Below are 53,716 nucleotides of genomic sequence, written 5' to 3' on the forward strand. Positions count from 1 at the left end.
AGTTGACCATGAAGGAGAGATCCGGCACGGCCACCGGGTACTTGCCGGTGCAGACGCCGTTCACCGGGTCGCCCATGTGCGACTTGTGATCGGGTGAGTCGATGTTCTTGCCGTCCCAGCAGTCCTTGAACACGAGCTGGAAGATCAGGTTGCCGCCGGGGGCGCACCTCGGCCAGTTGCCGTCGGCGCTGCGGCCGATCTCGGCGCTGCCCGCGCACCAGAACTGGTTGCTGCCGGCGTTCTTCGGAGTGTCGACCTGCCGCTTGGCGTCGCCTTCGACCACCACCAGGCCCGGCGGGAAGGGCTTCACCGTCGACGGGTCCTTGACCCGCGAGCCGTAGTAGACGCGCATGCTCTTGATCGGCACGGCCTTGCCGTCCTTGCGCAGCTCCGGGGTCCAGTAGGCGCTCTTGTCCCCGGGGGCGTTGCAGGTGTTCGCCGCGGCGAACAGCTTGTCCGTCGTGGTGAAGGCGTCGATCTTCGGGCCGAAGAAGGTGTGCATGTGCGAGGCGCCCGAGAGGTTCGGCAGGACGATCGGGTCGTCCGGGGCGGAATTCGCGACGCCGCAGTCGGTGTGGAACTCCGGCACCCGGGTGGTGCCCGGCGGCACCGCCTTCGGCTTGATGGCGTTGAAGGCGGCCAGTTCCCTGCTCCACTTGGCCTGGTCGACGGGCACCCAGCCGCCGGCCGGTGCGCTCGGCGGGACGGACGTCGACGGGGACGCGGACGCGGACGCGGTGGAACTCGGCGTGGCCGAGGGGGTGGCCGACGTGCTCGGCGTGGCCGAGGCGCTCGGCGACGTGCCCGTCGCGGGGCCGAACGTGAACCAGTTCAGGTTCACGAAATCCGACGTCGAGGTGCTCTTCATGACCGCGAAGACGGTCTGCGCGCCGGCCGGCACAGCGGGCGCCTTCGCGGTGACGGTCGTCCATTTCTGCCAACCGCCGGTCTGGGTGATCGGGAAGCTGGCCAGCAGTGGGCCGTTCTGCGCGCCGAGGCGCAACTCGACAGTGCCGCCGGCGGCGTTGTGCGAGGCGACCCGGGCCGTCAGGTCGACGCCCGTTACCGACACACCGTCGAAGCGCAGCCAGTCGCCGCTGGCCAGCCAGCCAACGTTACGGCCGCCGTCGGCGTCGCCGGTGCCCTCGGTCTGTGCCCCGGACTGTGCCGCGAAGCCCTCTGCCTGCACCCGGCCGGGCACGGCGACCTCTTCGGCCTGGGCGCCGGCGATGTAGATGCCGCTACCGGCCAATGCGGCGACGACCGCAGAGGCGAGCGTGATGCGAGTGAGGCGACGACGCTTTCGTGCCCGATCCGGCGGTGCGACGTGCGCGGGGGGAGTCCGCATTACCAGTGGTTTCCTTCGAGTCGACGATAAAGCTCTGTCGGAAGGAGTATGTGCACGTCAGGAGCCTGCATCAACTCGCGGGGAAAGAATTAAGGAGGCCGGTCGCCAAGTGCCCTGGCAGCCAGCGCGGCGGCCCCCGATGACAATTTTTCGCTCGTACAGCCTTAAGTTTCTTTTAAGTCCCGTCGCCCCGTTCTGGTTCGATGATTACAGATTTCGCGTAACGAATTGTGGCCGAATTCTCGACCTCAGTCACTGACCGGTTCGACGCGGATGGCCGGCGACAGCGCGCGCAGGAAGTCGGCCGCGTCGAACATCTCGCCGGCGGAGGCGACGCCGCTGGTCCTCGTCCGACCATCGAGGACGCGCCCGACCGCCTCCACGGCCAGGGGCGCGCTGACGGCGTAGATGTCCCGGCCACTGGCCACGACACGGCGGCGCACGTCGCCGCGACGCACTATGACGTCGACAGTGAACGTCTGCGCGGACCGGCCCAGCCCGTCGACCGCGACCGGCGCCGCCGCGGCGCCCAGGTCGGTGGCGGCGTCGGCGGTCATGTAGGTGCGAACCTCGGGAATGGCCAGATGGCGGGGGATGGTGACGACGTCGGCCATGGTGAACTCCCCGAGGACGGTCCGCCGGCCCAACGGCGCGGGGAAGTCCCAGTCCACCCTCGGCAGCTCCCCGCCGGACTGGTACTCCAACCGGCCGCCGGTGTAGCGGACCCGGCGGCCGGCGCGGCGCTCGCGGGAGACGACGCCTGCGGCGACCGTCCCGGCCGTCGGGTGCCAGCTGCTCAGTCCGTACGCGACGTGCGCCTCGTCGGCCGACGTCCAGTCGCCCATCGCCGTCGTCGCGAGCAGGTCACCGAGCCCGCCGAAGAAGGCCATCGCCGGGACCACCGCGACACCGGCCGCCCGGGCGCGTTCGGCGAAGTGCGTGAACGTGTCGAGGTTGGCCTCGATCTCGGCCGCCACGTCCACGTACGGGATCCCGGCGCGCAGCGCGGCATCGATCACACCGGCGGCGGTGGACGCGAACGGGCCGGCGCAGTTGATGACCGCGTCCACGCCGGTCAGCGCCGCGTCGAGCGAGGCCGGATCGTCGACCGACGCCACCCGGTAGCCGGCCCCGAACGCCGCCAGCCGGCGCGGGTCGCGGCCCACCGGCAGAGCACCGAACCCGCGCTCGCGCAGCTCCGCCATCACGAACCGTCCGGTGTGCCCGTACGCCCCGAACACCGCCACGCTGTGGCCCATCGTTGCCCCCTCGAAGATCGACTGGGCCCAGTCTTTCGCAGCTGCCGACGACCGACCAGTGTCGGGAACGCCAATCCCCGTACAGTTTCGGACATGGCCCTTGTCGCGATCGCCGCCACCGACGGGATGCTGCACTTCGAGCTGGCTCTTGCCTGCGAGGTCTTCGCCCACGACCCCTCCGGCCTGGCCGACCCCTGGTACGACGTGGCGATCTGCGGCCCCGCCCCGGTCCGGATCGGCCGCTTCCTGCTGGCGCCCGACGACGGGTTGGACCGGCTCGCCCGCGCCGACACCGTGATCATCCCGTCGGTCGAGGACGTCGACGCTGACGTACCCCCCGACCTGCTCGACGCGGTCCGCGCGGCCCACCGGGCGGGCGCCCGGATGGTCTCACTGTGCACCGGCGCGTTCGTGCTGGCCGCCGCCGGGGTGCTCGACGGGCTGCGGGCCACCACGCACTGGGCGCACGCCGAGGCGCTGGCCGCCCGCTATCCCCGGGTACGGGTCGACCCGGACGTGCTCTACGTCGACAACGGCACCGTGCTCGCCTCCGCCGGGAAGGCCGCCGCGATCGACCTTTGCCTGCACCTGATCCGCCGCGACCACGGCTCGACCGTCGCCAACGCCGTCGCCCGCCGCCTGGTCGTGCCACCGCACCGCGCCGGTGGTCAGGCCCAGTACGTCACCACCCCGGTGCCCGCCCGTGACGACCACCCGCTGGCCGCCCTGTTTCCCTGGGCCCTGGCCCGCCTGGACCGGCCGCTGACCGTCGAGGACCTGGCCCGGCAGGCGAACATGAGCTCACGCAACCTGGCCCGCCACTTCCGTTCGGCCACCGGCACCACACCACTGCTGTGGCTGTCGACGCAGCGGATCCGCCGCGCCCAGGAGTTGCTGGAGCAGACCGACCACAGCATCGACGCCATCGCCGAGGCGGCCGGCATGGGCACCGCCGCGACGCTGCGTCGGCACTTCCACCGCACCGTCGGCGTGCCCCCGGACGCGTACCGGCGTACCTTCCGCAGCGCCTGAGCGCACGGCCTCCCCGGCCGCCCCGAGGAATGGGCGGCCGGGGAGCCCATGGTCGGGCCGGCGCAGGCTGACTCGCTCAGACGGCGGTGCGGCCACCGTCGGCGTCCAGAATCACGCCGGTGACGAACCGTGCCTCGTCGCTGACGAGGAACGCGATGACGGCGGCGATGTCCTCCGGATCGGCGACGAAACCCAGCGGGGCCTGGGCCGCGAGCTGTTCCAGGCCCTCGCCCAGGGCCGCGGATCCGGGAGTGCGGGTCGGGCCGGGGCGCACGGAGTTCACGCGCACTCCCGCCGGGCCGAACTCGGCTGCCCAGCTCTTGGTCAGCAGGTCCAGGGCGGCTTTGCTGGCGCCGTAGACCGACAGGCCCGGGAGGGCGACTTCGGCGGCGAGGGTGGAGACGTTGACGATCGCCCCACCGCCTCGTGCCGCCATGGCGGGTGCAAGGTTCGCGACCAGATAGAACGGCGCCTTCAGGTTGGTGCCCAGTACCGCGTCGAAGGTCGACTCCTCGGTGCCCGCGGTCGGTCCACCGGCCCCGATCGCCGCGTTGTTGACCAGGATGTCGAGGCTTCCGCCCGCCGACTCGGCGGCCTGGGTGGCCTTGGCCGCGAGTGCTACAGCGGATTGCGCGTCGCGGAGATCGGCGGCGACGAAGTCGGCCTCTCCGCCCCCGGCGCGGATCTCCTCCACCACTTCCAGTCCTCGTTCGGCGTTGCGCCCGGAGACGATGACACGGACACCAGCGCGAGCGAGCTTGAGTGCGGTGGCGCGGCCGATTCCGCTCGTCGAGCCGGTGATGAGGGCAGTCTTGGTTTCCATGGAAACTCCTTGCTGGGCGGTCTCAGATGGGCTTGATGGGTGCGACGGTGCGGCGCGGTCCAGGTTTGAACGTGGACGCGTCACAGGTTCTTCAGGAAGGTGACGCGGTCGGCCATCGCGCCGCGTGCCACCCGGGACTCAGTGCAAGGGTGTGCCCGTCCGCGGACGGCACTGTGAAGTCGACGACGTCGACACTGTTGTCGGGTGTGACGGCGGCCGCCAACCCGCCATAGACGGCATCGATGGTGGCCCGTCGAGTCCTCCAGTCACCGACGACGGGTGGTGTCGGTGGGGCGGCGGCGGCGATCGCGCCGACTGCTTCGAGAAGTTCGTTGTCGATGCTGAGCACTCGGATCCTCTACCTTCCAACGTCTGATACGTACAACGTACGTAAGCGTGACTCGCGTACGTTGTACGTGTCAAGTGATGTCGAGCACGCCGCTGTCGAGGGCTGGTCGGAGCGGCGCGGCGGGTTCGACGGTGTGGGGCCGCGCGCGCTTCAGAGTCGGTTCGCCAGGATGGCGACGCCGCTGCCCGACAGGTTCGGGATGGCGTGGTGTCGACCGGCGAGAACGGAGATGATGCTCTCGGCGGTGCCGACGACTTCGGGGGCGCCGGCAGATGAACGCGACCAGTTCGTGTCGGTGGTGCGGAACGCGATGCCGTTGGCCCGCGCGACCGCGGGGATGAACGGGTTGGGCACGCGTGTCTCGACGGTGAGGACCGCGTCGGCCACCGGCGGCGCCAGGACGCCGGACCGGCCGAGCGTGAATGCGATGTCGAGGTGGTGTACGACGTGGTCGCCGAGCAGTAGCGGTGCCGGCAGTAGACGTCCGATACCTCGTGGACGCGCCCGGAAGCGGTCGAACACGTCGATCAATTCCGGGGCGGTGCTTTGGCTGGCGTACTCGCGACTCAGGAGGTCGTTCGAGGCATCGAACGACCAGCGCCGCCGCCCCATTGCCAGCAGCAGCCGTGATGGCGGCAGGTGCAGACCGAGCGCGAGGTGGGCGAGCACAACCTTGTTGGTCCAGCCCGCACAGAGGCTGGGCCGCTCCCACTCTTCATCGGTCAGAGTGCGGGCGAAGGCGACGAAGGCGTCATCCTGCTGCTGAGCCAGGTCACGCCATCCCGTTCCCGTTTTCCGGCTGGCCCGGAATGGCGGGCGCTCCGAGGTTCTAGTGATCATGAATCTCCTCCGGCATACGTACGTCGTACGTATAGTACCGTCTGATACGTACGCCGTACCCTCCGGGAGAGCAGCCAGCATGAGAGCCCGTTTCACCCTCACGGACATCCAGCAACACGCGCTGGTGATCGTCGACCGGGATGGCTTGGCCGGGCTCACCATGCGCTCCCTCGCGGCGTCGCTGAAAACCGGCGCCATGACTCTCTACAACTACGTCGACAGCCGCGAAGCCCTCGAGGAACTCGTGGTCGACGCCGTCGCCGCCCGAGTCCAGATACCGAAGCCGACCGACGATTGGCTGGCCGACACGCGTGCCGTGGCCACCGCCATGTGGCGGACCTTCCGCGCGCACCCGGCGGTCATCCCGCTCATACTCACCCGCCGCACGTCTTCCCGAGCCAGCCTCGCTCCAGCCGAGGCGCTCGCGGCAGCACTTGCGCGCGGAGGCTTGGACGGCGTCGACCTGTTCGTCGCGTTCCGCGCCGTCTCGGCGTTTGTCACGGGTATCGCGCAGAACGAGCTGGCCGGTGCGCTCACGCGCGAGAAGGATCCCGCCTCCGCCGCCCGCCGCGTCGAAGCGCTTGCGCACGGTGCTCTGCCGACCCTCGCCGAACTGGCCCCGGTCGGGGCCGTGTTCAGCGGCCAGGAATTCGAGCGCGGACTCACGCTCATCCTCAACGGCATCACGCACACTCCCCGCCCGTTCAGCCCTCACGATCAGGCAGGCCACGGTGGCTAACGCTGGTCGGGGCGTTGGCGGGCGAACGCGTCGCGCTTGCCCCAACGGCCGGGGATGTCCAGGAGCGCGATCTGCCCGAAGGCGGTGGGCAGCGCCGGGTCCACGGCCAGGTGGTCCTCGTGCGGGTTGATACCGAGCATGGTGCGGATCAGCAGCATGCAGGCTCCGCTGGACCACGCCTGCGGACTGCCGGCGGTCGGGTACCGGATCGGGAACCGGGTGGTGTCGCGGTCGAACCCGCCGAACGCCTCGGGTAGCCGGCCCTCGAAGTAGGTGGCGGCGGAGAGGATGCCCTCGGCGATGCGGGCCGCCTCGTTGCCGAAGCCGTAGCGGCGCAGCCCCCAGGCGATGAATGAGTTGTCGAACGGCCAGACCGTGCCGTTGTGGTAGCCGAGCGGGTTGTAGCGGCGTTGCCCCTCGGCGAACGTCCGCACCCCCCAACCCGAGAAGAGCGCCGGCCCCATCAGGTGCTCGACCACCCGCGCAGCCCGCTCCGGTGGCACGATGCCGCTCCACAACAGGTGCCCGATGTTGGACGACAGGCTGTCCACGGGAGTGCCGTCGTGGTCGAGCGCGAGGGCGTAGAAGCCGCGGTCCTCAAGCCAGAAGTCCCGGTTGAACCGGTCGTACAGGGCCGCCGCCTCGCTCTCCAGCCGCTCGGCGTAGGCAGTGTCGCCCCAGAAGGTACGGGCCAGTCGTGCCCCCCGGATCTTCGCGTCGTAGGCGTACCCCTGGGTTTCGCAGGTGGCCCTCGGGAAGCCCGGCAGCCGGCCGTCGGCGTAGGAGATGCTGTCCCAGGAGTCCTTCCAGCACTGGTTGTCCAGGCCGGTGGCCCGGTTGCGTCGCTGGTACCAGACGTAGCCGGTGGAGGCTAGGTCCGCGTACAGGTCGATCCAGGCCAGGGCCGCTCGGGCCTCCTGCTCCAACTCCATCACCAGCGCGGTGTCGCCGCTCCACCGCTCGTACTCGTCGAGCAGCACCACGAACAGCGGTGAGGCGTCCACAGTGCCGTAGTAGGGGGAGTGCGGCTGCTCCTCGAACGCGGCCGACTCCCCGTAGCGCAGCTCGTGCAGGATCCGGCCCGGGTCCTCCTCCAACACGTCGTCGGTCCGGGTGCCCTGCAACGACCCGAGGATCCGCAGTGTCGGTGGGGTCAGCGACGGGGTGATCGGCAGGGTTTGCAGGCAGGTCAACAGGCTGTCGCGACCGAACAGGGTCATGAACCAGGGCAACCCGGCCGCGGGCACACTCGCCCCGCCGAGCGAGAGCGGGGCGAAGCGCAGCGCCGCCAGGTCCACCAGGCTGCGGCGGTAGACCTGCTGGAGGCCGACGCTCTCGGTGTCCAGGGTCGGGGCCGCCGCGACCCAGGCCTGCACGCTGGCAGGCAGGGTGGAGTCGTCCGGCCGTAGGGCCCGCAGGGCGGAGCGCAGGTCGACGCCGTCCGGACGCAGCGCCAACATGACTGCCTGCAACCGGGTGGACCACTGCTGCCCGGGGCGCAGTCGGACCGCGAACCGGAGTCCGCCCGGGTCGAACTCCGCGGGTTCGCTCGCCGACACGACGACCTCACGTCGGTAGGTGGCGCGCCGGTAACCCAGGCGCAACTCGTTCGGGCCGACGTGCGTGTAGTGCTCGCCGGACTTGTCGCCGATGTCGAACTTGATCTCGAAGATGTCGGCGAAGTCGGCGGCCACCTCCAGACGTACGTCGAGCGTCATGTCCCGCTCGCCGTAATTGAAGATCGTCAGCGACTCGGTGAGGTCCGGGCCGATGCGCCTGCGCCGAATGGCCGACACGTCGGCCTCCACGTAGTCCACCGCCGCGCCGGGCACCGCGAAGAACGTGACCTCGAAGTACTGGCTGTCGTCCACCGACAGCGCGGTCATGCACTCGCCGTTGACGGTGAGCCTCCAACGGGACAGGAAGCGCGTGTCAGCGGCGAAGAGGCCGACCGGGGTGCTCGGGGACGACTGCACGTCGCCGCTGGCGTCGGACACCATGAAGGTGTTCCCGTCGATGCACGCCACAGTGCCCGCGATGTCCCTCATCCGTCACGTCCCACTGTCGGGATCCTCGCGCTGAAGCCGCCCGGGCTCTCGCGGAAACAGCCGCCCGATACGCAACGCCAGGGCGAGATCACCGTCGACCATGATCTCGCCCCGGGTGATCGCCGCCAGCCCGTTCACCTCGCCCCGCGCCATCGCCTCCGCGACCTGCGCGGACACCTGGATCACAGTGGTGGCGGGGGCATCGCTTCGGGTAACCCGCATCCGGCCATGATCGATGTCCAGCCGCCACTGCTCCACGTTGCCGTCGTCGCGGATGTCGAATCGCACGCTGCCACAGACCTTGCTGAACCGTGGATCCTGGCCAGCGACCGTCAACCGCTCGAAGAAGGCGCTGGTCTCCGACATCCCACCTCACTCCGGGCGCTGGTAAGAGCGGATGCCGGCTACCCGCTGCCGCGCACTCCTAACGCCGGGGTGGTGCCCTTGTTCAGGGTGCGAGCGACAAGCGGGTCCCGAGGTTGAAGTCCACCACGACCGGCGCCCGGCGTACCCGCACGGCAGTCGCGGCGTCGAAGCCGGCGGCGTCGCGGTGCCAGACCGGCGGGGTGTACGCGCAGTCGCAACGTAGCTTCACCCGCTGCCCGGGGAGCAGGCGCAGGGCGTAACTGTCACCCACGTCCGCGACGCCGGCCAGGTCCCCGGTGGCCGCGTCGAACGCGATCACCTGGGCGTAGGTGAGCAGCTCGTCGACCCGTACCGCCCCGGTGAGCGGCGTCCCCGCCGGCAGCGCCTGGTTCAGCGTCGCCGTCTGTTGGGCGCGGACCCGCACCGGCCGCGCCTGCTGCCGACCGCCCACCCCACCGGACCACACCGTGGCCAGCCCGGCGGCGGCGAACTGCACGGGCCAGTGGTACGGGCCGAGGCCGGTGATCGTGTAACGGCCCTCCTCGTCCGTGGTCGGGCCGTGGTCGCCGTACTTCGGGTGCGGCACGTAGGGCACCACCATGACCAGCGCACGGGGGACCGGCGCGCCCGTCGCCGCGTCGGTCACCACTCCGACGACGGTGCCCGGCGGGTCGAGCCGGATGACCGGCGCGCTGGTCACCACGCCGGGCCGCACCTGAATCACCTGTGCCCGCTCGCGCTCACCGGTGCCGCCGCGCCGGCCGACCCATTGCAAGCCGTGCGCCGTCGTGTCGTAGGGGCTCACCAGCAGCCGGTACCTCCCCGGGGCGACGTCCCCGGTCACCAGGACGCCCTGCTCATCGGCGCAACCCCCGTAGCGTCCGAGTTGGTCCTCACCGATGCTGACCGCAGACAACGCAGCGGCGTCCACCGGGACGAGCGCCGCGCAGGCCCGGGGGACCGGTGCGCCGGTCGCCGCGTCGCGCACCACGGTGCGGACGCCGCCGGGCGCGGACGACCCGGGGGTACGCGCGGCGGCCGGGGCGGCGGCCTCCCCGACGAGCAGTGCGACGGCGATGGTGGCGGTCAGGTGGCGCAGCAGAGCACGGCTCATCGGGATGTCCTTCCGGCGGCGCGGCGGTTTGGGCAGACCGTAACGGCGTTCAGGTGATCCAAATCGGTCAATGTCGCGATGCCGACCGTCGCCGCACGGCGTTCCCACCCCACACCGACCGCAACGGACGTTCTGCCCCGAACCCGGCGCATGTGGCACTGGCAAGACATAGCGTCACGGGGGCGGGGACCACCGCCGCCCTCGCTGCGGACCGGCGGCGACGCCCACCGGAAGGGACCGGACATGAGTCGTGTCGACACTGTGCTCCTGCCGGAGCTGGACGGGCCGGTGCCGGCGACGCTGCCGAGCGCGCTCGGCCTGCTGAGCCTGGCCCTGGGAGTGGGCGCGCTGGTCGCGCCCGGTCCCCTCGCGCGACTGACCGGGGTGGACGACTCCCCGGCCGCGCGGTCCGTGCTTCCGGCCATCGGCCTACGGGAGTTGGGCAGCGCCGCCGGCCTGCTCAGTGGCCGTCGCCCGGCCGGCTGGGCCTGGAGCCGGGTGGCCGGCGACGCCATGGACCTCAAACTGCTCGGGCGGGCCCTCGCCGACCGCGACGGTGAACGCCGCCGCCGGGTCGCGCTGACCACCCTCGCCATCGCCGGCATCACCGCCGTCGACGTGCTCGCCGCCGTACGCGTCGGGCGCGCTCGACGGGCCCGCGCCCGGGTGATCAGGATGCAGATCGCGGTGACGGTGAACCGGTCGCCCGCCGAGGCGTACCGGTTCTGGCGGGACATGGAGAACCTGCCCCGATTCATGGCGCACCTGGAGTCCGTCCGCGCCGACGACCTGCGCCGCTCGCACTGGATCGCCCGTGGCCCGGCCGGGCACCGCGTCGAGTGGGACGCCGAGATCATCGACGACCAGCCGAACAAGTCGATCACCTGGCGGTCGCTGCCGGGGACCCGGGTGCCCAACGCCGGCCGGGTCCGGTTCGTGCCCGCGCCGGGCGACCGGGGCACCGAGGTACGGGTGGAGCTGCGCTACGCGCCGCCGGCCGGCGCGCTCGGACGAGCGGTGGCGAAGCTCTTCGGTGAGGAACCCGAGCAGCAGGTCCGCGACGACCTGCGCCGGTTCAAGCAGGTGCTGGAAACCGGCGAGGTCGTCCGCTCCGAGGGCAGCCCCAACGGCATCTCCGTACGCCAACAGGCCATGCAGCGACCCGCCCAGCCGCTGCCGGCGTCCCGCCGCTGACCGCCCGAGCTCTCCGAAAGGATCGAGAATGAAGGCCACCGCCTGGATGGGCGCCGACAGCGTCAAGGTCATCGACGTACCCGACCCGAAGATCATGAACGCCCGGGACGCGATCGTCCGGATCAGCACCACCGCGATCTGCGGCTCCGACCTGCACCTCTACCACGGCTACATCCCCGCGATGCGCAAGGGCGACATCCTCGGCCACGAGTTCATGGGCGAGGTGGTGGAGGTGGGCCCGCAGGTCCGCAACCTCGCCCCCGGCGACCGGGTGGTGGTGCCCTTCCCGATCGCCTGCGGGCACTGCTCGTCCTGCCAGCGCGGCCTCTACTCGGTCTGCGAGAACTCCAACCCGAACGCCGGCATCGCCGAGAAGATCATGGGGCACTCGCCGGCCGGTATCTTCGGCTACTCGCACCTGCTCGGCGGCTACGCCGGTGGCCAGGCCGAGTACGCCCGGGTGCCGTTCGCCGACGTCGGCCCGGTCAAGGTGCCCGACGAGATCAGCGACGACCAGGCGGTCATGCTGGCCGACGTGTTCCCGACCGGCTACATGGGCGCCGAGATGTGCGACATCAAACCCGGGCAGGTGATCGCCGTCTGGGGCGCCGGGCCGGTCGGGCTGCTCGCCGCGGCCAGCGCCCGGCTGCTCGGCGCGGAGCGGGTGATCGTCATCGACCGGTTCCCGTACCGGCTGCGGCTGGCCGAGGAGCACATCGACGCCGAGACGATCAACTACGAGGAAGTCGACGTGCTGGACACCCTCAACGAGATGACCGCCGGCCGGGGCTCCGACGCGTGCATCGACGCGGTGGGCCTGGAGGGCCACCACGGCAACGCCGCCCTGTACGCGTACGACCGGGCCAAGCAGGCCGCGCGAGTCGAGACGGAACGGCCGTTCGCGCTGCGGCAGGCGATCCTCGCCTGCCGCTCCGGCGGGGTGGTCTCGGTCGTCGGTGCGTACGGCGGTTTCGTCGACAAGTTCCCGATGGGCGCGTTCATGAACCGCTCGCTGGTCATGCGGACCGGTCAGTGCCACGTCCAGCGCTACACCCGGCCGCTACTGGAACGCATCCAGCGCGGCGAGATCGACCCGAGCTTCATCGTCAGCCACCGGATGCCGCTGCGTGACGCCCCGAAGGGCTACAAGATCTTCCAGAAGAAGCAGGACGACTGCACGAAGGTGCTGCTCAAGGCCTGACCGGTGCGCGTGGGCCGGCCGGCCGGGTAGATCGGGGCGCGCTGCCTTTGGAGCTGATGTCGTAGACGATTCACCCGCACCGGCCGGCCCGGCCGGGAGGGGCCCAGGGCGTGGCCATCCGTGGGTAGCCTCGCGTCATGCCGAACGACAATCATCAAGGTCAGATTCGGGCAGACGTCCGCGCGGGGACGCCTGCCGACGCCGTGGCGTTGGCGGGCCTTCGATGGCGGCGGCTGACCGAGGAGGGCGGCTACACCGGCAATGATCACGACGACTTCGTGGAGCTGTTCGCCACGTGGGTCACCGAGCATCTGTCGACCCACCGGCCGTTCGTCGCCGAGGTCGACGGCGACGTGGTCGGAATGGCCTGGCTGATGATCGCTGACCGGGTGCCGGCACCCACGCACCGGCACCGTCGGACCGGGGACGTCCAAGCGGTGTACGTGGTGCCGGAGCTGCGCGACAGCGGGATCGGCGCGGCCCTGCTGACCCTGGTGCTGGCCGAGGCGCGCGAGCTCGGCCTGGAACACGTGACCGTCCACTCCAGCGAACGGGCGGTGCCCCTGTATCAGCGGGTGGGTTTCCAGCACGGCCAGACCTGGCTCAGCTGGCAATCCGAGTGACGTGACCGGCGTGTCGTCGATGGAGGGCGCGGAGACGGGGTGTCCACGGGGGACGCTGGCCGGACCTGGACGACCCGGAGCAGTTGGCGCGCAACGAGGTGCGGGTCGCCGCCGCGACATACCACGACGACATGTCCTCGACCGGCTGATCCGCCTGGTTCGCGGCGAGATGTGAGCCGTGCCCGCCCGATGACGCGAAGTCCGGGTCGACGGGTGACCCCGTTTGCGGCCAGGGAGCATGGGAACTCGCCCCGTTCGTCCGCCGGCAGGGCCCGACGGCCGGTCGAGGAGACGGAAGGAGCGGGTCATGGAGTACGAGCAGATGATCGCCACGGTACGGCGGCGCGCGGGCCTCGGGGAGAACGAGGCCGTGCGGTCCGTACAGGCCGTTCTGTCGGTGCTCGGCGAACGGCTCGCCGGACAGGAGGCCGACAACCTGGCGGCACAGCTACCGGATCGGCTGGACGCGTCGGTCACCCGTAATCCGCAGGGCCGCCGGTGGGACATCGGTGAGTTCCTGAAGCACGTCGGCGACCGGGAGCAGGTCGCGGACGCGGACCAGGTGCGTCTACACGCCCAGGCGGTGTTGCGGACCGTCGCCGAGGCGCTCAACGACGACGAGCGTCACGATCTGCTCGCCCAGCTTCCCGCCGGCATCATCGATCTCTTCGGTGTTCCCACCCCGCGCGGCTGAGCACCGCCCCCGCCGCAACCGGCGCGGAGCAGGTGAGGCTGGGGTCAGGTCTTGCGGACCGCGCTGGTGAAGCCGGCGACGAAGAGGGTGGCGAAGCTAGCGGGGACGGACTCCGGGCTCCACGGTCAGGGTCCCCGCCACGGCATCGATTGTGGCCCGCGAACCGAGCGGAACGGTGAGCTGGCCATTGCCGTGGCCCAGTCGGAGCCCACCGAGGACCGGTACGCCGAGGTCGTAGAGGCGATCCTTGAGCACCGCGGCCGCGTCCCACTCGTCGGGTCCACCGACGCTGTTGGTGATCTGGCCGATGACCACCCCGGCGACCCTGGACAGCACGCCCACCCGGCGCAACTCGGTCAGCATCCGGTCGATGCTGTACGGTGCCTCGTCCACGTCCTCGAAGAACAGGATGGCGCCGTCGAACTTCGGGGCGTCGTCGGCGCCCAGCGATGTGGAGATCAGCGTGAGGCAGCCCCCGAGCAGGGAACCCGTCGCCCGTCCGGGCACCAGCACGGGGGCGGCCGTCTCGGCGGGATCCCGGGAGATGGTGACGGGGGCCGTCGTCATCACCGCCCGCCGGAGCGACTCGGCGCACTCCGGGCCGGTGCGGCTGTCGCTCCAGTTGACCATCGGGCCGTAGAACGTGGCCAGCCCGGTGTCGCGCCAGAGTCTGCCGTGGATGCTGGTGATGTCGCTGAACCCGACGACCACCCTGGGGTCGCGCCGAATGCCGGCCACGTCGATCTGATCGACGATCCGCTGGGTGCCGTAGCCGCCACGGGCGGCGAACACACCACGGACTCCGGGATCGTTGAACGCGGCGTTCAGATCGGCCAGCCGCTGGGCATCCGTTCCGGCCAGATAGCCGTACCTGGCAAAGACGTGCGCGCCCAGCTCGACCTCCAGGCCCCAGCTTCGCAGGATCTCGATGCCGCGCGCCATGTTCGCGGGGTTGGGCGTGCCCCCGGGCGAGACGACCCGGACCCGGTCCCCGGGCGCCAGCGCCGGCGCGCGCAGCACCCGCTTCGGGCCGCCCGGCGCGGCCTGCGCCGCCTCGGCTGTGCCGACGAGCAAGGCCCCACCGGCAGCCGCCGCCCCGACACCCAGCACGTGCCGTCGGGAAAGGGCTTGGCTTGCGGATCTCGGGGTCGGGGTGCGGTCCGTTCCGGAAGTTGTCACGGGCGATCCCCTCATCGGCGTCGATGTCCGCGCCGCAACAGCCTACGACAAGGATCGATGCCTTGGGGTCCGCGAACGGTGTGGGCGGCCGGGGGGAGTGACGCCCAGTCAGGGGATGGGCCACTCGTGCACCGGCCGGTTGCTGTGCATCAGGTCGACGTAGTGTCGGACCACCTCGCGCAGCGCCTCCGGCCGGTCCAGGTGATCGGCCGACTCCAACCGGTGCAGCGTCTCCACCTGCCAGGTCGCGCCGTTGCGGCCAGCCAGGCAGCGCTGCTCGATGACGCCGAGCAACCGGTCACGCTCGGCAGGGTCGAGCCCCCACCGGTCCAGGCCGTGATGGGCCATCGGCAGCAACCGGCGCAACACCAACTCGGTGACGGGCAGGTAACCGAGACCGGGCCAGAACACCTGCGCGTCGATGCCGTGTCGGGCGCAGCTGGTGAAGTTCTCCTCGGCGGCGCTGAACGACATCTGCGACCACAGTGGCCGGTCCGACTCGGCGAGGGCGCGCACCAACCCGAAGTAGAAGGCGCCGTTGGCGATGGTGTCCAGCACGGTCGGGCCGGCGGGCAGCACCCGATTTTCCACCCGCAGGTGCGGCCGGCCCCGCGACACGTCGTACACCGGGCGGTTCCACCGGTAGACGGTGCCGTTGTGCAGGCGCAACTCGGCCAGATTGGGCACCTCGCCGGCCGCGAGGGCCTGCGCCGGGTCCTCCGGGTCGCACACCGGCAGCAGCGCCGGGAAGTAGCGCACGTTCTCCTCGAACAGGTCGAACACGCTGGTGATCCAGCGTTCGCCGAACCAGACCCGTGGGCGTACCCCCTGGGCTTTGATCTCCTCCGACCGGGTGTCGGTGGCCTGCTGGAACAGCGGGATGCGGGTCTCGCGCCACAGCTCCCGGCCGAAGAACAGCGGCGAATTCGCGCCGACCGCGACCTGGATGCCCGCCACCGCCTGGGCGGCGTTCCAGTAGTCGGCGAACTGGGCCGGGCTGACCTGAAGATGGAACTGGGTGCTGGTGCAGGCCGCCTCCGGGGTGATCGTGTCGGCGGTGACCGCCAAACGCTCCACCCCGCTGATGGCGATCGGCAGATCCTCGCCGCGGGCCGCGAAGATCTGCTCGTTGAGCAGCTTGTAGCGGGGATTGGCCGACAGCGTCTCGGCGGTCAGGTGCTCGGGGCGCAGCGTCGGCAGGATGCCGATCATGACCATGTGCGCGCCGATCGTCCGGGCCTTCACCTCGGCGGCGTTGAGGCTGGCCCGCACGTACTCCTCGAAGTCGGCGGTGCCGGTGCCGGTCAGCCGGCGCGGTGGCACGTTGATCTCGACGTTGAACTGGCCCAGCTCGGTCTGGAAACTCGGGTCGGCGATGGCCGCCAGCACGTCGGCGTTGCGCATCGCCGGATTCGACGCCTCGTCGACCAGGTTCAGCTCGATCTCCACGCCGGTCATCGGCCGGTCGAGGTCGAAGCGCGACTCGCGCAGCATCTCGGCGAAGACATCCAGGCAGCGGCGGACCTTGTCGCGGTAGCGGGCTCGATCCTCTCGACTGAAGGTTCGTACGCCGACGTCCTCGCCCATGGTCACCACCCCGTCACCGCTGGTCCCCCTAACCTCGCACGTGATCGGCGGGCGGGGGAAGACCCGAGGACCCTTTCCTACCCACCTGCCCGCCCTGTTAGCCCAGCCAGGGCGGACCGATAGCATTGCGGGCCGAGAGGTGGTGGCGTGCGGATGCGCGAGAAGGTGACCCGGCTGTTCGTCGCGGCGGCGATCGCCGAGGCCTGCTCCTGGCTGGCCCTGCTGGTCGGCATGCTGGTCAAGTACGGTCCGCCGGACAACGAGCTGGGCGTCAAGATCTTCGGGCCGATCCACGGCGGCCTGTTCGTCGCGTACGTCCTGCTGGTGCTTGCCGTGGCCCGGCTGCACCGGTGGAGCCTGCTGGCCACGGCGGTGGCCCTGGTCAGCGCGGTGCCGCCGTTCGCCACCCTGGCCTTCGAGCGCTGGGCCCGCCGCCGGGGCATGCTCGGCGTCGACAGGCAGCCGGCCCGCGAGCCCGCCCCGGTCGGCTGAGCCGCCGACCCGCCCGCGCACTCATCCCGATCGGCTGAACCGCCGACCCGCCGGCCCTGATCAGGTCAGCGCGGAGCAGGCCGCGATGCCGGCCACCAGCAGCGTGCCCAGGAACGCCTGCAACAGCAGTGGCGGCCCGAGATGCGACCAGAGCGTCGCCGTACGCGGGGTCAGCAACTGCCCGGTGGTGAGGTTGACGATCTGCTCGATCCGGGGCGGCAGCTCCGGGTCGCGTTGCGGGCGCACTGTGAGCTGCACCTGGTCCGCCGGGTGCAGGGCGCTCTGCGGCAGGTGACCGTGCAGCTCCACCTCGCAGAGCTGACCGGCGGTGTTGCGGAGCCGCACCGGGGTGACCAGGTACTCCGGACCCTGCTTCAGCTCCTTCCAGCGACGGCGGGTGCCGCCGCCGCCGAACGAGAAGAGCGAGCGCAGCAGCAGGGCGGGCAGCCGGGCGAAGGCCGCCGCGGCGAGCACCGCCACCAGCACCGGTTGACCGATGCGCACCTCACGGGTGTAGCCGTCGAGCAGGCGGACGAGCCGCCCGGTGACGATTCGTTCCGTCGGGTGCACGATCCGTCGGGTATCGAGTCCGCTGTCCATTTCCACCACCGAGAGTTCGCGTGTGTTCACAGATCGTATCGACGTCCTCGGTTGAACGACGTGAATGAAACCTGGTCACGGGCTCACGGCCGCGAGGTGACAACCCCGGCGACCCGGGTAAGCGGGGGGCCGAGCTGGAAAGGGGTCGAGCATGCAGCTGTCCTTCCTGCGCCCGCTCTACGACCGTCCCGGGCCGTGGTGCTCGGTGTATCTGGACGCCTCCGCGGACACGGAGGACGCCCATCCCGCGTTGGATCTGCGCTGGCGTGCCCTGGAACGCAGCCTGGCCGAACAGGGGGCGGACGAGGCGAACATCGCCGCGCTGGACCGGGTGGTCCGAGGTCATGATCCGATGGTCGGGGACTACGGCCTGGCGCTCTTCGCCAGTCACGGCCAGGTGGTGCTGTCCGAGTACCTGTCCGCACCGCCACTGCGGGACCTGACCCACGTGGGGCCGCTGCCGCACGTGATGCCGCTGCTCGCCCAGCGCGGTGAGCAGGTGGCCTGGGTGCGTGTGATCGCCGACCGGCTCGGCGCCGACGCGATGGCGGTCAGCGCCGGCGGGGTGCCCCGGCGGGCGCACGTCGCCGGCCGGGACGAGTACCCGCTGCGACGGGCGAAGCCCGGCGGCTGGTCCCAGTCGCGCTACCAGCGGGCGGCCATGGAGGCGTGGCACCAGAACGCCGGCGATGTCACCGCGGCGACCGTGCAGCTGGCCGACCGGGTCGGCGCGGACGTGGTGGTGGTCGCCGGTGACGTCCGGGCCACCGGAATGATCGCCGCCCAGATGCCGGAGCGCTGGCAGGACCTGGTGGTCCGTACCGATGCCGGGTCACGGGCCGGCGGTGCCGACCAGACGATGCTGGACGACCTCACCGTGCAGACCATCGCGGAGATCGCCGACCAGCGGATCAGCGACGCGCTGGACAAGTTCGGCGTGCAGGAGGACGTGGGCGGCGGGCTTGACGCCGTCGTCTCGGCCCTGCAACGCAACCAGGTCGACATGATGCTCATCGTGGACGACCCGTCGGCCAACGGTGAGCTGTGGATCGGCGCGGAACCCACCGAGATCGCCGTCGACCCGGGACAGCTGGCCGCCATGTCGGTCGCCGACCCGAAGCGGGTACGCGCCGACGCGGCGCTGGTCCGAGCGCTCGTGGGCACCGACGCGGCACTGACGGTGCTCGGCGCCGACGAGGCGCCCGACCTCACCGACGGCGTCGGCGCGGTACTGCGCTACGTCGACCCCGGCACACCGGGGCGCGGCAATGGTTGACCGAACGGTTGCGGACGTCGTGGTGGAGCGGCTGCTGGCCTGGCGGGTGCCCCGCGCCTTCGGGTACCCGGGCGAGGCGATCGCTCCACTGGTCGACGCGCTGGACCGCACCGGCGGCGAGCCGGCGTTCATTCCGGCCCGGCACGAGGAGACCGCCTCGTTCATGGCCACCGGGCACGCCAAGTTCACCGGCGGCATCGGGGTCTGCCTCGCCACCCAGGGCCCCAGCGCCGTCCAGCTGCTCAACGGCCTCTACGACGCCAAGCTGGACAGCAAGCCGGTGGTGGCCATCGTCGGGGAGGACATCTCCGGGCCGCTCGGCGGCGCGCACCAGGAGATCGGGCTGAGCCGGCTCTTCGGGGACGTGTGCAACCAGTTCGTCCGGTACGGCCGCAACCCCGACGAGGTGGCGGCGCTGCTGGACCAGGCGTTCCGGACGGCGGCGGCGACCCGCAGCCCGACGTGCGTGGTGCTGCCCCGACAGTTGCAGGAGGCGCTGGTGCCCGACCTGCAGTCGTACGGCGCCGGGGTGATCACGGCGACCCCCGGCGAACCGCTGGCCCGGGTCCTGCCGCACGAGGTGGACCTGGACGCCGCCGCGCAGCTGCTCGGCGGCGGCCAGCGGACCGCGATCCTGGTGGGCCAGGGTGGTCGGGACGCGGCCGCCGAGATCATCGAGATCGCCGACCGGCTGGGCGCCGGCCTGGCCACCTCGCTGCTCGGCAAGCCGGTGCTCGACGAGCGGTTGCCGTTCCACACCGGGGTGCTCGGCGAGGTCGGCACCCCGGCGGCGGCCGAGCTGATGGGTGGTTGCGACACGCTGCTGATGGTCGGCACCAACGACCCGTGGACCGACTACTTCCCGATGCCCGAGCAGGCGCGCACGGTGCAGATCGACATCGACGGACGCCGGATCGGCACCCGCTACCCGGCCGACGTGCCGCTGGTCGGTGATGCCGCCGAGACGCTGCGGGCGCTGCTGAGCCGACTGCGCGGCCGGCCCGAACAGCAGTGGCGCGCCACGGTGGAGAGTTCGGTGGACCGCTGGCGGGAGGTCGCCGCCGAGCGGGCCGCCGCCGCCGCGGACCCGGTCAACCCGCAGCTCGTCCTGCAGGAGTTGTCCGCCCGGATGCCGGGCACCGGCGCTGTCGCCGTCGACGTCGGCTCGGTTCTCTACTGGTACGCCCGGCACCTCACCCTGCCGCCGGGGGTCAACGCGCAGCTGTGCGGAACCCTCGGTTCGATGGGCTGCGCGCTGCCGTACGCGGTGGCGGCCAAGCTCGCCGCGCCCGACCAGCCGGTGGTCGCGCTGGTGGGTGACGGGGCGATGCAGCTCAACGGGCTCGCCGAACTGATCACCGTCTCGCACCTGTGGCAGCAGTGGCGCGACCCGCGGCTGGTCGTGCTGGTGCTCAACAACCGGGATCACAACGGCATGGGTGGCGGGCGACAACCGTCGTCCGATCCGACCCACCGCCGCCCCGACGTGCCGTACGCCGGGTGGGCCCGGCTGCTGGGGCTGCACGGGGTGCGGGTGGACCGCCCGGAGCTGGTCGGCGCGGCCTGGGACGAGGCCCTCGCCGCGGACCGTCCCTGCGTACTGGAGGCGGTCGTCGACCCGGCGGTGTCGCTGGCACCGCCGGAACCCTCCTTCGCCGACCTGCGGGGCCTGTACGCCGAGGGCGCTCCGGCCCGGAAGGTCCGCGAGCAGGTGGAGGTCACCGCGAACGCCGACGACCTCGTTTAGCCACCCCGGACCAGGGCATGAGTAGCGGCCCGACGACGCTGGAGGTCCCATGTCCGAGCCCGCCGACCGCCGCTACGGTCCCGCGACCCTGCCGACGGCACGGGGTCCGCTCTCCGCGGCGGTCGTGGAGGCTCTGCGGCACCCACCGTACGACCTGCCGGCCGATCTCGGCGTCGACCTCCACCCGGCGGACCCGATCATCGACGAGGACCTGCAGCTGACGCTGTTCCTTTGCTACGAGCTGCACTACCGGGGCTGGCTCGGGGTGGACGAGTCGTGGGAGTGGCAGCCGACGCTGCTGGCGGTGCGTGCCCGCTGCGAACGGGTCTTCGAGGCGGCGCTGCGTCGGCTGGTCGGCGCGCCGTCGGTGCCCGCCGCCGGGGTGGCGGCCGGCCTGGCCGAGCTGGTCGCGGCCGACGACGGTCCGGCGCTGGCCGCGACGCTGCAACGCCGCGCCGACCTTACCCAGTTCCGCGAGTTCGTCGTCCACCGCTCCGTCTACCACCTGCGGGAGGCGGACCCGCACAGTTGGGCGCTGCCCCGCCTCGGCGGTCCGGCCAAGGCCGCGCTCGTGGAGATCCAGACCGACGAGTACGGCAACGGGCGGCTGGACCGGATGCACGCCGAGCTGTTCCGAAGCACCCTCGACCGGCTGGGCCTGGACACCGGTTACGGCGCCCACATCGACGTGGCGCCTGCGGTGACGTTGGCGACCAACAACCTGATGTCGCTGTTCGGACTGCACCGACGGTTGCGCGGCGCGCTGCTCGGGCACCTGGCCGCGTTCGAGATGACCTCCTCGCAGCCCAACCGCCGCTACGGCAACGGGTTGCGCCGACTCGGCTTCGACGAGGTGGCGACCCGCTTCTACGACGAGCACGTCGAGGCCGACGCGGTGCACGAGCAGATCGCCGCGCACGACATGTGCGGCGGCCTGGTCCGCGTCGAGCCGGCCCTCGCCTCGGATGTGCTCTTCGGCGCGGCGGCCGGGCTCGCGGTGGACCGGCTGTTCGCCGCGCACCTGCTGGACAGCTGGGTCGCCGGCCGTAGCTCACTGCGCGCACCCGCCCCGCCGGCCGTGCCGCCCAAGGTCTCGCTTGTCGTGCCGCCCGAGGTGGCCCCGCCCGCGCTCGTCTGATCCGAGGGGCTTGTCACGTCCGGGAAGCCGACGGGTGGATCACGCGCGGGCGGGTGGGGTCGGCGGGCTTAGACGACCGGCTGTTGGGTGGGGCGTGCCGTCCCGGGTCCGCCCTTTGCTCTGCACCCGCCCGCGCACCAGGCACGGTCCGTAACTGGCGCGTGGGCGGGTGCAGAGCAAAGGGGACCTGCCTGGGGTGTGGCCCCTCCTCGTCCTCCGCCCCGTGACCCGGCGCGACCCGGGGTCAGCCCTCCCGGGTGGAGCCCGCGCGGAAGTTGATCGCCTTGTGGGTGCCGTCGCAGAACGGCTTGAGCGCCGACTTGCCGCACCGGCACAACGCCACGGTGCCCCGCCGCGCGTCGATGCGATCGCCGTCCGGGGTGACCAACGCGAAGTCGCCGCGGACCAGCAACGGTCCGTCCTCGTACGGGGTGATCGTGGCGGCGGCTGGCTCGCTGGTGTCGTCGGTGCGCATGGCCCCGGAAGTGCCCGTCCTGCCCCTGGCGAAACCCGCGCCGCCGAACGCCGGTGATGACCGGCGCACCCCGCTGACCAGCGGAATGTGCCGCCGAGTGGGTGATGCCCCGTTTGAACCCCATCGGGACGGGAAGCCCGGCCGCGTGGTGAGCGAAAAAGGCAAGGTGGGGCCGGTGCACAAGGTGCACAAGGGGCTCACGGCCGATGGCGCCGGTCTCGCCGGCGACCGGGTCGTGGCCGCGGGCAGCTCCGCCCGGGTGCTGGTCGCCGCCACCGCCCGGGCACTGCGCGGGGTCGACTGCGCCGACCTCGGGCACACCGGGCCGACGTCGCGGTTCCCCGGCGCCCCCGAGCCGGTGCGCCGTGCCGCGGTCACCCGCGCCGCCGGCCGGGTCGCGCTCACCGTGGCCCAGGTCGACGAGGTGGACGCCGCAAGGGTGGCCCGCTGGTTCGTCGACCAGTACCCCCGTCGGCGTTACCCCGGGGTGCTGATCGGCTCTCCGCACGGCGCGGCCGCGCACCTCGCGGTGGCCCTCGGCGTGCCGTGGCTACCGGCGGGCTTCGAGATGACCGTGCACTGGTCCGACGGCGGGGTGGACCGCCCGGCGGACGCCGCGGAGCATGGCGCGGCACTCGCCACCCGGTTGCTCGCCGGCAACGCCGACCTGCACCTGCGCCAGGTGCACTGCCCGGCCAGCCGGGGCGCACTGACCGGGGTGACCGTGTCGCTGACCGCCGCGTGGAGGGCCCTACCGGCCGCGTACGCGCGGTTTCTGGCCGACCTGCTGCTGCCGGGTGCCCCCGTGCTGCTGGTCCGCGACGCGCGCACCTGGCCGGTGCTGGAGCGTGGACCGGGGCACAGCTTCCAGGTCGGCTGCCCGGGCAGTGGGCTGGACCCGGTGGACTTCCACCCGGACAGCCACGCGTTGCGGCAGGTTCTGCGCTCCGTCGGCGGCGACGCCACCCGGTGGGAGCCGCCGGAGGTGTCAGTGCCGTCGGCGTACGCCGAGCACGGCGTCGACTCGGGCTTCGAGTTGGCCGCGCGGGACTGGTCCACCCGGCACCAGCACCCGCTGCACCGGGTGTTGGTGCCCCGGCCGGCGGCGCTGAGCGCGGGCGTGGCCGACCTGTACCGGCGGTGGCTGCGACGCGCCGGCAAGACCGGTGACCGGTTGGTGGTGGAGTGCGGTCGACTGCTCGACCCGTGGCAGGTGGTGCGGGCGGGGCTGGTGCCGTACTGGTGTGAGAACGCCACCCGCCGCAGCGTCGACGAGGCCGAGTGGTGGCTCGCCGGCAGTGAGGCGTTCAGCTCGGTGGACGTGTTGCCCGAGCCGCCCGGGGTGCGCTCACCCGCGTTGGCCGGGCTGCCGCAGTGGCTGGCCGTGGCCGGGTTCGGCCGGCGGCGTCGGGCGCTGGACCGCACCACCGCCCGGGGTTACCCGGTCACCTCGGTGCCCACCCGCCGGGCCACCGAGGTGCTGCGCGCCCAGCCGTACGACCTGCCCGCGCCGCCCCCGCTGGGGGTCGCCGAGGCGTTGGCCGTGCTCCGCGACAGCGGCGGCCACCAGGGGTTGTTGGTCTCCTGAGACGGAGCACGCCGAAACATCCTCGCGAACCCGGGGTCCCGTGATTGAGTACCTACGGAGCGGGAACATCGCTGGCTGCGACGGCCTGATTGCGCTGCGTAGAGGCGGTGTCGCCCGCTGGCATCCCAGTCACTGACCCACTTTCCGGCCCGGTGCGTGGCTCGACCACGCGCACGACCGGTTTCCCGATCCGGGCGGGGGACCTTCCTGAGGGAGGCGCGGATGTTCGGACAGACGAGCACGACCACGACCACGACCCCACCACCACCCAACGATCGAGGTCTGGAGGATCTCGACGCGGCGGCGATGGCGTACGCGGCCCGGATCGCCGGGCTGCCGCCGGAGCGGCGGGGGGAGGCCCGGGACGACCTGGTGCGCTTCGCGCTGCCGTTCGCCGGTCGGCTGGCCCGCCGGTACCGGGGGCGGGGGGAGCCGCTGGAGGACCTGGAGCAGGTGGCCCGGCTGGGACTGGTCAACGCCGTCGACCGCTATGACCCGGAACGGGGCTCGTTCACCGCGTACGCCGCGATCACCATCGTGGGCGAGATCAAACGGCACTTCCGGGACCGTACCTGGGGTGTGCACGTGCCCCGTCGCCTGCGGGACCTGATCCTCGAGGTGGGCCAGGCCACCGCCGCGCTCACCAGCGAGCTGTCCCGGGCCCCGTCGGTGGCCGAGCTGTCCGCCCGGCTGGAGACCCCAGAGGAGGAGATCCTCGCCGCCCTGGAGTCGGCGGCCGGCTACAGCCCGGCCTCGCTGAACGCGCCGGTGGGTGGGGAGAGCTCCGCCGAGTTCGGAGACCTGGTCGGCGAGTCGGACAACGCGTTGGAGTCGGTCGACGACCGGGTGACGGTGAGCGGTCTGCTGCACCGACTGCCCTGGCGTGAGCGACGGATCCTCGCGATGCGCTTCTACGGCAACCAGACCCAGGCGGAGATCGCCGCCCGGTTCGGCATCTCGCAGATGCACGTGTCCCGGCTGCTGTCGCGGGCGCTCACCTGGCTGCGCCAGGCGATGCTCGCCGACGCGCCGCCGCCGTGGCAGAACGGCGCCGCCGAACCCGACCCGGGCAAGACCCGGATCTCGGTCAAGCAGAACGGCGACTCGGTGGTGGTCGAGGTCGGCGGCGAGATCGACCGCGACGGCGCGGACCAACTACGCCGGGCCATGTTGGAGGCGGTCACCGGCCAGCCCAGCGAGGTGGTCGTCGACCTGGTCGGCGCGGGTGGCTTCGACGCCGGTGGGATCGCCGCGCTGATGGCCGGTCGGGACGCGGCGGAGCGGACCGGCGTGCCGCTGCGGCTGACCCGGGTCCAGCCCGCGGTACGCCGCTCGCTCACCGCCGCCGGCCTGTCGCCGGCCCGGGACTGACCGCACCCGGACAAGCGAGGGGCCGACATCCCGCTGGGTGTCGGCCCCTCTGCGCGTACCCCTGGTCAGTGCTCTTCGGGGTTGCCGTCGCTGTGCGGGTGGCGCCAGCGCTCGTGCGGCTTCGGCGCGTCCTCGGCGTCCTGCGGCGGGTCGCTCTGCTCGAAGCTCGGCCGGCGCACGCCCTCGGGCTCCGGCACGTCCACCGGCCGGGCGCCGGAGCGCGGCGCCGGCTGGTAGTCGACCGCGTCGCGGGCGCCGTGCGCGCCCTCGGCGGACGGCGACTCCGGGGCGTGGTGTTCCATCCGGAACTCCTCGGCGAAGTGCTGTGGCGGCTTGGTGGTGCGCTGTGGCAGGTCGCGGCCCAGATCGGCGACGAGCGGGCCGTACTTGAGGTCGAAGGCGGGGCGCTCGGAGCGGATCCGGGGCATCCGGTCGAAGTTGCGCAGCGGCGGCGGGCAGGTGGTGGCCCATTCGAGGGAGTTGCCGAAGCCCCACGGGTCGTCCACCGTCACCATCGCCCCGTACCGCCAGGACTTCCAGGCGTTGTAGATGAAGAAGAGGGTGGACAGACCGAGGATGAACGCGAAGATGCTGGAGATCGTGTTCAGGGTGGTGAAGCCGTCGGTGGGCAGGTAGTCGGCGTACCGGCGCGGCATGCCCTCGCTGCCCAGCCAGTGGTGCACCAGGAAGGTGCCGTGGAAGCCGATGAACATGGTCCAGAAGTGCGCCTTGCCGAGCCGCTCGTCGAGCAGGCGCCCGGTCATCTTCGGCCACCAGAAGTAGTAGCCGGCGAACAGGGCGAAGACCACGGTGCCGAACACCACGTAGTGGAAGTGCGCCACCACGAAGTAGCTGTCGTGGGTGTGCCAGTCGACCGGCGGGCTGGCCAGCAGGACGCCGGTGAGGCCGCCGAGCAGGAAGGTGACCAGGAAGCCGATGGCGAACAGCATTGGCGTCTCGAAGGTGAGCTGGCCCTTCCACATGGTGCCGATCCAGTTGAAGAACTTCACACCGGTGGGCACCGCGATCAGGTAGCTCAGGATGCTGAAGAACGGCAGCAGCACCTGGCCGGTGGCGAACATGTGGTGCGCCCAGACCGTCATCGACAGCACCGTGATGGCGATGGTGGCCAGCACGATCCCGGTGTAGCCGAAGAGCGGCTTGCGGGAGAAGACCGGGATGATCTCGGTGATGATGCCGAAGAACGGCAACGCGATGATGTAGACCTCGGGATGGCCGAAGAACCAGAACAGGTGCTGCCAGAGCATCGGGCCGCCGGTGGCCGCGTCGTACACGTGCGCGTTGAGCAACCGGTCGGCCGAGAGCGCCAGCAGGGCGGCGGCCAGCAGCGGGAAGACGAGGATCACCAGCACGCTGGTGAACAGCATGTTCCAGGTGAAGATCGGCATCCGGAACATGGTCATGCCGGGCGCGCGCAGCGTGAGGATCGTGGTGATCAGGTTGACCGCGCCGAGGATGGTGCCGAGCCCGGAGACGACAAGGCCGAGCACCCACATGTTCGCGCCCACCCCGGGGCTGTTCTCGACGCTGCTGAGCGGGACGTAAGCGGTCCAGCCGAAGTCCGCCGAGCCGCCCGGGGCGAGGAACCCGCCGACCACCATGAGGCCGCCGAAGAGGTACAGCCAGTAGGCGAGCGCGTTGAGGCGGGGGAACGACACGTCCGGTGCGCCGATCTGGATCGGCACGATGTAGTTGGCGAACCCGAACGCCGCCGGCGTGGCGAACAGCAGCAGCATCACCGCGCCGTGCGAGGTGAAGAGCTGGTTGTACTGCTCGGAGGAGAGGAACTGCATCCCCGGGCGGGCCAGTTCGGCCCGGATCAGCATCGCCTCCAGGCCGGCCAGCAGGAAGAACCCGAAGGAGGTCAGCAGATACAGCAGGCCGATCTGCTTGTGGTCGGTCGTGGCGAGGAACTTGATCAGGGAGTTGCCGGGGACCGGCGTGCGTACCGCTCCCGGGAAGCCCCCGAAACGGGCCGGTGCCAGGATCGCCGGGCCCCGATCTCGACCGGGTTCTGTGGTTACCCGCTTGGGCATGGCTGCTCACCCCGTCGTGACGGCAGAAAGGACGGGCGTGCTCTACCCACCCTCGCACCATGTAACCAGCCAACGACGGTAATTTCGGGCAGATCGCCAGTACCGGCGCAAGCGCCTCGGACGGTCAGGTTGCCGGCAGCATCGCCCAGACGGCCTTGCCCTGCCCGGCTGGCACGCTGCCCCACCGCTGGGTCAGCTCCCGGACCAGCATCAACCCTCGCCCACCCTCGGCGTGCAGGTCCGTCCCGCCCGCACGGGCCTGGGCGCCGCTGCCGTCCACCACCGCCAGGTGCAGATACGGCCGCCGCAGGGTCACCGTCACCTGCATCGGCGTGCCGGCGTGGCGCACCACGTTGCCCACCAGTTCGCTGAGCACCAACGCGGCCGGGCCGGACGCGTCGGGCAGGTTCCACCGCGCGCACGCGTCGGTGACCAACTCCCGGGCCCGCCGGCAGGCCCCGGCCACCGGCTCCAGCCGGGCCCGCATCCGCAACGTGGACGTCGTGCCGGCCAACCGGGTCGCCTCCGCGCAGTCCGCGGAGACCGGGAGCACCCGGCACGTGGTCGACTCGGCCAGCCATCGTGCGGCGACCGGCGACGGGGAGCAGAGCAGCACCGGCACCGCCGGCCACTCCTCCGCCCGGCGGGCGGTCGCGGCGAACACGGACAGTGCCAACCTGTCCTCCACGCTCACCCCGGCCATGTCGACCACCAGCGCCTCCGGCTGGTCGACCAGCGCGTCGTTGAGCGCCCGGTGCACCGAGCGCATCGTGCCCAGGTGCAGGGGACCGGTGAGCCGGACGACCGCCACCGGTGCCGTGGTGCGCACCTCGCAGGTGATCCCGCTCGACATCGGCGCCTCAATTCGCTGCTGGGTCGGGATCTGCCAACTACCCTTGGCCGTTCCCGATCAAACCGGACCGACGACGGAGCGAGGCAGGTCACGCCCCGCAACCCCAGGTCAGGGACGGGTACGGCCGGTCGAGCAGAAGGTCGGCGGTCAGCGACGGGGCCGGCCGGTCAGGACGCCCAGTGCGATCATGCCGACGCCGAGCCCCAGGTGCAGCCAGTCGTCGGCGTCGTTGACCGGCAGCACGTTCGCCCCGGTGTCGTGGTCCACCGCCAGCCCGTACAACCAGAGCACCAGGTAGACCGCGCCGCCGCCGATCAGGAACGCTCGAGCGCCGGTGACCGTCCGGGCCAACAGCAGACCCACCACCCCGTACACCAGGTGCACCAGGTTGTGCAGCACCGACACCTGGAAGACGCCGAACAGGAACGCGCCCGAGTCGTGGCCGGCGAAGCGCAGCGCGTCCATGCCGGTGGTGATCCCCGGCACGAAGCCGAGCACACCGACCAGCAGGAACAGCACCCCCACCGTCGCCGCCGCGCGACGGACCGGCGGTTTGTTCTCGGCCGGGTTGGGTCGGGCCCGTGAGTGCGCCATCGGTCCGACCATTCCCGGCTCCTCGTCGCGCGGCGGGCATGAGCGCTGCCGGCTACCCGCTGGCGCGACCGGCAAACCGGCCGGCCCCGCCGTCGGTCAGGCCGGCAGCAACCTCGGCGCGCTCGCCGACTGCCGGACCCGCTCGTACAGCTCGACGTAACGCCGCGCCATCACCGCGGGCGTGAAGCGCTGCGCGGCCACCCGCCGGCACTCGTCGGGGTCGAGCAACTCGGCGGCGAGGACGAGGTCACCCAACTCCTCCTCGTCGGTGGTGAGCAGCCCGGTACGGCCGTGCTCGATCAGCTCCGGCAGGCAACCCCGGGCGGTGGCCACCACCGGCGTACCCAGGGCGAGCGACTCGACGACCGCAGTGCCGCCCGGCTCCTCCCACCGCAGCGGGAACAGCGACGCGCGGGCGCTGGCGAGCAGGTCGTCGCGCTCCTGGCCGGCCACCGTGCCGACCCAGCGGACCAGGTCACCGTCGACGTGCGGTGCCACCTCGTCGAGGAAGAACCGCACGTCCGGGTTCTGCCGGGCCTCGTCGCCGGCCGCGGCCAGGTCGGCCGGCCGATGGTACGGGCCGACAGGGCCGGCCAGCACCAGCGGAATACCGACCCGGTGCGCGAGCCGGGCACCCACGTCCTGCCCCTTGCCCGGGTTGATCCGGCCCAGGACGAGCAGGTGCTCGCCCTTGTCCGGTCGGGGCCGCCGGTCGGCGTCCACGGCGAGCGGCGTGGACAGGTGCACGTGCCCCACCGAGTGCTCCCGCAGCGCCAGCGGGGCGCGGGCCAGCTGCGACGCGGAGACGCCGTTGACCCGGACCCGGTCGCCGCCGTCCAGGCTGCCGTAGAGCGCCGGGTGCTTGGCCAGGTCCCAGTGCAGGGTGTGCAGGGTCGGCGGTCCGGCCGGCCCCATCGCGGCGAGGGTGGCCAGCCCGACCGCCTCGACGTGATCGTGCACCAGGTCGATGTCGTCGCGGGAGTGCAGCTCCCGGACCACCCCGGCCAGGTGCGCCTGGGCGATCCCGCAGACCTGGTTGTACGGCCGCTGCAACGCGGCGAACTGCCCGTCGGCGAAGACCGAGATCTGCTCGTCCACCGGCAGGGTGCTGCTGCCCACCGAGGCGAGCACCACCCGTACGCCGAGTCGCCGCAGCTCCGGCACCAGCGTGGCGATGACGTTCTCGATGCCGCCGTAACCGGGCGGTGGCACCGACAGCCACGGGCCGGCGTTCATCAGCACGGTGAGGCTCGTCGCGCTCACGCGGCGGCCACCCGGCGGCGGGGCACCCGGTGGCGCAGTTCGGCCAACGGCGGGCGCTCCTCGATGGAAACGTCGCTGACAACGATCTCGCGGTCCAGGTTCGGCAGGGTGTCCGAACCACCGCGCCGGAACTGGGTCAGCAACGCCTCCGGCGCAAACCCGGGGGTCGCCCAGCCGCGCCGTTGCAGCCGCGACCATGCGGTCAACATGATCTGCGCGGACATCCGACCCAGGGCGGCGGTGTCCTGGTGGCGGTGTTTGCGCTCACCGAGGTCGACCTGCGCCAGCGCGTCCAGGCCGACCAGGTCGAGCAGGTCGATCATCATGGCCGTCTCCACCCCGTACCCGGAGACGAACGGCACCTGGGCCAGCACGTCCCGGCGACCCGCGTACTCGCCGGCGAGCGGCTGCACGAAGCCGGCCAGCTCGGGCCAGAAGAGGTTGAGCAGCGGTCGGGCCATCAACTCGGTCACCCGGCCCCCGCCGTCCTGCTCCACGCTGGCGGTGCCCACCAGGGGCCGGTGGTAGAAGCCCTTCACGAAGTCGACTGACGGGTCGGTCAACAGCGGGCCGAGCAGCCCGCTCACGAAGTGCGGCCGGAACTCCCGCAGGTCGGCGTCGATGAACGCCACCACGTCTCCCTCGGCGGCGGCCAGCCCGGCCCAGAGCGCGTCGCCCTTGCCGGTGAGCCGGGGCAACCCCCGGGTCATCGCGTCCTGACTGACCACCTCCGCGCCCGCGGCGCGGGCCACCTGCGCGGTCCGGTCCGTCGAGCGGGAATCCACCACGATCAACTCGTCGACCAGGGCCACCCGATCCATCAGGTGCTCCCTGATGGTCGACACGATCGCGCCGACGGTGGCCTCCTCGTTGCGCGCCGGCAGCACCACGCTGACCCGGGTCTCACCCTTGGCGCGCATCAGCCGACGGGTCGGCCAGTCGGCCGCCGACGTAGTCCGGTACGTGGCCCACGCCTCCACCACCGGCGACACGCTCGATGTCATATCCCGCACGGGCACCCCTCCGTTCGTGCGTGGAAAAACCGAATTTGGTTGTTCCCATTCCTCATCACGCGCTAACCGCATTCTCGGCAACAGCTTGATCACAGCGGTGACGACAATTCGTTCCCGGGGGATGAACGTTTGATTGCGCACAGCTCAGGGGACTGCTCCCATCGCACATGAAACGTCTTCGAAGGGGTGTCGGGATGCGGAACTGCCGGGTGGGTCTGGTCGGAGCCGGCGGCGTGGCGCAGCGTCACGCGCGGGTGCTGGCCGGGTTCGACGACGTCGAGCTGGTCGGGGTCACCGACGTCGCGCCGGAGGCCGCGTCCGCGCTGGCCGCACAGCACGGCGGGCGGGCCTGCGCCGACGTCGCCGAGCTGCTGGCCACCGAGCCGGACGCCGTGTACGTCTGCGTGCCACCGTTCGCGCACGGCCCCGCCGAGGAGGCGGTGATCGAGGCCGGGCTGCCGATGTTCGTGGAGAAGCCCGTCGCTGTCGACCTGAGCACGGCCGAGCGGATCGCCGACCTGGTCGCGCGGCGCGGGCTGCGCACCGCCGTCGGCCACCACTGGCGCTACCTGAGCGTGCTCGACCAGGCCCGCGACCTACTCGCCGACCGTCCGGTGCGAATGGTCAGCGGCACCTGGCTGGACAAGGTGCCCCCGGTGGCGTGGTGGTCGCGGCGGGACCGCTCCGGCGGGCCGGTGGTCGAGCAGGCCGCCCACGTGCTCGACCTGATCCGCGTGCTGGCCGGCGAGGTCACCGAGGTCACCGCGTACGGCAACGGCACCCCACCGCCGGTCGACGGCGCCGACATCGACTCGGTGACCACCGCCGCGCTGCGCTTCGCCGACGGCGCGGTCGGCACGCTCAGCGCCGCCTGCGTCCTGGGCTGGAAGCACCGCGCCGGCCTGGAGATCCTCGCCGACGGGCTGGCCCTCGCGATCACCGAGGACGGGCTGTCGATCCGCGACGCCGACGGCGAACGACACGTCACCGCCGACCCGGAGGCCGCCCGGGTGGCTGTGGACCGCGCCTTCGTCGACGCCGTCCGCGGCATCGGCGACGACGTGCGCGTCCCGTACGCCGAGGCCCTCGCGACCCAGCGCCTGGCCCTCGCGGTGGCCGACTCGGCCCGTACCGGTGCCACGGTGCGGCTCACCACCGCGACCGCGCCGACGGCGCTCGCCACCGGGGTGACAGTCGATGCGTGACAAGGTCGTGGTGGTCACCGGCCCCGGCCGGGTCGACCTCGTCGAGCAGGACGCCGCCCCGCCGCGCCCCGGCACGTTCCGGGTCGAGACGCTGTTCAGCGGTGTCTCAGCCGGCACCGAGCTGAGCTACGTCAAGGGCACGAACCCCTATCTGAACGTCACCTGGAACGCCGACCTGGGCCTGTTCCAGCCGGGCGCGGCCAGCACGCCCTACCCGGTGACCCGACTCGGCTACATGCAGGTCGGCCGGGTGGTGGAGAGCGAGACCCCGGCCGTCGCGGTGGGCACGGTCGGCGCGATGACGTACGGGCACCGCACCGGCTGGCTGGCCGACCCGGTCGCCGAACGGTTCGTGGCGCTGCCCGACGACCTGGACCCGCTGCTCGGCGTGTACGTCGCGCACATGGGGCCGATCTGCGCCAACGGTCTGCTGCACGCCGCCGCCGACCTGCACGGCACCGACGTCCGTACGCTCGGCGACGGGGTACGCGGCCGACGGGTCGCCGTCGTCGGCGCCGGTGTCGTGGCGCTGCTGACGGCGTTGTTCGCCCGGCGCAACGGCGCAGCGTCGGTGGTGGTGCTCGACCCCACCCCGCACCGCCGCCAGGTCGCCGAGGCGCTCGGTCTGGAAACCCTCGACCCCGACGCTGACGACCCCGCGGTGGTGCTCAAGACCCGTTGGGCGCACACCGCCGGCGACCGGGGCGCCGACGTGGTGTTCCAGTGCCGGGGGCAGGCGTGGGCGCTGCACCTCGCCCTGCGGCTGCTGCGGCCCCAGGGCACCGTCATCGACCTCGCCTTCTACCAGGGCGGCGCGGACGCGGTCCGCCTCGGTGAGGAGTTCCACCACAACGGGCTGTCGCTGCGTTGCGCCCAGATCGGCCGGGTGCCGCGCGGGCTCGCGCCCACCTGGGACCGCGAACGGCTCTCCGCCGAGACCGTCGACCTGCTCAGGACGTACGGCGACGCGATCCGCAAGCACCTCGTCTCGGCGGTGGTGCCGTTCGACGAGGCGCCCGCCCTCCTCACCGACCTGGCCGACCGTCGCCGCCAGGAGCTTCAGGTGGTGCTCGCCGTCTGACCCGCCGTCGCCGCGTGCCGGGGGCGGCTACCGTTCGCGACATGAGCACCGTGCAGGACCGGCCGGTTCCCGGCGACACCTCGACCGACCGACCGGCCGGCGACAACCCCGCCGGCCGGTCGGTCGGCCTGTCCGCGTTGCTGCCGTACCTACGGGAGCACCGCGGCACCCTGGTGGTGGTGGGCGCGCTGTCGCTGATCGGCTCGGCGGCGTCGCTGGCGCAGCCGCTGCTCACCCGGTCGGTGCTCGAGCGGATCGGCGCCGAGCAGGGTGTGGCCCGGCTGGTGGCGGTGCTGGTGGCCCTCGTGGTGTTCGGCGCGGCGATCGGCGGGCTGCGTGACTACCTGCTGCAACGCACCGCCGAGGGAGTGGTGCTGGGCACCCGGCGTCGGCTCGCCGGCCACCTGCTGCGGCTGCCCATCGCCGAGTACGACCGCCGACGCACCGGCGACCTGCTCTCCCGGGTCGGCTCGGACACCACACTGCTGCGCGCGGTCGTCACCTCCGGCCTGTTCGAGACGGTCACCGGGGCGGTGACGGTGGTCGGCGCCGGCACGGCCATGGTGCTGCTCGACCCGCTGCTGTTCGGCGTCACCCTGCTCGGCGTGGCGCTGGGGTTGGTCTTCGCCGCCACCTTCGCCCGCCGGGTCCGGGCGCTGGCCCGGGTCGCCCAGGAGCGGATCGGCGAGATGACCTCGGCGGTGGAGCGGGCCATCTCGGCGGCCCGGACCATCCGGGCCAGCCGCGCCGAGACCCGGGAGACGGAGGCCGTCACCGGCAGCGCGCGGGAGGCGTACGCGGCGGGGCTGCGGGTGGCCCGGGTGCAGGCGTTGGTCGGCCCGATCGGCTCGGTCACCGTGCAGGGCGCGTTCCTGCTGGTGCTCGGGATCGGTGGGGCGCGGGTCGCCGCAGGGGCGATCTCCGTCGGCGACCTGGTCGCGTTCGTCATGTACCTGTTCCTGCTGGCGCTGCCGTTGGGTCAGGTGCTGCGGGCGTACACCCAGTTGCAGTCCGGCCTGGGCGCCCTCCAGCGGATCGAGGAGATCCTGTCCGTGCCCGCGGAGGGCGCTGACGACCGCCCGGCGTCCGCCGCCGCGACGGCGACCCCGCGCCGCCCGACCCCGATGATCGAGTTCGACCGGGTGGGCTTCGGTTACCCGGGCGGCGAGCCGGTGCTGCACGAGGTCAGCTTCGCGGTCCCCGCCGGCACCCGGACCGCCCTGGTCGGTCCCTCCGGCGCCGGCAAGTCCACACTGCTGGCCCTGGTCGAGCGCTTCTACGAGGTGAGCGCCGGCACGGTCCGCCTCGACGGCACCGACGTACGGGACCTCCCCCGCGACGCGCTGCGGGCCCGGCTCGGCTACGTCGAGCAGGAGGCTCCCGTGCTGGCCGGCACGCTGCGGGAGAACCTGCTGATCACCACCCCGGACGCCACCGACGACCGGTTGCGCGACGTCCTCGACGAGGTCAACCTGGGCCACCTGGCACGGCGCACCCCGCTGGGCCTCGACGTGCAGGTGGGCGAGGGCGGTGTGCTGCTCTCCGGAGGTGAACGGCAGCGCCTGGCCATCGCCCGCGCGCTGCTCGCCGGCCCGCCGGTGCTGCTGCTCGACGAGCCGACCAGCAACCTCGACTCCCGCAACGAGGTCGCGCTGCGCCGCGCCATCGACGCCGTCGCGGTGCGCCGGACCCTGTTGATCGTGGCGCACCGGCTCGCCACGGTGGTAGACGCCGACCAGATCGTCGTCCTCGACGGCGGCCGGGTGGTGGCCGTGGGCACCCACGCCGAACTGACCGCCACCGACCCGCTGTACCGGGAACTCGCCAGCCACCAGCTGCTGGTCGGCTGACCGCGGGCCAAGGAAGGCCAACTTGCCGGGCGGCCGGGCCGCGCGCGCCGCCCGGAATCGCGTACCGTTGCCGCTCATGGGTGTGTCGCAACGGTTCAAGAGCAAGTTCCGGCGGTTCCTCCAGCGCCCCGGCTCGACCGTGGATCTTGCTCCGCTGGAGAAACTGCTCCCGGCGATCGAGGCGCGCGAGGCTGAGCTCAGCGCGCTCGACGACGCCGAGCTGACCGCGGCCGCGGGTGCCGCCGCCGGTTACGAGGAGATCTGCGCCGTCGGCCGTGAGGCCGCCCGCCGTGGCCTCGACCAGCGGCCGTACGACGTGCAGCTGCTCGGCGCGATGTCGCTGCTCTCCGGCAAGGTCGCCGAGATGGCCACCGGTGAGGGCAAGACACTGACCGCCACTGTCGCCGCGTACGGGCACGTCCGGCTCGGCAACGGCCCGGTGCACGTGCTCACCATCAACGACTACCTGGCCCGCCGCGACGCCCAGTGGATGGAGCCGGTCTACACCCTGCTAGGCCTCACCGTCGGCTGGGTCAACGAGGCCTCCACCCCGCAGGAGCGGCGCGACGCGTACGCCTGCGACGTCACCTACGTCTCGGTCAGCGAGGCGGGCTTCGACTACCTGCGCGACCAGTTGGTCACCGACGTGGAAGACCGGGTGCAGCCCACGCTGACCACCGCCATCGTCGACGAGGCCGACTCGATCATGATCGACGAGGCCCGGGTGCCGATGGTCCTGGCCGGCGCGGTGCCGGGCGAGCAGGACCCGGTGCACGCCGCCGCCGCCCTGGTGCGTGGCCTGCGCAAGGACAAGCACTACACGGTCGCCGAGGACGGGCGCAGCGTGGCCTTCACCTCCGCCGGCCTGGCCGCCATCGAGGCCAAGCTCGGCATCGACCTGTACGACGAGGAGCAGGTCGCGCAGCTCTCCGCGGTCAACGTGGCGCTACACGCGCACGCCCTGCTGCACCGTGACGTGGATTACATCGTCCGGGACGGCTCCGTCGAGCTGGTCGACGAGATGCGCGGCCGGGTGGCCCAGCGCCGCCGCTGGCCGGACGGCCTCCAGGCCGCGGTCGAGGCCAAGGAGGGGCTGGACGCCACCGCCGAGGGCGAGGTGCTCGGCACCATCGCCATGCAGGCGTACATCGCGCTCTACCCGAAGGTCTGCGGGATGACCGCCACCGCGGTGCTGGTCGGCGACCAACTGCGGGAGTTCTTCGACCTCGAGGTCGCGGTGATCCCGCCGAACACCCCGTGCGTCCGCGAGGACGAGCCGGACCGCATCTACGCCACCCGGGCGGAGAAGGACGAGGCGCTGATCGACGAGATCCAGCGCTGGCACGCCAAGGGGCGGCCGGTGCTCGTCGGCACCCTGGACGTCAAGGAGTCCGAGGGGTTGGCCGCCGGGCTGAACGCCGCCGGGGTGCCCTGCGTCGTACTGAACGCCAAGAACGACGACGAAGAGGCCGCGATCATCGCCGAGGCCGGCGCGTACGGCGCGGTGACCGTCTCCACCCAGATGGCCGGCCGGGGCGTCGACATCCGCCTCGGCGGCAGCGACCAGACCGACCAGGAGCGGGTCGCCGAGCTGGGCGGGCTCTACGTGATCGGCAGCGGCCGGCACGACAGCCGGCGGGTCGACGACCAGCTGCGCGGTCGGGCCGGCAGGCAGGGCGACCCGGGCGGCTCGGTCTTCTTCGTCAGCCTGGAGGACGACCTCGTCGTCCGGCACGCCGCCGACTCGGTACCGGCCTCGCCGCGGATGAACGCCGACGGTCTGGTGACCGACGAGCAGGTCGACTACGCGGTGGAGCACGCCCAGCGGGTCGCCGAGGGCGTCAACCACGAGATCCACCGCAACACCTGGCGCTACAGCGTGGTGATCGAGCAGCAGCGCAAGGCCCTCGCCGCTCGCCGGGAGCGGCTGCTGACCAGCGACGTGGCCGCGGTGATGCTGCTGGAGAAGGAGCCCGAGAAGGCCGGCGAGATGGACGAGGACCTGCTCGCCCGCGCCGCCCGGTCGATCGCGCTCTACCACCTGGACCGGCTCTGGGCCGAGCACCTGGCCGAGCTGTCGGAGGTCCGCGAGGGCGTGCACCTGCGCGCGCTGGGCCGGCTCGACCCGCTGGACGAGTTCCACCGGGCCGCGGTGCCGGCGTTCAACGACCTGATCCCGGAGATCGAGGCCCGCACCATCGCCACGTTCACCGAGACCGAATTCGATGAGGACTGGCAGCCCGACGACGGCACCCTGGTCCGGCCCACCGCCACCTGGACGTACCTGGTGCACGACAACCCGTTCGGGTCCGAGCTCGACCGTCTGATCGCGTCGATCGGGCGGCGGCTCAGCGGCGCCTCGCGCTGACATACCGACCGTCGGGGCCCCGATCGCGCCTCCAAGCGCGACCGGGGCCCTGATTTACGCCGTTTCGACCCAGGTTTCCCAGGGTAGTAGGGCTGGTCGGTCGAGTCGGGAGAGAAGCAGACGATGACACAGGTGACGATGCGTGCCGGGCAGGCGCGAGACGGCACGGAGGCTGCGAACCGGTGAACCTCGACACGCGGGAACCGGTGGTGCACACCCTCGGCGTCCTGGAAGCAGCCGCACTGTTACGGGAGCTGACCGCCGGGCTGATCGCCCTGACCGACTTTGATGAGGCGCTGCTGGCCCTGGTCCGGGTCACCCGGGACGCCGTCGCCGGGGTCCGCTGGTGCGGGTTCACCGCCCTGCGGGCCGGCGAGCCGGCCGGGGCGGCCGCCTCCGACGAGGGGCTGGCCGGGCTGGACGACCTGCGACACGGGCCGGACACACCGGCGATGAGCGCGATCCACCGCCGCGAGATGATCCTCGCCGCCGACCTGACCGGTGAGCCCCGCTGGCCGGCCTGGACGACGCACGCCCGCGACCTCGGCGTACGCGGGGTGATCTCCGCACCGGTCGACATCGACGACCAGGTCATCGGGGCGATCAACCTGTACGCCGCCGCGCCGGACCTGCTGACCCCGCAACACCAGTTGACCGCCATGCTGCTCGCCGAACACGCCGGCCTGCTGCTCGCCGCCGTCCGGGACCGCAACCGGCAGCTCACCCTCGCCGGTGAGCGGGACGCCTCACTCCTGCACGACGGGGTGGTGGGCCAGGCTGTCGGCGTGATCATGACGCAGCGCGGGTGCCCGCCGGCCGAGGCCCTCGACGTGCTGCGCACCGCCGCCTCGTCGCTGGACATCCCGCTGCGCGAGGTGGCCGAGCGCCTGGTCCGGACGGTCTCCCGCCAACGCGACAACTGACCCCGGCCGCTCGGGCCGGGTGCGCCGATCATCCGTCGGCCTGGCCGTCCGGCCTCGGTGGGCGCGGCCACGGTGCCCGTTCTCCCTGTCGGCGGCGAGTCGGGCGGCATCGTTTCGCCTCGACCGGCCCCGGGTAGCACTCTGGTCAGGTGAGCTGCGCCGACCCGGGGGAGGACCGATGCAGAGCCGGCTGCGGGTGCAGGGGCACCCGATCCAACCGATGCTGGTGACGTTCCCGCTCGGGCTCTTCGTCAGCGCCACCGTCTTCGACCTCACCGATGTGATCGGCGGGCCCGCGTTCCTCGGAGAGGTCGGCTACTGGACCGGCGTCGCCGCCCTCGTCGCCGCCGCGCTGACCGCCGTGGCCGGGATGGTCGACCTGTGGGACGTGCCGGGCGACCGTACCCGCCGTACCGCCGTCGCCTTCAACCTGGTGAACGCGGTGATGGCCGCCATGTTCCTGCTCACCTGCCTGGTCCGGTCGCACTCCCCGCAGCGCGGCGCGTCGGTCGCGATCCTGGTCACCGAACTGGTCGCGCTGGCCGTCGGTGGGGTTGGCGTGCACCTGGGCGCCCGGCTGATGCGTCAGTTCGACAGCGGCCGCGCCGAGTCCGGCGGCCTGGACGCGCTGGCCGGCTCCACCGGCGAGATCGCCCGCCCCTGACCCGATCCGGGGGCCGGGCTCGCCTCTGACCCGACCTGCCCGCTGCCCGACCTGCCCGCTGCCCGACCTGCCCGCCCCGACGGACCCGCCGGGCGGGCTCGCTCGACCCGCGAGCCGGGCGCTCGGCCGGCCGGCGGGGCTGGTGCGCGGGGCTGGTGCGCGGGGCTGGTGCGCGGGGCTGGTGCGCGGGGCCGTCACCCGTGCGACTGGTCGGTCTACCATCCCCGAATGACCTCCTCTCCGGACACGCTCCCGAAGATCGGCGCGCCCGCCACCCGGGCCCTGCACGGCGCCGGCTACACCGCGCTGCGCCAGCTCGCGGGCGTTCCTCGGACGGACCTGGCCGAGCTGCACGGCATGGGCCCGAAGGCGCTCGGGATCCTCCAGGCCGCCCTCGAGGAGCACGGGCTCAGCCTCGGCTGAGGTCCACCGGGGACACCCCGGGCGCGCGGCGGCAAATGGGTTGCCGGCCCGGTGAGCGGCCGCGAGGCTGACCGCCATGACCGCTGAGCGTGACGCCGAGGACTTGATCGCGGAGGCCGCCGCCGCGCCCGTCGATGGTTGGGGCTTCGGCTGGCTGGCCGGCCGGGCCACCGAGGAGCGTCCACCCTGGGGGTACGCCCGGCTGGTCGCCGACCGGATGGCGCGGGCCGACGCGGCGCTGGACGTGGACACCGGCGGCGGGGAGGTACTCGCCGAGGTGCCGCGTGTGCCGAAGCTGCTGACGGCGACCGAGGCGTGGCCGCCGAACGTGGAGGTTGCCCGACGGATCCTGCGTCGGGTCGGCGCGTCGGTGGTCGCTGTCGCGTCGGACGGGCCGCTGCCGTTTCGCGACGCCTCGTTCGACCTGGTGGTGAGCAGGCATCCGGTGCGAACCGACTGGCTTCAGACCGCGCGGGTGCTGCGGCCGGGCGGGACGTTCCTGTCGCAGCAGATCGGGGCCGGCACCATGCGGGAGCTGAGTGAGGCGATCCTCGGGCCGTTGCCGCCGCCGACCCAGCGGCACCCCGAGCACGCGGTCGCCGCCGCCGAGGCCGCCGGCCTGCGGGTGGTCGACCTGCGTCGGGCCACGCTGCGGGCGACCTTCGCCGACATCGGCGCGGTGGTCTGGTTCCTGCGCAAGGTGATCTGGACGGTGCCCGGGTTCACTGTCGACCGCTACCGCGCACCTCTGCGCGACCTCCACCACCGCATCGCCAACGAGGGCCCCTTCGTCGCCCACGCCCAACGCTTCCTCATCGAAGCCACCCGCCCCTGACGGCCCCCCGCCCCGTCGATCTTGCACTTTCGGTGCCCGCGAAAGCCGCCTATCAGGGCAACTCGACCGCCGAAGCTGCAAGATCGGCGAGGGCAGGGCAGGGCGACGGACGCGGGGTTAGTGGGAGTGGGTTTGGTGGTGGGTTGCCAGGACGTCGGCGCCGAAGTCGCTCGCCGGGCGGCGCAGCACTGTGTGCGCGTGGTTGCCGTCCGCGGTGGTGTTGTCGTACTCGATCAGCAGGTCGTCGCCCTGCACCCGGTAGTAGTGCCGCCGCCCGGGGTGGGTGGGGCCGGCCCAGGCGAAGTGCAGTGGGCCGGCGGCCAGTCGGGTCGCCTCCCGGATGGCCAGTTCGGGCGGTAGCCGGTCGAGGTAGAGGGCGACCACCTGGTCGAGCAGCGCGCGGCCGGTCGGTCCCAGCCGCTCCGCCGGTACGCCGAGGGGCTCCAGCGGCGCGTCGACCCGCCCACGGGTGGCGCTGATGATGTCCGCGGGCGCCTCGTCGGCGATGATCGCGGCGGCCCGCTCGGCGGGGCCCAGCGCGTCGAGCAGGGCACGGGCCAGGTCCTCTTCGACACCGAGTGGGCGGGAGACCGGACGGCCGGCGTAGCGGACCGCGGCCGGGTTGGCGCCGAAGAAGATCGGCGCGGGGGAGACCTGACCGTCCACCACTGTCATGTTCACCGACAGGTGGTGTCCTTCGAGTCGCCACGCCCAACTGTCGTCGCGGGCCGGGTCACCGAACACGGCCACCCAGTAGTCGGCGCTGTGCCGCCCGCGTTGCCAGCCCTCGGCCCGGTCCAGCACCTCCTCCAGCGAGATGATCGCCATCGCCTGTGCGTACGCCGAGGGGCTGAGCGCGGTGGCCAGCAGCCGGTGGGCGGCCTTGCGGGCGGTGACGTCGAGCTCGGCGAGGCAGACGCCCGGTCGGGGTCGGGGCCGGTATTCCAGCCAGCGCCGGGCCGCCTCGTCGTCGAACGAGTGCACGGCGCTCTCGCGGGCGGCGGGGTCGAGCGCGGTCAGCAGTGCGGTCGCGGCGGCCCGCATCTGCTCCGGCAGAGGATCTTCCACCGCCCCTGTATACCGGCCCGGCCGTGCCGGTGTCAGCCGACGCGCAGCAGCTCTGTCATCTCCGGCAGGTCGAAGAAGCGCGCGGTCTCGACGGCGGACGGGTTGCCGTGTGCCGGATCCGCGCCGGCGGCGAGGAGCGCGCGGACCGCTTCGGTGCTGCTGCGGAAGACCGCTGCGGCCAACGCGGTCTGACCTCGGTCGTTGGCCCGGGTGTGGTCGGCGCCGCGGGTGAGCAGGGCGGCCACCGTGTCCGGGTGGGCGTGGTACGCGGCCAGGATGAGCAGCGTGTCGCCCTTGTCGTTGGTGAGGTTGACCGGCAGGCCGGCGTCGATCTGCGCCGCCAGCTCGTCGGTGGCGCCGGCCCGGGCCAGGTCGAACATCCGGTGCGCGAACGCCAGCGTCTCGGCGTCGAGGTTCTCGGTCACCGGTCCAGGTTATCCACACCGGTCCTGATAGGTTGCTCGGCCGGCGCGCTGGGGAGGGGTCCGATGGGTGAGACGGTGTACGTGGGCAACGCGGGCGTCGACGGCGCCACCAACGCTGGTTGGTTGCTCGGGCACTTCGCGTTGCCGGGGGAGATCCGGCACAGCACCGACGTCGAGGTGAAGTGGGGTGTGCATCCGCCCGGGCAGGCCCGGTCGCGGTGGGCGACCGGCGAGGTGCGCACCACTCTGCTCGTACTCGTCGAGGGGTGTTTCCGGGTGGAGTTGCCGGACCGGACGGTACGGCTGGCCGCGCCCGGCGACTACGTGGTGTGGGCCCGTGGGGTCGACCATTCCTGGTTCGCCGAGCGCGCGTCGGTGGTGTTGACAGTGCGCTGGCCCTCGTTGCCGGGCTACCGCGCGGATCCGCCGGTGCTGCGCTGATTCACCCGAGCGGCTGACCGGCGTCCCACCAGGCGGAATTACCTACTAAACCTATAGGCTTTGCCGTCTAGAGTACGAGAGCACCCCGCCGAACGACCCGCGAGGAACCGCCATGACGCACCACCGTCCGGAGCCCGACCTGCTCACCGTTGCCGCCGGATGGGCCGACCCGGCCGGCTGGCCGGTCGCGCTGCGGTTCGACCCCGCCGAGCGCTGGTACGCCCGCCTCGCCGTCAGCGACGAGCACGAGGTGTGGGCGCTGAGCTGGCTGCCCGGACAGGGCACCGACCTGCACGACCACGGCGGCTCCTCCGGGGCGTTCCGGGTGGTCGGCGGCGTGCTCACCGAGGAGACGGTCAGCGCCGGCCGACTACGCCCCCGACTGCTGCCGGCCGGCGCGGGCCGCCGCTTCGGCCCCCGGCACGTGCACCAGGTGACCAACCGAGGCGTCGATCCGGCGGTCAGCGTGCACGTCTACCGGCCGGCGCTGCTGCGGATGACCCGCTATCGCCTCCTCGACGGGCGGCTGCGGGTCGCCGAGGTCGCCGAGGCGGGCCGGTCCTGGTAGCCGCGCGCACCGAGAACCCCCTTGTCACCGGAAGGAACCCGAGAATGCAGACAACCGCCGAGCACTGTCCCGCCCCCGTGCCGCCACCGGGCTCCCGGGGCATCGACGAGATCCTGGCCGCCGCGCGGGCCCGGCTGCGCCGGCTGGCGCCGGAGCGGGCGCACCTGGCGTACCGGAACGGAGCGCTGCTTGTCGACATCCGCCCGGCCGCGCAGCGGGCCGCACACGGCGTGGTGCCGGGCTCGCTCGTCGTCGAACGCAACGTGCTGGAGTGGCGCTTCGACCCCCGCTGCGCGGCCCGGCTGCCGCAGGCCGTCGACTACGACGTGCCGCTGGTGATCCTCTGTCAGGAGGGCTACACCTCGTCGCTGGCCGCCGCCGCTCTGCAGGACGTCGGCCTGCACCGGGCCACCGATGTGGTCGGTGGGTTCGCGGCCTGGCGGATCGCCGGCCTGCCGGCCCTCGGCCCGACCCCACTGCACCACCCCTCTCCCCTCGCGTCCCCGGTCAACGCCGGCTGGGCGCGCCGCTGACCGTCACGCCACACCCGGCGTGGCGCGCGTACCGCCACTCAGGAGGCACCATGTCCGTCGTCGCCATCCCCACGCGCCGCCACCCCGGCGTGCGCCCACCGGCCCGTCCGCGCACCAGCCCGACCCTGACCATCACCCTCGACCTCGTCCCCGGGCCGCTGAGCCCCCGGCTGGCCCGGCTGGTGCAGCTGCTCGCCGAGCTGGCCGAGTCGGGGGAGGGCCAACTGCGTGCCGTGGAGGAGCCCGCGTCGGGGCCGCGACCGGCCCCGCGGCCCGCCGCACCGGACCACGTCCGCATCCTGGCCGGCTCGCGGATGGTCCGCCAGGGCGACCGGGTCATCGCGCTGACCCGCATCGAGTACGAGCTGCTGCTGTTTCTGGCCGAGCGGCCCCGCCGGGTCTTCACCCGCCTGCAACTGCTCTCCAGCGTGTGGGGCTACGAGCACGCGGTGGCCCGGACGGTGGACGTGCACGTCCGCCGGCTGCGCGCCAAGCTGGCCGGCTCGGAGGTCGTCACCACCGTCTACGGCGTCGGCTACCGGCTGGCCGACGGGGCGCTGATCAGCGTGGATCACAGCAGCTGAGCCCTGGTCCGGCGGCGATGTGACCGCCTGGTGAACCGGTCGGGGACCCCCGTAACGGGGCATCTCGACGACTCTGCTGTAATCATCAGGCCTCGTACGCAGAGCGAGCATTCGGCTCCGATGTGTTCGTCAATTGTCACATTCATGCAACGCAGCCGCCTCTTGACCCTCGCCCAGGCGCCGGGAAGCATCGATGAAGCGGCGTCCCGGGCCGTGGGGAGATACCCGGACCAGCCCAAGGAGGACCATGTCGGTCAGCCCCGCCTCGTCGCGTGCCGGATGGCATACGTCCCAACCCGCGGTGCCCGGTCGACCTCCCGGCGGCCAGCGTCGCCCGGCGAACACCGCCGCGCCCGTGCTCACCGTGACGCTGTCCATCCCGCTGGCCTGTGAGGAGTCGCTGACCCCGGCGGCGCGCCGGCTGTTGGAGGCCGCTCGCGAGATGCTGGAGCGGGGTGAAGGCGTGATCATCGGTTCCGTCCCGGCCGAACGCCGCCCCGACCAGGCGCCCGCCAACCGGTCGCCGGCCCGACCGATCAGCCCGACCATTCCCGCCCTGCACATCCTCGCCTCGTCGCGCTCGGTGCTGCGCGACGAGGAGCCGCTGCCGCTGACCCGGCTGGAGTTCGACCTGCTGCTGCACCTGGTCGCCCACCCGCGCCGGGTGTTCACCCGGCTGCAACTGCTCAACGCCGTCTGGGGCTACGAGCACGCCGGCGTGCGCACCGTCGACGTGCACGTGCGTCGGCTGCGCGGCAAGGTCGGCGTGGACGTCCCGTTGGTCACCACCGTCTACGGCGTGGGCTACCGGCTGGCCGACGACGCCCGGGTCACCATCGACCGCAGCGGCTGACCGGCGGCATCCACGGACCCGGCGCGGGGCAGGATGGTCCGGTGCGCATCCGCCCCATCTCGCCCGACCTGCTCGTCACCGAGCTGACCGGCCGGCTGGCCGACGCGGCGACCCGCGCCGCGAGCGCCGCCGCCGGGCCCGCGCGGCTGCGGGTGGCAGTGGACGGCGCCCCCGCCGCCGGCGCCGACGAACTGGCCGCGGCGCTGGTCGACCCGCTGCGCGCCCAGGGTCACCCGGTGCTGCACGTGCGCGCCACCGACTTCCTGCGCCCCGCGTCGCTGCGCTTCGAGTTGGGCCGCACCAACCCGGACTCCTTCTACGAGGCCTGGGTCGACGAGGCCGGGCTGCGCCGGGAGGTGCTCGACCCGGCCGGTCCGGGCGGCAGCGGCCGGCTGCTTCCGTCGCTCTGGGACGTCGACGCCGACCGGGCCAGCCGGGCCCGCTACGTCGACCTGGCGCCCGGGGGCGTCGTCGTGGTCAGCGGCTCCCTGCTGCTCGGGGGCGGCCTGCCCTTCGACGTGACCGTCCACCTGGAGTTGTCCCCGGCGGCGCTGCGCCGGCGCACCGAACCGGCCCAGCGGTGGACGCTGCCGGCCTTCGACCGGTACGCCGAGGAGGTCGTCCCGGCGAGCTTCGCCGACGTCGTGGTACGTGTCGGCGACCCCCGCCGCCCGGCGCTCGTCGAGCCCGGCGGAAACGACTGACAACAACCGAGAATTCGTCGGTTTGCGCGCCTGATCGGGCGGGTACTCGCCCGGCTCACAGAGCGCGGGTGACCGCCCGCGCACCGAACGCGACCGTGACCGGGGCTCCGCGCCGCCGGCACCCGGTTCACCTTGAGCCACAGGCCCAGGAAAGGCAGGCAGCGATGCTCGTCCACGACACGGTCGGTACGACCCGGTCCCAGACGGAGATCGATCAGATCCGACAGTCGCTCCAGGCGCGCTACGACGAGCTGACCGCGGAGTACGACCACGCGGTGCTCCAGAGCCAGGTGCTGCGGCTGGTGGAGGTCGCCGACACCGCCGGCGACGACCAGGCCGACAGCGGCACCAAGACGGCCGAGCGGGACACCGCCCAGTCCCTGTTGCGCACCATCCTCGACCGCCGCGCCCAGTACGAGCACGCCCTCGGCCGGCTCGAGGAGGGCACCTACGGCTGGTGCGAGGGCTGCTCGGCGGCGATCCCGGTGGAGCGGCTGGAGATCTTCCCGTCCGCCACCACCTGTGTGACGTGCAAGCAGACTCGCGAGCGGCGGGCGGCCTGAGCCACCCCAGCGGTTGCCGGTCGGTCCGCGACGCGATGGACTTCCACAATGGGTGACATCCTGGTGGGCACCGCGTCCTGGACCGACCGCACACTGCTGGACTCGGGGTGGTACCCGCAGACCGCCGACACCCCGGAGAAACGGCTGGCCTACTACGCCAAGCAGTTCCCGCTGGTCGAAGTGGACGCCACCTACTACTCGCCGCCCGCCGAGGCGACCGCGCGGCTGTGGGCCGAGCGCACCCCGGCCGGCTTCACCTTCAACATCAAGGCGTTCAGCCTGCTGACCGGGCACCCCACCCGGGTCAGCGCGCTCTACAAGGACCTGCGCCCGGAGACCGACAAGAAGAACGTCTACCCCGACGACCTGCCCGCGCAGTCGTACGAGGAGGTGTGGACGCGCTTCCTGTCCGCGCTGGATCCGCTGGTCGAGGCCGGCAAGCTGGGCGCGCTGCTGTTCCAGTTCCCACCCTGGTTCACCATCAAGCGGGCCAACAAGCAGTACCTGCTGGAGGTGGCGAAGCGCTGCGCGCCGCTGCGCCCGGTGTACGAGTTCCGGCACGCCTCCTGGTTCGACGGCGACAACGCCGACGAGACGCTTGCCTTCCTGCGCGAGCACAAACTGCCGTACGTCTGCGTGGACATGCCGCAGGGCCACCGCTCGTCGCTGCCTCCGGTCCTGGCCGCCACCGCGGACCTCGCGGTCATGCGCTTTCACGGGCACAGCGACAAGTGGACCAGCAAGGACATCCACGAGAAGTTCGGCTACCACTACTCCAAGCGGGAGTTGGCCGACTGGGCGCCGAAGCTGCGCGAACTGGCCGACCAGGCTGGCCAGACCCACGTGCTCATGAACAACTGCTACCGCGACTACGCGCAGACCAACGCGAAGACCCTCGCGGGTCTTCTCGACGCCGGCTGACCTCACCCGATCGGGGTGGGGTCGCCTCACCCCACCCGTGGGGAGGGTGGACGCGGTGGGTACGGCCGCCAGTGGCGGCCGACGCCGGAGACGACACGGAGGTGACGGGGATGACGGTTCGACTGGTGACGGATCGACGGCGTGGTGCCGTCCTGCACGTGGTCGGCACGGCCGACAACGCCCGGCGTGCCCCGCAGGGCAGCCCGGTGCGGGCCCGCCGTGGCCCGGTGGGGCCGCCGCGCCGCGCCGACGACCGACGGTGGGACACCACGGAACGGGGGTCGACCGATGGCTGACGCGATGATCTCAGCGTTCGAGTCCTCGCTGGACAAGACCAACCTGATTCTCAAGGACATCGAGAACGCGTACGGCTGGCCGAAGGATCGGCGCAACCAGTCGTACGCGGCCCTGCGCACGGTGCTGCACCTGTTGCGCGACCGGCTGCCGGTGGACGAGAGCGTGGAGTTCGCCCAGCAGTTGCCGGTGCTGGTGCGGGGCATCTACTTCGACGGCTGGGTGCCGTCGGACGTGCCGATCAAGCTCAACCGCGACGACTTCCTCTACGAGGTGCGGCAGGGCTTCCCGTACGACGCGGAGGGTGGCCCGGAGCGGGTGACGCAGGTGGTGCTGGACACGCTGCGCCGCCACGTCACCCAGGGTGAGTGGCAGGACGTGAAGGACACCATGCCCAAGGACCTCGCCACGATGATGCCGTGACGGCCTGACACCGAGCCCGCCCGACGACGCGTCGGGCGGGCTCAGTCGTCGGCAGCCTCGGCGGCGGTGGGCACCCGCGACACCGGGTGACCGGACTGCCGGGCCAGCGCGGCGAACGCGACGGCGTCCACGATCGCGGCGCCGCCCGGATCGTTGTTGAAATAGACGTACGCCGGCTCGTCCGCGCCGAAGGCGTCGGTCAGCCGACCCACCCAGGACCGCAGCGCGGCCCGACCGTAACGGGGCCACGGCCGTGCCCGCCCCTCGTGCAGTCGCAGGTAGCCGAAGTCGGTGGTGCGCCAACGGGGGGCGACCGGGCGGCCCAGCCGGTCCGCCCAGACCAGCGCGGCCCGACGCCGCTCCAACACCGCCCGGGTGGCGTCGGTCCACCAGGAGGGGTGCCGGGGCTCGACCGCTACCCGCACCTGCGCCGGGAACAGTCGCAGCGTGGCGTCCAGCGCCTCGACGTCCGCCCGCAGGTTCGGTGGCAGTTGCAGCAGCACCGGGCCCAGCCGGTCACCGAGCGCTGTGGCGCGGCCGAGGAACCGGGCCACCGGCTCCTCCGGGTCACGCAGTCGCCTGATGTGGGTGAGGTAGCGGCTCATCTTCACCGCCACACAGAAGTCCGCCGGGGTGCGCGCCCGCCAGGCGGCGAAGGTGTCCCGCTCGGGCAGCCGGTAGAAGGCGTTGTTGACCTCGACAGTGGCGAACCCGGCCGCGAAGTGTTCCAGCCAGAGCCGCTGCGGCAGCCCCTGCGGATAGAAGCGGCCGCGCCAGTCCCGGTACTGCCAGCCGGACGTGCCCACCAGGATCACCACCCCATCCTGGCACTCTCCGCCGCCGCTCGCGAACTGCCCGTGTCGCCCCGGTTCGGCGTCTACGGTGAGGGTTAGAGAAGATCGCGCGTGGGGTACCACCCGCAGCACGACGGACCCCGGCGTACGGCGGGGCGGCACACCCGAGGGAGTACCGATGGCACTCAACGATGACGACATGCAGACCACCGGCGGCGGCGGCGCGGAGGGTCCGGCCGACGGCGGCGCGACCCCCGGTCAGCACGACGGTGGCGCCGACGGTGGCGCGGAAGGTCCCGCCGACGGTGGTGCCACCCCGGGTCAGCAGGACGGTGGCGCCGACGGTGGCGCGGAAGGTCCCGCCGACGGTGGTGCCACCCCGGGTCAGCAGGACGGTGGCGCCGACGGTGGCGCGGAAGGTCCCGCCGACGGTGGTGCCACCCCGGGTCAGCAGGACGGTGGCGCTGACGGCAGCGCCCGGTAGCGGCTCGCCATGACCTACCTCGACCCGCCGGGCGGCCACCACGGCCGCCCGGCGGCTCCGTCCACCGACGCCACAGCGGCGTTGGCCCGCTGCGTCTCGGTCGAACCGGCCAAGTTCGCCGCCGCGCACTGGGGGCACACCCCGCTGCTGTCCCGTGCCGCCGAACTGCCCGACCCGGCCGGCTTCACCGATCTGCTCAGCCCCGCCGACGCCGACGAGTTGCTGAGCCGGCGCGGTCTGCGTACCCCGTTCCTGCGCGTCGCCAAGGACGGCCAGTTGGTCGCGGCGTCGCGCTGGACCGGCGGCGGTGGCGCGGGCGCCGAGATCGGCGACCAGGTGCTCGACGAGCGGGTCCTGGAGCAGTACGCGTCCGGGGCAACCCTGGTGTTGCAGGGGCTGCACCGGATCTGGCCGCCGCTGGTCGACTTCGCCCGCGACCTGGGCCTCGCGCTCAACCAGCCGTTGCAGATCAACGCCTACCTGACCCCGGCCGGCAGCCAGGGTTTCGCCACCCACTACGACACCCACGACGTGTTCGTACTCCAGGTCGACGGCCGCAAGCACTGGCGGATCCACCCGCCGGTGCTGCCCGACCCGCTGGAGAAGCAGCAGTGGGGCGGGCGCGCCGACGAGGTCGGCGCCACCGCGCAGGGCCCGGCCGCGCTGGACGTGGTGCTCGCCCCCGGTGACGCCCTCTACCTGCCCCGTGGGTGGCTGCACAGCGCGCAGGCGCAGGACGCCAGCTCGCTGCACCTGACCGTGGGCATCCGCGCGCTCACCCGCTACGCCCTGGTCGAGGAGTTGTTGGCGCTTTCCGCCGAGGACCAGCGGCTGCGGGCCAGCCTGCCGTTCGGCACCGACGTCGCCGACCCGGACGCCATCGAGCCGGAGCTGACCGAGACCGTGGAGGCGTTGCGGGACTGGCTGCTGCGCGCCGACCCGGGCGCGGTCGCCGCGCGTCTGCGGCAGCGCGCCTGGCCGGCGGCCCGCCCGGCGCCGATCCGACCGCTGGCCCAGGCCGACGCGCTTGCCACCCTGGACGCCGACTCCCGGGTCGCCCTGCGTCCCGGCCTGCGCTGGCAGCTGGTGCCGCACGATTCGGACACCGTGGCGCTGCGGCTCTTCGACCGCACCATCACCCTTCCGGCGAGCTGCGAGCCGGCCGCCCGCGCCCTGCTCACCGGCACTGCCACCCGGGTCGGCGACCTGCCCGGCCTGCCCGACGACGCCGACCGGCTCACCCTGGCCCGCCGGCTGCTCCGCGAGGCCGTGCTCGTCCCGGCCTGAGGCCGGTCGGCGCACCGACCGTCCCGGCCGGGTGGGCCAGCGCGATCTTGCACTTTCTGTGGCTGATTCGTCCGCTCTTGCGCCTTGTGTCGCCGCAGAAACTGCAAGATCGACGGGGTTGGGGGTGGGGTCGGCCCCCGGTGGGTCAGCGCCCGAGGATCAGCAGCAGCACTGTGGTCAGTAGACCGGCGCCGAGCACCACACTGATCGGTCGCGGGCCGAGCACCGCGTGCCGGCGGTCGGCCAGCACCCGGGCCGGCACCAGGCCGACCAACGGACCGAGCAGCGTCACCACCAACGCCAGCACCGGCAGTCCGACCGCCAGGTCGCCGCCGTACCCGACGCCGAGCGCGCGGGCGCCGGCGCCCAGCGCGTACGCCAGCACACCGCCGGCCACCCCGCAGAGCGCCAGCAGCGGGTTGACCGAGCCCGGCAGCTCGCCCGGCTGACCGGCCCGGTCGAGCAGGTCACGGGCCTTGGCGAGCAGCAGCAGCGGGTCGGTGGCCCCGACGCCGTTCGCCGGGGCGGGCGGGCCGCCGAGACGGCGGGCACCGAGGCGTGAGCGGACCTGCTGCCACAGGTGGGCCACCTCGGCGTCGACCCGTTCCTGCTGCTCACGGGCGGCGACCAGCTCCTCCTCGGCGCTCTGGAGCTGCTCGGCCGCGTCGGCGACGGCCCGCTCGGCCGCAACGCACTGCCGTTCGTGCCAGGTGTGCGCCTCGGCGCGCTGCTCGCGGACCCGCGCGGTGAGGTCGGCCAGCCGCCGTAGCTGCGCCGCGTACGTCTCGCTGGTCACCGGTTCGTTCATCGGGTCGGTCCATACGGGATGATCACCTGTCCGGTGCGGTGCACCGCCCGGTCGAAGAAGAGCCCTCGCCAGGGGCGGGGATACCAGTCCGGGCCGCCGGTGCCCGGATAGAGCGACGAGCCCAGCTCGCCGCCGTGCGCGTCCAGGGCCACCCAGGCGCCGATCTGGTCGGTACGGGCGGCCGGCCCACCGAGATCGGCGCGCATCCGGGCCACACCCCGCCACCAGGCCAGCACGTGCGTGCGTCGTTCCGGCCCGTCGTGCATGATCCGGCGCAGCTGCTCCAGGCCGGTACGTCGGCCCGCGTGGGCGGCCAACGCACCCGCTGCCGCGTCGACAGCGAACAGCAGCAGGTAGTGCGGGCTTCCCGGGCCGCCGAGCCCGTCGGCCGTCTCGGCCATCAGCTCGCCGACGGTCTCCTCGTCGTACCAGGCGGCGTCGTCGGCCAGGTCGTCGTAGAGGGCGCGGGCGATCGGGTCGGCGTCCGGGTCGAGGCAGGCGATGGAGAACCGGGCGGTGCCCGGCGGGTGCTGACGGGCCAGCGACCGGGCCGCCGCGTCGAGCACCGCGCACGCCTCGTCGACGCGGGTGCCGAGCACCGCGAGGTTGCGGCCCGGCGCGCGCGGTAGCCGCAGCGACGCCGAGCGGGACTGCACGTCGATGATCTCCCCGAGCAGGGCCACCGGGTTGCGCGGCACGGTCCCGTCCGGCGGTACGGCCAGCGCCCGGAAGTCCGGGGCGTCCGCCAGCCGGGGGATGGCGTCGCCGTCGAAGAGCCGGGCGGGCGCCGCGTCGGGGGCGCGCATCCGCCACAGCCGGTGCTGCAACCCGCTCCAGGTCTCCCAGTCGCTGGCCGACGGGATGCGGGCCACCTCGTTGCCTTCCACCATGCCCGACTCGGCGTTGACCACCGCGTGCCAGCGCGGCAGCGACTGCGCCGCGTCGTTGCGCTCGGCGAGGATGCGCAGCGCTTTGGGCAACGCGATGCGCAGGGTGAACTGGGCGACCAGCGCGGGGCGGCCCCACAGCGCCTCGATGCCCCGCACGTCCTGCGAGGCCAGGACCAGGTGGATGCCCTGGGACCGGCCGCGGCGGGCCAGGTCCTCCAGCAGGTCGGCCGCCTCCCGGGCGACCGCGTCCCGGCCGGCCAGCAACATCTGGAACTCGTCCACCACGGCGACGATGCGTGGCCAGTGCCCGGTCGGGTCGACCGCCCGCAGCTCGGCCAGCTTGGTCACCTCGTGCTTCTTGGCCGCGTCGGCGCGTCGGCGTAACTCCTCGGTGAGGAAGCGCAGCAGCGCCAGCCCGAACTCCCGGTCGGTGTTGACGTTGATGCCGACCAGCCGCATGTGGGGCAGCCAACTCGGGTCGCGCCGGCCCTGCGCGAACCGCGCGAAGGAGACCCCCTCCTTGAAGTCGAGCAGGTAGAACTCCAGCTCGGCGGGGGAGTAGCGGGCCGCGAGGGCACCGATCCACGCGAAGATCAGATTGGTCTTGCCGGTGCCGGACGGCCCGCCGATCAGCGCGTGGGGTGGATAGTCGCCGAGCGTCAAGCGCACCGGCCGGCCCTGTGGGCCCTCACCGATCGGCGCGGTCAGACCGTCGGCGGAGTCCTCCCGCCACATCAGCTCGGGCGGGGGCAGCAGGTCGGTGAAGGGGGTCGGCGGCGGGCCCGCGTTCACCCGGGCGGCGACGTCCCGGCAGGTCTCGGTGACCAGCGCAGCCGGTGGCGGTGGGTCCAGCCGGACCGGCAGTCCGGCCGAGCCGCCGATCCGCGCGCCGGACACCCCGGCCACCACCCGGGTCACCGTCGGATCCTCCGGCAACGGCACACCGTGCACCACCAGGTGTACGCCGCAGGCGGCGCCGGCCCGTACCACCCGGTCCAGTTGCCCGCGCTCGTGCCGGTTCAGCTCCTCCCCGCCGAGCAGCACCGCCACCCGCCACGGCTCGGGTCGTCGGCCGGTCGCGGCCGCCAGTTCGCGCAGCGACGCGTACTCGCCGGCGAGGACCGTCTCGTTGATGCGGCGGATCTGCTCCACCAGGTCGTCCAGCAGTGGACCCAGCCCGCCCGGGCCGACGAAGGTGAGCAGCCCGGCCGTGCCCAACGGGGCGAACCCGGCCAGTCCGCCGCCGAGCTGGTCCGGGTCGTACCCGATCAGTCGTACCGCCCCGGGGTCGGCGCGGCCGACGGCCCGCAGCAGCAGCGCGGAGACCACCGCGTCGCAGCCGGCGCGGTCGTCCCCGGCGAGGTGGACGTGCCCGGCGTCGAGCAGCGGCACCAGCGCGGGCACCGGGTCGACGCCGTCGATCCCGACCGTGCCGACCCGCAGCGCGCCGGGCGGCTCGGCCCGGCGGGCGGGCGTCGGCGTCCACCCGGCCCAGTCGGCCCCCGCGCAGCCGGGCGCCTCCTGCCGGGCCGCGTCGGCGGCCCGCCGGGCCAGCTCCGCGATCCGGGTGGAGTAGCGGGCGTCGATCTCGGCGATGCGGCGGTCCCGTTGGGCGCCCACCCGCTCCGGTACTGCTGCCGCCGCCCGCTGGACCCGGGCGAGTCGTTCCCGCCCGGCGGTCAGGTCGGCCTGGGCGGCGGACAGCCGGGTACGGGTGGCGCCCAACGCCTCGGCGAGGGTGTCCCGGACCCGGCTGGCCAGCTGACCGCGCCGGTCAGCCATCGGAGCCCCGACGCGTCGGCGCGTCCCGCCAGGGGCTGCCCGTGCGCGGCGGCGGCCCGCCGGGGCGCGGCGGCCCATCCGA

54 protein-coding genes (1 of these 54 cut by a window edge) are annotated in these 53,716 nt (G+C 72.6%); 32 read left to right on the forward strand and 22 right to left on the reverse strand.

Annotation, left to right across the window (positions count from 1 at the left end):
• Both PSH03_RS16755 and PSH03_RS16760 read right to left on the reverse strand, forming a co-directional pair.
• Positions 1 to 1,348 carry the 5' portion of a DUF1996 domain-containing protein gene (locus PSH03_RS16755; protein ID WP_238689696.1) on the reverse strand. 167 nt of this gene lie to the left of the window's left edge, so only the first 1,348 of its 1,515 coding nucleotides appear in the window; its start codon is at positions 1,346 to 1,348; its stop codon lies beyond the left edge, outside the window.
• Between the two features lie 248 nt (positions 1,349 to 1,596).
• Positions 1,597 to 2,607: a saccharopine dehydrogenase NADP-binding domain-containing protein gene (locus PSH03_RS16760; RefSeq protein ID WP_238689697.1), complete on the reverse strand. Its 1,011-nt coding sequence runs from the start codon at positions 2,605 to 2,607 to the stop codon at positions 1,597 to 1,599.
• A 93-nt stretch (positions 2,608 to 2,700) separates the two neighbouring features.
• On the opposite strand from PSH03_RS16760, the gene PSH03_RS16765 reads away from it, so the two are divergent.
• Entirely contained in the window at positions 2,701 to 3,639 is a 939-nt protein-coding gene (locus PSH03_RS16765) for a helix-turn-helix domain-containing protein (protein ID WP_238689698.1), read from the forward strand.
• A gap of 76 nt (positions 3,640 to 3,715) precedes the next feature.
• Here the strand turns inward: PSH03_RS16765 and PSH03_RS16770 are convergent, their stop codons facing one another.
• The 3 genes from PSH03_RS16770 to PSH03_RS16780 all read right to left on the reverse strand — a co-directional run bounded on the left by PSH03_RS16770 (position 3,716) and on the right by PSH03_RS16780 (position 5,732).
• Positions 3,716 to 4,462, reverse strand: coding sequence for an SDR family NAD(P)-dependent oxidoreductase (locus PSH03_RS16770; protein ID WP_210784295.1), 747 nt, complete (start codon positions 4,460 to 4,462; stop codon positions 3,716 to 3,718).
• A 91-nt stretch (positions 4,463 to 4,553) separates the two neighbouring features.
• The gene (locus tag PSH03_RS16775; RefSeq protein ID WP_238689699.1) at positions 4,554 to 4,811 is read right to left on the reverse strand and encodes a hypothetical protein; all 258 of its coding nucleotides are present in this window, start codon (positions 4,809 to 4,811) and stop codon (positions 4,554 to 4,556) included.
• A gap of 150 nt (positions 4,812 to 4,961) precedes the next feature.
• The gene (locus PSH03_RS16780) at positions 4,962 to 5,732 is read right to left on the reverse strand and encodes a maleylpyruvate isomerase family mycothiol-dependent enzyme (protein ID WP_238689700.1); all 771 of its coding nucleotides are present in this window, start codon (positions 5,730 to 5,732) and stop codon (positions 4,962 to 4,964) included.
• Here PSH03_RS16780 and PSH03_RS16785 point away from each other — a divergent pair.
• On the forward strand, positions 5,731 to 6,390 hold the full coding sequence (locus PSH03_RS16785) for a TetR/AcrR family transcriptional regulator (RefSeq protein ID WP_238689701.1): 660 nt from the start codon (positions 5,731 to 5,733) through the stop codon (positions 6,388 to 6,390). The two genes, PSH03_RS16780 and PSH03_RS16785, sit on opposite strands and share 2 nt — an antisense overlap.
• Here the strand turns inward: PSH03_RS16785 and PSH03_RS16790 are convergent.
• The 3 genes from PSH03_RS16790 to PSH03_RS16800 all read right to left on the reverse strand — a co-directional run bounded on the left by PSH03_RS16790 (position 6,387) and on the right by PSH03_RS16800 (position 9,918).
• Entirely contained in the window at positions 6,387 to 8,438 is a 2,052-nt protein-coding gene (locus tag PSH03_RS16790; protein WP_255750707.1) for an amylo-alpha-1,6-glucosidase, read from the reverse strand. The genes PSH03_RS16785 and PSH03_RS16790 overlap by 4 nt on opposite strands.
• A 3-nt stretch (positions 8,439 to 8,441) precedes the next feature.
• Positions 8,442 to 8,804 (reverse strand): SCP2 sterol-binding domain-containing protein, encoded by a 363-nt coding sequence (locus tag PSH03_RS16795; protein ID WP_238689702.1) that lies wholly within the window; start codon positions 8,802 to 8,804, stop codon positions 8,442 to 8,444.
• 82 nt (positions 8,805 to 8,886) lie between these two features.
• On the reverse strand, positions 8,887 to 9,918 hold the full coding sequence (locus PSH03_RS16800) for a carboxypeptidase-like regulatory domain-containing protein (protein ID WP_238689703.1): 1,032 nt from the start codon (positions 9,916 to 9,918) through the stop codon (positions 8,887 to 8,889).
• Between the two features lie 243 nt (positions 9,919 to 10,161).
• Here PSH03_RS16800 and PSH03_RS16805 point away from each other — a divergent pair, with 243 nt between their 5' ends.
• The 4 genes from PSH03_RS16805 to PSH03_RS16820 all read left to right on the forward strand — a co-directional run bounded on the left by PSH03_RS16805 (position 10,162) and on the right by PSH03_RS16820 (position 13,630).
• Positions 10,162 to 11,112: an SRPBCC family protein gene (locus PSH03_RS16805; protein ID WP_238689704.1), complete on the forward strand. Its 951-nt coding sequence runs from the start codon at positions 10,162 to 10,164 to the stop codon at positions 11,110 to 11,112.
• Between the two features lie 28 nt (positions 11,113 to 11,140).
• Entirely contained in the window at positions 11,141 to 12,313 is a 1,173-nt protein-coding gene (locus tag PSH03_RS16810) for a zinc-dependent alcohol dehydrogenase (protein WP_238689705.1), read from the forward strand.
• Between the two features lie 137 nt (positions 12,314 to 12,450).
• Positions 12,451 to 12,936 (forward strand): GNAT family N-acetyltransferase, encoded by a 486-nt coding sequence (locus tag PSH03_RS16815; protein ID WP_210784312.1) that lies wholly within the window; start codon positions 12,451 to 12,453, stop codon positions 12,934 to 12,936.
• A 307-nt stretch (positions 12,937 to 13,243) separates the two neighbouring features.
• Positions 13,244 to 13,630, forward strand: a complete 387-nt coding sequence (locus PSH03_RS16820; protein WP_210784314.1) for a DUF2267 domain-containing protein — start codon at positions 13,244 to 13,246, stop codon at positions 13,628 to 13,630.
• A 96-nt stretch (positions 13,631 to 13,726) separates the two neighbouring features.
• Here the strand turns inward: PSH03_RS16820 and PSH03_RS16825 are convergent, their stop codons facing one another.
• Both PSH03_RS16825 and PSH03_RS16830 read right to left on the reverse strand, forming a co-directional pair.
• Entirely contained in the window at positions 13,727 to 14,704 is a 978-nt protein-coding gene (locus tag PSH03_RS16825; protein WP_238689706.1) for a S66 peptidase family protein, read from the reverse strand.
• 213 nt (positions 14,705 to 14,917) lie between these two features.
• The gene (locus tag PSH03_RS16830) at positions 14,918 to 16,396 is read right to left on the reverse strand and encodes a glutamate-cysteine ligase family protein (protein ID WP_238689707.1); all 1,479 of its coding nucleotides are present in this window, start codon (positions 16,394 to 16,396) and stop codon (positions 14,918 to 14,920) included.
• Positions 16,397 to 16,549: 153 nt separating this feature from the next.
• On the opposite strand from PSH03_RS16830, the gene PSH03_RS16835 reads away from it, so the two are divergent.
• Positions 16,550 to 16,888 (forward strand): DUF3817 domain-containing protein, encoded by a 339-nt coding sequence (locus PSH03_RS16835; protein WP_238689732.1) that lies wholly within the window; start codon positions 16,550 to 16,552, stop codon positions 16,886 to 16,888.
• A gap of 60 nt (positions 16,889 to 16,948) precedes the next feature.
• On the opposite strand, the gene PSH03_RS16840 is transcribed toward PSH03_RS16835, so the two are convergent.
• On the reverse strand, positions 16,949 to 17,497 hold the full coding sequence (locus tag PSH03_RS16840) for a hypothetical protein (RefSeq protein WP_210784348.1): 549 nt from the start codon (positions 17,495 to 17,497) through the stop codon (positions 16,949 to 16,951).
• Positions 17,498 to 17,639: 142 nt separating this feature from the next.
• Between PSH03_RS16840 and PSH03_RS16845 the strand changes: the two genes are divergently transcribed.
• From PSH03_RS16845 to PSH03_RS16855, 3 genes are read left to right on the forward strand one after another with little or no spacing between them, the layout of a single operon-like run.
• On the forward strand, positions 17,640 to 18,764 hold the full coding sequence (locus tag PSH03_RS16845; RefSeq protein ID WP_238689708.1) for a baeRF2 domain-containing protein: 1,125 nt from the start codon (positions 17,640 to 17,642) through the stop codon (positions 18,762 to 18,764).
• Complete coding sequence (locus PSH03_RS16850; protein ID WP_238689709.1) at positions 18,757 to 20,511, forward strand: thiamine pyrophosphate-binding protein; 1,755 nt, start codon at positions 18,757 to 18,759, stop codon at positions 20,509 to 20,511. Before PSH03_RS16845 ends, PSH03_RS16850 begins: the two co-directional genes overlap by 8 nt.
• A gap of 49 nt (positions 20,512 to 20,560) precedes the next feature.
• Positions 20,561 to 21,649 carry an iron-containing redox enzyme family protein gene (locus PSH03_RS16855; RefSeq protein WP_238689710.1) on the forward strand — a complete coding sequence of 363 codons (1,089 nt, stop codon included), beginning with the start codon at positions 20,561 to 20,563 and terminating at the stop codon, positions 21,647 to 21,649.
• 244 nt (positions 21,650 to 21,893) lie between these two features.
• On the opposite strand, the gene PSH03_RS16860 is transcribed toward PSH03_RS16855, so the two are convergent.
• Complete coding sequence (locus PSH03_RS16860; protein WP_210784331.1) at positions 21,894 to 22,124, reverse strand: CDGSH iron-sulfur domain-containing protein; 231 nt, start codon at positions 22,122 to 22,124, stop codon at positions 21,894 to 21,896.
• Positions 22,125 to 22,269: 145 nt separating this feature from the next.
• Between PSH03_RS16860 and PSH03_RS16865 the strand changes: the two genes are divergently transcribed.
• Together PSH03_RS16865 and PSH03_RS16870 are read left to right on the forward strand one after the other, a co-directional pair.
• Positions 22,270 to 23,712: a hypothetical protein gene (locus PSH03_RS16865; protein WP_238689711.1), complete on the forward strand. Its 1,443-nt coding sequence runs from the start codon at positions 22,270 to 22,272 to the stop codon at positions 23,710 to 23,712.
• 222 nt (positions 23,713 to 23,934) lie between these two features.
• The gene (locus tag PSH03_RS16870) at positions 23,935 to 25,083 is read left to right on the forward strand and encodes a SigB/SigF/SigG family RNA polymerase sigma factor (protein WP_210784335.1); all 1,149 of its coding nucleotides are present in this window, start codon (positions 23,935 to 23,937) and stop codon (positions 25,081 to 25,083) included.
• A 65-nt stretch (positions 25,084 to 25,148) separates the two neighbouring features.
• Here PSH03_RS16870 and ctaD read toward each other — a convergent pair whose 3' ends face one another.
• The 5 genes from ctaD to PSH03_RS16895 form a co-directional block, all read right to left on the reverse strand.
• Entirely contained in the window at positions 25,149 to 27,140 is a 1,992-nt protein-coding gene (gene ctaD, locus PSH03_RS16875; RefSeq protein WP_238689712.1) for an aa3-type cytochrome oxidase subunit I, read from the reverse strand.
• A 124-nt stretch (positions 27,141 to 27,264) separates the two neighbouring features.
• Complete coding sequence (locus tag PSH03_RS16880; protein ID WP_210784338.1) at positions 27,265 to 27,993, reverse strand: ATP-binding protein; 729 nt, start codon at positions 27,991 to 27,993, stop codon at positions 27,265 to 27,267.
• A gap of 147 nt (positions 27,994 to 28,140) precedes the next feature.
• On the reverse strand, positions 28,141 to 28,599 hold the full coding sequence (locus PSH03_RS16885) for a DUF4383 domain-containing protein (protein WP_372494776.1): 459 nt from the start codon (positions 28,597 to 28,599) through the stop codon (positions 28,141 to 28,143).
• Positions 28,600 to 28,683: 84 nt separating this feature from the next.
• On the reverse strand, positions 28,684 to 29,823 hold the full coding sequence (locus PSH03_RS16890; protein ID WP_210784350.1) for a glycosyltransferase: 1,140 nt from the start codon (positions 29,821 to 29,823) through the stop codon (positions 28,684 to 28,686).
• 23 nt (positions 29,824 to 29,846) lie between these two features.
• A complete protein-coding gene (locus PSH03_RS16895; RefSeq protein ID WP_210784351.1) occupies positions 29,847 to 30,854 on the reverse strand; it encodes a glucosyl-3-phosphoglycerate synthase in 1,008 nt (335 codons plus the stop codon).
• Positions 30,855 to 31,057: 203 nt separating this feature from the next.
• Between PSH03_RS16895 and PSH03_RS16900 the strand changes: the two genes are divergently transcribed.
• The 8 genes from PSH03_RS16900 (at position 31,058) to PSH03_RS16935 (ending at position 40,212) form a co-directional block, all read left to right on the forward strand.
• A complete protein-coding gene (locus tag PSH03_RS16900; RefSeq protein ID WP_210784339.1) occupies positions 31,058 to 32,068 on the forward strand; it encodes a Gfo/Idh/MocA family protein in 1,011 nt (336 codons plus the stop codon).
• Positions 32,061 to 33,149, forward strand: coding sequence for a zinc-dependent alcohol dehydrogenase (locus PSH03_RS16905; RefSeq protein WP_210784340.1), 1,089 nt, complete (start codon positions 32,061 to 32,063; stop codon positions 33,147 to 33,149). Before PSH03_RS16900 ends, PSH03_RS16905 begins: the two co-directional genes overlap by 8 nt.
• A 41-nt stretch (positions 33,150 to 33,190) precedes the next feature.
• Positions 33,191 to 34,999 carry an ABC transporter ATP-binding protein gene (locus PSH03_RS16910; RefSeq protein WP_238689714.1) on the forward strand — a complete coding sequence of 603 codons (1,809 nt, stop codon included), beginning with the start codon at positions 33,191 to 33,193 and terminating at the stop codon, positions 34,997 to 34,999.
• A gap of 76 nt (positions 35,000 to 35,075) precedes the next feature.
• Positions 35,076 to 37,367: an accessory Sec system translocase SecA2 gene (secA2, locus tag PSH03_RS16915; protein WP_238689715.1), complete on the forward strand. Its 2,292-nt coding sequence runs from the start codon at positions 35,076 to 35,078 to the stop codon at positions 37,365 to 37,367.
• A 182-nt stretch (positions 37,368 to 37,549) separates the two neighbouring features.
• Positions 37,550 to 38,290 (forward strand): GAF and ANTAR domain-containing protein, encoded by a 741-nt coding sequence (locus PSH03_RS16920; RefSeq protein WP_210784342.1) that lies wholly within the window; start codon positions 37,550 to 37,552, stop codon positions 38,288 to 38,290.
• A 178-nt stretch (positions 38,291 to 38,468) separates the two neighbouring features.
• Positions 38,469 to 38,954 (forward strand): DUF2231 domain-containing protein, encoded by a 486-nt coding sequence (locus tag PSH03_RS16925; protein ID WP_112587466.1) that lies wholly within the window; start codon positions 38,469 to 38,471, stop codon positions 38,952 to 38,954.
• A gap of 228 nt (positions 38,955 to 39,182) precedes the next feature.
• On the forward strand, positions 39,183 to 39,377 hold the full coding sequence (locus PSH03_RS16930; protein ID WP_238689716.1) for a helix-hairpin-helix domain-containing protein: 195 nt from the start codon (positions 39,183 to 39,185) through the stop codon (positions 39,375 to 39,377).
• 76 nt (positions 39,378 to 39,453) lie between these two features.
• A complete protein-coding gene (locus tag PSH03_RS16935) occupies positions 39,454 to 40,212 on the forward strand; it encodes a class I SAM-dependent methyltransferase (RefSeq protein WP_238689717.1) in 759 nt (252 codons plus the stop codon).
• A 117-nt stretch (positions 40,213 to 40,329) separates the two neighbouring features.
• Here PSH03_RS16935 and PSH03_RS16940 read toward each other — a convergent pair whose 3' ends face one another.
• Together PSH03_RS16940 and PSH03_RS16945 are read right to left on the reverse strand one after the other, a co-directional pair.
• Complete coding sequence (locus PSH03_RS16940; RefSeq protein ID WP_238689718.1) at positions 40,330 to 41,280, reverse strand: DUF3500 domain-containing protein; 951 nt, start codon at positions 41,278 to 41,280, stop codon at positions 40,330 to 40,332.
• 32 nt (positions 41,281 to 41,312) lie between these two features.
• A complete protein-coding gene (locus tag PSH03_RS16945) occupies positions 41,313 to 41,660 on the reverse strand; it encodes an ankyrin repeat domain-containing protein (protein WP_247670440.1) in 348 nt (115 codons plus the stop codon).
• A 108-nt stretch (positions 41,661 to 41,768) separates the two neighbouring features.
• Here PSH03_RS16945 and PSH03_RS16950 point away from each other — a divergent pair, with 108 nt between their 5' ends.
• From PSH03_RS16950 to PSH03_RS16995, 10 genes are all read left to right on the forward strand, one after another.
• Positions 41,769 to 42,146 carry a signal peptidase I gene (locus tag PSH03_RS16950; RefSeq protein ID WP_210787538.1) on the forward strand — a complete coding sequence of 126 codons (378 nt, stop codon included), beginning with the start codon at positions 41,769 to 41,771 and terminating at the stop codon, positions 42,144 to 42,146.
• 112 nt (positions 42,147 to 42,258) lie between these two features.
• Positions 42,259 to 42,714 carry a cysteine dioxygenase gene (locus PSH03_RS16955; protein ID WP_238689719.1) on the forward strand — a complete coding sequence of 152 codons (456 nt, stop codon included), beginning with the start codon at positions 42,259 to 42,261 and terminating at the stop codon, positions 42,712 to 42,714.
• Positions 42,715 to 42,758: 44 nt separating this feature from the next.
• Entirely contained in the window at positions 42,759 to 43,247 is a 489-nt protein-coding gene (locus PSH03_RS16960) for a rhodanese-like domain-containing protein (RefSeq protein ID WP_238689720.1), read from the forward strand.
• A 50-nt stretch (positions 43,248 to 43,297) separates the two neighbouring features.
• Positions 43,298 to 43,831: a winged helix-turn-helix domain-containing protein gene (locus PSH03_RS32675; RefSeq protein WP_305076086.1), complete on the forward strand. Its 534-nt coding sequence runs from the start codon at positions 43,298 to 43,300 to the stop codon at positions 43,829 to 43,831.
• A gap of 247 nt (positions 43,832 to 44,078) precedes the next feature.
• Positions 44,079 to 44,684 (forward strand): winged helix-turn-helix domain-containing protein, encoded by a 606-nt coding sequence (locus PSH03_RS16970; RefSeq protein ID WP_112587450.1) that lies wholly within the window; start codon positions 44,079 to 44,081, stop codon positions 44,682 to 44,684.
• A gap of 41 nt (positions 44,685 to 44,725) precedes the next feature.
• Positions 44,726 to 45,388: a nucleoside/nucleotide kinase family protein gene (locus tag PSH03_RS16975; protein WP_238689721.1), complete on the forward strand. Its 663-nt coding sequence runs from the start codon at positions 44,726 to 44,728 to the stop codon at positions 45,386 to 45,388.
• Between the two features lie 164 nt (positions 45,389 to 45,552).
• Complete coding sequence (locus PSH03_RS16980; RefSeq protein ID WP_238689722.1) at positions 45,553 to 45,951, forward strand: TraR/DksA family transcriptional regulator; 399 nt, start codon at positions 45,553 to 45,555, stop codon at positions 45,949 to 45,951.
• Positions 45,952 to 45,999: 48 nt separating this feature from the next.
• Entirely contained in the window at positions 46,000 to 46,872 is an 873-nt protein-coding gene (locus PSH03_RS16985) for a DUF72 domain-containing protein (RefSeq protein ID WP_238689723.1), read from the forward strand.
• Between the two features lie 110 nt (positions 46,873 to 46,982).
• Positions 46,983 to 47,168 carry a hypothetical protein gene (locus tag PSH03_RS16990; protein ID WP_112587444.1) on the forward strand — a complete coding sequence of 62 codons (186 nt, stop codon included), beginning with the start codon at positions 46,983 to 46,985 and terminating at the stop codon, positions 47,166 to 47,168.
• Positions 47,161 to 47,589, forward strand: coding sequence for a DUF2267 domain-containing protein (locus tag PSH03_RS16995; protein ID WP_210787445.1), 429 nt, complete (start codon positions 47,161 to 47,163; stop codon positions 47,587 to 47,589). The genes PSH03_RS16990 and PSH03_RS16995 overlap by 8 nt, the downstream gene beginning before the upstream one ends.
• 41 nt (positions 47,590 to 47,630) lie before the next feature.
• Here the strand turns inward: PSH03_RS16995 and PSH03_RS17000 are convergent, their stop codons facing one another.
• The gene (locus PSH03_RS17000) at positions 47,631 to 48,404 is read right to left on the reverse strand and encodes a DUF72 domain-containing protein (RefSeq protein ID WP_210787446.1); all 774 of its coding nucleotides are present in this window, start codon (positions 48,402 to 48,404) and stop codon (positions 47,631 to 47,633) included.
• A gap of 157 nt (positions 48,405 to 48,561) precedes the next feature.
• Here PSH03_RS17000 and PSH03_RS17005 point away from each other — a divergent pair, with 157 nt between their 5' ends.
• Both PSH03_RS17005 and PSH03_RS17010 read left to right on the forward strand, forming a co-directional pair.
• Positions 48,562 to 48,867, forward strand: coding sequence for a hypothetical protein (locus PSH03_RS17005; protein ID WP_238689724.1), 306 nt, complete (start codon positions 48,562 to 48,564; stop codon positions 48,865 to 48,867).
• Positions 48,868 to 48,876: 9 nt separating this feature from the next.
• Positions 48,877 to 50,154 carry a cupin domain-containing protein gene (locus tag PSH03_RS17010; RefSeq protein WP_238689725.1) on the forward strand — a complete coding sequence of 426 codons (1,278 nt, stop codon included), beginning with the start codon at positions 48,877 to 48,879 and terminating at the stop codon, positions 50,152 to 50,154.
• A gap of 145 nt (positions 50,155 to 50,299) precedes the next feature.
• On the opposite strand, the gene PSH03_RS17015 is transcribed toward PSH03_RS17010, so the two are convergent.
• Positions 50,300 to 50,962 carry a hypothetical protein gene (locus PSH03_RS17015; protein ID WP_238689726.1) on the reverse strand — a complete coding sequence of 221 codons (663 nt, stop codon included), beginning with the start codon at positions 50,960 to 50,962 and terminating at the stop codon, positions 50,300 to 50,302.
• Positions 50,959 to 53,634 (reverse strand): FtsK/SpoIIIE domain-containing protein, encoded by a 2,676-nt coding sequence (locus PSH03_RS17020; protein WP_238689727.1) that lies wholly within the window; start codon positions 53,632 to 53,634, stop codon positions 50,959 to 50,961. Before PSH03_RS17020 ends, PSH03_RS17015 begins: the two co-directional genes overlap by 4 nt.
• Positions 53,635 to 53,716 lie beyond the last annotated feature (82 nt).

This window comes from Micromonospora salmantinae (assembly GCF_022230905.1).
In the GTDB taxonomy this organism is placed as follows: Bacteria; Actinomycetota; Actinomycetes; order Mycobacteriales; family Micromonosporaceae; genus Micromonospora; species Micromonospora salmantinae.

Coding starts and splice junctions, on each gene's coding strand:
- PSH03_RS16795 (WP_238689702.1), bottom strand. CDS start 8,804: ATGTCGGAGACCAGCGCCTTCTTCGAGCGGTTGACGGTCGCTGGCCAG.
- PSH03_RS16990 (WP_112587444.1), top strand. CDS start 46,983: ATGACGGTTCGACTGGTGACGGATCGACGGCGTGGTGCCGTCCTGCAC.
- PSH03_RS16945 (WP_247670440.1), bottom strand. CDS start 41,660: ATGTTCGACCTGGCCCGGGCCGGCGCCACCGACGAGCTGGCGGCGCAG.
- PSH03_RS16860 (WP_210784331.1), bottom strand. CDS start 22,124: ATGCGCACCGACGACACCAGCGAGCCAGCCGCCGCCACGATCACCCCG.
- PSH03_RS16780 (WP_238689700.1), bottom strand. CDS start 5,732: ATGCTGGCTGCTCTCCCGGAGGGTACGGCGTACGTATCAGACGGTACT.
- PSH03_RS16760 (WP_238689697.1), bottom strand. CDS start 2,607: ATGGGCCACAGCGTGGCGGTGTTCGGGGCGTACGGGCACACCGGACGG.
- PSH03_RS16935 (WP_238689717.1), top strand. CDS start 39,454: ATGACCGCTGAGCGTGACGCCGAGGACTTGATCGCGGAGGCCGCCGCC.
- PSH03_RS16790 (WP_255750707.1), bottom strand. CDS start 8,438: ATGAGGGACATCGCGGGCACTGTGGCGTGCATCGACGGGAACACCTTC.
- PSH03_RS16905 (WP_210784340.1), top strand. CDS start 32,061: ATGCGTGACAAGGTCGTGGTGGTCACCGGCCCCGGCCGGGTCGACCTC.
- PSH03_RS16850 (WP_238689709.1), top strand. CDS start 18,757: ATGGTTGACCGAACGGTTGCGGACGTCGTGGTGGAGCGGCTGCTGGCC.
- PSH03_RS17010 (WP_238689725.1), top strand. CDS start 48,877: ATGACCTACCTCGACCCGCCGGGCGGCCACCACGGCCGCCCGGCGGCT.
- PSH03_RS16845 (WP_238689708.1), top strand. CDS start 17,640: ATGCAGCTGTCCTTCCTGCGCCCGCTCTACGACCGTCCCGGGCCGTGG.
- PSH03_RS16785 (WP_238689701.1), top strand. CDS start 5,731: ATGAGAGCCCGTTTCACCCTCACGGACATCCAGCAACACGCGCTGGTG.
- PSH03_RS17005 (WP_238689724.1), top strand. CDS start 48,562: ATGGCACTCAACGATGACGACATGCAGACCACCGGCGGCGGCGGCGCG.
- PSH03_RS16890 (WP_210784350.1), bottom strand. CDS start 29,823: ATGAACGCCGGCCCGTGGCTGTCGGTGCCACCGCCCGGTTACGGCGGC.
- PSH03_RS16960 (WP_238689720.1), top strand. CDS start 42,759: ATGCAGACAACCGCCGAGCACTGTCCCGCCCCCGTGCCGCCACCGGGC.
- PSH03_RS16880 (WP_210784338.1), bottom strand. CDS start 27,993: ATGTCGAGCGGGATCACCTGCGAGGTGCGCACCACGGCACCGGTGGCG.
- PSH03_RS16885 (WP_372494776.1), bottom strand. CDS start 28,599: ATGGTCGGACCGATGGCGCACTCACGGGCCCGACCCAACCCGGCCGAG.
- PSH03_RS16835 (WP_238689732.1), top strand. CDS start 16,550: ATGCGCGAGAAGGTGACCCGGCTGTTCGTCGCGGCGGCGATCGCCGAG.
- PSH03_RS16815 (WP_210784312.1), top strand. CDS start 12,451: ATGCCGAACGACAATCATCAAGGTCAGATTCGGGCAGACGTCCGCGCG.
- PSH03_RS17020 (WP_238689727.1), bottom strand. CDS start 53,634: ATGGCTGACCGGCGCGGTCAGCTGGCCAGCCGGGTCCGGGACACCCTC.
- PSH03_RS16810 (WP_238689705.1), top strand. CDS start 11,141: ATGAAGGCCACCGCCTGGATGGGCGCCGACAGCGTCAAGGTCATCGAC.
- PSH03_RS16895 (WP_210784351.1), bottom strand. CDS start 30,854: ATGACATCGAGCGTGTCGCCGGTGGTGGAGGCGTGGGCCACGTACCGG.
- PSH03_RS16955 (WP_238689719.1), top strand. CDS start 42,259: ATGACGCACCACCGTCCGGAGCCCGACCTGCTCACCGTTGCCGCCGGA.
- PSH03_RS16805 (WP_238689704.1), top strand. CDS start 10,162: ATGAGTCGTGTCGACACTGTGCTCCTGCCGGAGCTGGACGGGCCGGTG.
- secA2 (WP_238689715.1), top strand. CDS start 35,076: ATGGGTGTGTCGCAACGGTTCAAGAGCAAGTTCCGGCGGTTCCTCCAG.
- PSH03_RS32675 (WP_305076086.1), top strand. CDS start 43,298: ATGTCCGTCGTCGCCATCCCCACGCGCCGCCACCCCGGCGTGCGCCCA.
- ctaD (WP_238689712.1), bottom strand. CDS start 27,140: ATGCCCAAGCGGGTAACCACAGAACCCGGTCGAGATCGGGGCCCGGCG.
- PSH03_RS17015 (WP_238689726.1), bottom strand. CDS start 50,962: ATGAACGAACCGGTGACCAGCGAGACGTACGCGGCGCAGCTACGGCGG.
- PSH03_RS16800 (WP_238689703.1), bottom strand. CDS start 9,918: ATGAGCCGTGCTCTGCTGCGCCACCTGACCGCCACCATCGCCGTCGCA.
- PSH03_RS16870 (WP_210784335.1), top strand. CDS start 23,935: ATGTTCGGACAGACGAGCACGACCACGACCACGACCCCACCACCACCC.
- PSH03_RS16930 (WP_238689716.1), top strand. CDS start 39,183: ATGACCTCCTCTCCGGACACGCTCCCGAAGATCGGCGCGCCCGCCACC.
- PSH03_RS16855 (WP_238689710.1), top strand. CDS start 20,561: ATGTCCGAGCCCGCCGACCGCCGCTACGGTCCCGCGACCCTGCCGACG.
- PSH03_RS16970 (WP_112587450.1), top strand. CDS start 44,079: ATGTCGGTCAGCCCCGCCTCGTCGCGTGCCGGATGGCATACGTCCCAA.
- PSH03_RS16950 (WP_210787538.1), top strand. CDS start 41,769: ATGGGTGAGACGGTGTACGTGGGCAACGCGGGCGTCGACGGCGCCACC.
- PSH03_RS16900 (WP_210784339.1), top strand. CDS start 31,058: ATGCGGAACTGCCGGGTGGGTCTGGTCGGAGCCGGCGGCGTGGCGCAG.
- PSH03_RS16925 (WP_112587466.1), top strand. CDS start 38,469: ATGCAGAGCCGGCTGCGGGTGCAGGGGCACCCGATCCAACCGATGCTG.
- PSH03_RS16910 (WP_238689714.1), top strand. CDS start 33,191: ATGAGCACCGTGCAGGACCGGCCGGTTCCCGGCGACACCTCGACCGAC.
- PSH03_RS16770 (WP_210784295.1), bottom strand. CDS start 4,462: ATGGAAACCAAGACTGCCCTCATCACCGGCTCGACGAGCGGAATCGGC.
- PSH03_RS16765 (WP_238689698.1), top strand. CDS start 2,701: ATGGCCCTTGTCGCGATCGCCGCCACCGACGGGATGCTGCACTTCGAG.
- PSH03_RS16820 (WP_210784314.1), top strand. CDS start 13,244: ATGGAGTACGAGCAGATGATCGCCACGGTACGGCGGCGCGCGGGCCTC.
- PSH03_RS16995 (WP_210787445.1), top strand. CDS start 47,161: ATGGCTGACGCGATGATCTCAGCGTTCGAGTCCTCGCTGGACAAGACC.
- PSH03_RS16980 (WP_238689722.1), top strand. CDS start 45,553: ATGCTCGTCCACGACACGGTCGGTACGACCCGGTCCCAGACGGAGATC.
- PSH03_RS16830 (WP_238689707.1), bottom strand. CDS start 16,396: ATGGGCGAGGACGTCGGCGTACGAACCTTCAGTCGAGAGGATCGAGCC.
- PSH03_RS16985 (WP_238689723.1), top strand. CDS start 46,000: ATGGGTGACATCCTGGTGGGCACCGCGTCCTGGACCGACCGCACACTG.